Below are 54,778 nucleotides of genomic sequence, written 5' to 3' on the forward strand. Positions count from 1 at the left end.
CTCGGCCAGCATTGCCGCCAAGCTGGGCGTCAGCGAATCCAGCGTCGGCCGTTTCTGCCGCTCATTGGGTTATGCCCATCTCAAGGCGTTGAAGCAAGACCTGCAGAACGACCTGGGCGATGGCCCGTGGCTGGTCGGCGACCGCCTGCAAGATTACCGCCAGAACCAGGACGCCAGCGACAACGCCGGCAGCCTGGAGCTGGAAATCGCCGCCCTGGTGCGCGTGCACGAGTATCGCCAGAGCAGCGCCTGGCACAGCGTCGCCCAGCGCCTGGCAAGCAGGCAGCGGGTGTTCATCGCCGGCTTCCAGACCGAGCGTGGCATCGCCATGTGCATGAGCCACCTGCTGCAGTACCTGCGCGATGGCGTGCAGCTGGTGGATATGAGTGCCGGGCACTTTGGCGAAGTATTGCTGGGCCGCGCCGAAGACAGCGCCCTGGTGGTGTTCGAAGCCCGCCGTTATTCCCGCCATGCCCTGCTGTTGTGCCAGAAGGCGCGCGAGGCTGGCATAGCGGTCACCCTGGTGACCGACACCTTCTGTGACTGGGCCGATGCCAACGCCGACGAGGTGTTCCGCATCCCCACCGAGTTCAACCTGTTCTGGGAGTCCACCTCGACCATGCTGTCGTGGGTGCACCTGATGGTCAACGAGGTCTGCAAGAAGCTCGGGCCGGATGTTGAAAAGCGCTTGGAAGCAACTGCCGCTCTACATAACGAATTCGTCGGCTACACCTCGTGGTCGACGGGAAAACAACAATAGCAAGAGTGCAATGAGGTGCGAGATGAAAAAGACCATGGCCTTGGTGGGTGCGTGCGCCCTGCTGCTGTCGGGTGCCGCCAGTGCCGAAACCCTGCGCTTCGCCACCGAGGGCGCCTACCCGCCCTTCAACTATGTCGACGCCAATAACCAGTTGCACGGCTTCGACGTCGACATCACCCACGCCCTGTGCGAGCAGATGAAAGTCGAGTGCACGCTGGTGGCCCAGGACTGGGAAGGCATCATCCCGGCGCTGATGGCACGCAAGTACGACGCAGTGGTCGCGTCGATGATCAATACCGAAGAACGGCGCAAGAAAATCGCCTTCACCGACCACTATTACCGCACCCCGCTGACCGTTGCCGTGGCCAAGGACAGCAAGATCAACGACGCCCAGACCACCTTCGACGGCTACACCGTTGGCGCCCAGTCGTCGTCCACCCAGGCCATCTACGCCGAAGACGTCTACGCCAAGGCCGGTGCCGACGTGAAACTGTACCCGACCATGGACGAAGCCAACGCCGACCTGGCCGCGGGCCGCCTGGACGGGGTGATTGCCGACAAATTCCCGCTGCATGAGTGGATGACCAAGAACGGCGGGGACTGCTGCAAGATCCTCGGTGACGTGGCCGACACCAAGGCCGATGCCGCCATTGCCGTGCGCAAGGACGACGAAGCCCTGCGCCAACGCCTGAACACCGCGCTGCAACAGATCGTGGCCAACGGCACCTACCAGAAGATCGCCAGCAAGTACTTCGCTTTCGATATCTACAACTGATCTTCAGGAAACTGCGCAATTTCTGTAGGAGCGGCCTTGTGTCGCGACAGGGCCGCAAGGCGGCCCCGGCAATCCCTGCTGCGGCATAGATCCTGGGGCTGCTAAGCAGCCCTTTCGCGACACAAGGCCGCTCCTACAAAGAGTCCGCATTGCCCATCCTAGGGGTTTGTCATGCTCGATCAATTATCCTTGCTGTCCTTCGCCAGTGGAGGCTGGGGCCAGGCGTTGCTGGCCGGCGCCCTGGTCACTGTTTCCCTGGCCCTGGCCTGCCTGCCCATCGGCCTGCCGCTGGGCCTGGTCGTCGCCCTTGCAGCACGCTCGCGCAAGCGCTTGCCGCGAGCCTGGGCCACCACCTTCTCCACCGTGTTCCGTGGCCTGCCCGAACTGCTGACGCTGCTGATCATCTATTACGGCTGCCAGATCGCCGCACAGAAGACTCTCGCAGCCATGGGCTACCAGGGTGAGTTCCTGATCAATACCTTCCTCGCCGCGATGATCGCCTTCAGCCTGGTGTTCGCCGCGTTCTCCAGCGAGATCTGGCTGGCAGCCTTCAAGACCCTGCCCAAGGGCCAGCTGGAAGCCTGCTCGGCGTTGGGCCTGAGCAAGCGCACCGGCTTCTTCAAGGTGCTGCTGCCGCAATTGACCCGCATCGCCCTGCCCGGCCTGTCCAACAACTGGCTGTCGCTGCTCAAGGACACCTCGCTGGTCTCCACCATCTCGCTGGTCGACCTGATGCGCCAGACCAACCTGGCCGTCAGCGTGACCAAGGAGCCGATGTTCTTCTATGGCGTCGCCTGCCTGGGCTACCTGCTGTTCGCCGCCATTTCCGGGCGCGTGTTCGCCTTCATCGAACGGCGCAGCAACCGCCACCTGCAAGGAGCACGCGCATGAGCTTCGAACAACTGCTGGCGCTGGTACTCGACCCCGACCTGCTGGAACGCTACGGCCCACGCTTCCTCGATGGCCTGCTGGTAACGGCCAAGCTGGTGGCGATTTCCTTCAGCCTGGGTGCGGTGCTCGGCCTGTTGCTGGCCCTGGCGCGCATGTCGCGCAGCCTGCTGCTGCAGCGCATGGCCGCCGGCTATGTGTACTTCTTCCGCGGCTCGCCGCTGCTGGCCCAGCTGTTCCTTCTGTATTACGGCCTGGGTTCGCTCAAAGGCTTCTGGCAGGACGTCGGCCTGTGGTGGTTCTTCCGCGAGGCGTGGTTCTGCACCCTGCTGGCGTTCACCCTGAACACCGCCGCCTACCAGGCCGAGATCTTCCGCGGCAGCCTGATGGCCGTCGCCCCCGGCCAGCATGAGGCGGCGCGGGCGCTGAACCTGAAGCGCTCGACCACCTTTTTCAAGGTGATCCTGCCGCAGTCGCTGCTGGTGGCCATCGGCCCGCTGGGCAACGAACTGATCCTGATGATCAAGGCCAGCGCGATCGCCTCGCTGGTGACCATCTACGACCTGATGGGCGTGACCAAACTGGCCTTCTCGCGCAGTTTCGACTTCCAGATCTACCTGTGGGCCGCCGTGCTCTACCTGCTGATCGTCGAACTGGTGCGGCGCCTGCTGAAACACCTGGAAGCCCGCCTGGGCCGCCACCTGAACTGACCGAAGGATACGTTCCATGCATTGCCAGACCCTTGTCCTCGGCGCCGGCATCGTCGGCGTCAGCACCGCGCTGCACCTGCAGGCCCGCGGGCGCCAGGTGATCCTGATCGACCGCGACGAACCGGGCAGCGGCACCAGCCACGGCAACGCCGGGCTGATCGAGCGCTCCAGCGTGATCCCCTATGCCTTCCCGCGGCAACTGGGCGCGCTGCTGCGCTACGGCCTGAACCGCCAGCCCGATGTGCGCTACAGCCTGCTGCACCTGCCCAAGGCCGCACCCTGGCTGTGGCGCTACTGGCGCCAGTCTGCCCCCGGGCGCCTGGCCGGGGCCGCCGCCGATATGCTGCCACTGGTGCAACGCTGCGTCGAAGAGCACGACGCATTCATTGCTGCCGCAGGCCTGGAAGGGCTGGTGCAGGCCAAAGGCTGGATCGAAGTGTTCCGTGACCCGGCGCTGTTCGAGCAGGCCAAGGCCGACGCCAAGGGCCTGAGCCGATATGGCCTGCAGTTCGAAATCCTCGAATGCGGGCAGTTGCAGGCCCGCGAGCACCAGCTGGACGCCAGCGTGGTCGGCGGCATTCACTGGCTCGACCCCAAGACCGTGAACAACCCCGGCGCCCTCACCCGCGGCTACGCCACCCTGTTCACGCAGCGCGGCGGGCAGTTCCTGCATGGCGATGCGCGCAGCCTGCGCCAGGTCGACGGCCAATGGCGGGTCGACAGCCGCCGCGGCCCGATCACCGCCGACGAGGTGGTGGCCTGCCTCGGCCCGCAGTCAGCCGACCTGTTCAGCGGCCTTGGCTACCAGATCCCGCTGGCGATCAAGCGTGGCTACCACATGCACTACAGCACCCGTGACGGCGCGCAACTGGAGCATTCCATCTGCGACACCCAGGGCGGCTACGTGCTGGCGCCAATGGCCCGCGGCGTGCGCCTGACCACCGGCATCGAGTTCGACGCCAGCAGCGCGCCGGGCAACCAGATCCAGCTGGGCCGTTGCGAAGCCCTGGCGCGCAAGCTGTTCCCGGCCCTGGGTGAGCGCCTGGACGACACCCCGTGGCTGGGCCGCCGCCCGTGCCTGCCCGACATGCGCCCGGTGATCGGCCCGGCGCCGCGCCACCCAGGGCTGTGGTTCAACTTCGGCCACGCCCACCACGGCCTCACCCTGGGCCCGGTCAGCGGCCGGCTGGTGGCCGAACTGGTCACCGGCGAACGCCCCTTCACCGACCCCGCGCCCTACAGCGCGACCCGTTTCGACTGAACCCCTGCGGGAGAACAACAAGATGACCGCACCACTGAGCCTTGCCACCCTTGCCCCCGAACCCGACCCGCGCCCGGTGCTGATCCGCATCGAAGGCCTGAACAAGCACTACGGCGCGTTCCACGTGCTGCGCGACATCGACCTGCAGGTGCGCGAAGGCGAACGCATCGTGCTGTGCGGGCCGTCCGGCTCGGGCAAGTCGACCCTGATCCGTTGCATCAACCGCCTGGAAGTGGCCCAGCAGGGCAGCATCAAGGTGGATGGCATCGACCTGGCGGCCACCACCCGCGAAGCGGCGCAGGTGCGCAGCGACATCGGCATGGTGTTCCAGCACTTCAACCTGTTCCCGCACATGAGCGTGCTCGACAACTGCCTGCTGGCCCCCACCAGCGTGCGCGGCCTGTCGCGCAAGGACGCCGAGGAGCGGGCGCGCATGTACCTGAGCAAGGTCGGCATCGAAAGCCAGGCGCACAAGTACCCCAGCCAGCTGTCCGGCGGCCAGCAGCAGCGCGTGGCGATTGCCCGGGCGCTGTGCATGAAGCCGCGGATCATGCTGTTCGACGAGCCCACCTCGGCGCTGGACCCGGAGATGGTCGCCGAGGTGCTGGATGTGCTGGTGCAACTGGCCGGCACTGGCATGACCATGCTTTGCGTCACCCATGAAATGGGCTTTGCCCGCCAGGTAGCCGAGCGGGTGCTGTTCCTCGAGGGCGGGCAGATCATTGAAGACAGCCCACCGCAGGTGTTCTTCAACCAGCCGCGTACCGAGCGGGCCAAGGGGTTCCTGGCGCAGATACTGCACTGATTGAAAATGATGAAAGCTGGCGCGATATCTGTGTAGGAGCGGCCTTGTGTCGCGAAAGGGCTGCGCAGCAGCCCCAGGGTTTCAGCGCAGGTGCACAAATTGCCGGGGCTGCTTTGCAGCCCTTTCGCGACACAAGGCCGCTCCTACAGGTTCCGCGTCAGCCGAAGGAGTGAGCGACTCTGCCGGCCCTTCATTGCACCGCTGCAAAGACCCAACTGCATCGTTAAATATTATTGACCTTAACCCCCGCCAAACCCACGCCGCCACAGGCCCGCATCGGTTTCAGCCCCCAAAAACCGGCGCATTCCCTGCCATCAAGCCCTGCTCCGTCGTTTGACATATCGAACGGCTCTGGCAAGCTATCTACAAGCCCCGACCGGAATCGTCGCCTCCGACGAGCCGGCAGTGCTCGGGGCTACAGGTTGCACCCATGGCCCCGCGCCGTGCACCTGCACAACAACGACAGGCCGAACCTGTCCCAAGGTGACATATGTCCAACAGCAACATTGGCAACAAGCAACCCTCCCTGCGCAAACCCGTCGTCCTGATGACCATGGGCAGCCAAGAGCGCAAAGGCCATGACTACCAGGTCATGACCCACAAATACATCACCCCGCTGGTCGAGTTTTCCGATTGCGTCCCGGTGCTGGTGCCCACCTGCTGCGGCATCGAAGACCTCGAGACCTATCTGGACATGGCCGACGGCGTGTACCTGACCGGCGCCGGCAGCAACATCGACCCGGCCCTGTACGGCCAGGAAAACGAGACCCCCGGCAAAGGCCAGGACCAGAACCGCGACCTGTTCGACATCCCGCTGGTCAAGGCCGCGATCAAGCGTGGCCTGCCGATCTTCGGCATCTGCCGTGGCATGCAGGAAATCAACGTGGCCCTGGGTGGCGACATCTACCAGAAGGTGTACGCCGAGCCTGGCTTCAACGACCACCGGGAAAACCCGGAAGACCCGGTCGAGGTGCAATACGCCCAGGTGCACGGCGTGAAGATCAAGCCGGACAGCTGGCTGCGTGACACCCTGGGTACCGACGAGATTCGCGTCAACTCGCTGCATGGCCAAGGCCTGCACAAGCTCGGTGCCGGCATCGAGGCCATCGCCCACGCCGAAGACGGCTTGGTCGAGGCGATCCATGCCCCGAGCATCTCGCCATTCCTGTTCGCCGTGCAGTGGCACCCGGAGTGGCAAGCGGCGAAGAACCCGGATTCGATCAAGATTTTCCAGGCTTTCGGCGACGCTTGCCGGGCCCAGGTACGCAAGGCGCAGATCAAGCGCCAGCACGCTGCCTGACCCCAGTTTCCTCTGCTTTGATCGCGGGGCGGCGCAAGGCCGCCCCCGTTTTCCCCGGTCACCCTCTGCTGGTCCCAGAACACTTCCCGTGGAAACGGGCGGCGGGCTTGTGCCTGTCTCCGCGATCTTTTTTCCTGCCCCTCAAGAGATACGATGACTGATCGCGATTAGTCTGCCATCTATGTCTCATGCATCTCTTGTTGTCGCCTGTTCTGGCCTCTTCGCGGGCAACCCCGCTCCTACAAGCGCGACGCGGTCCCTGTAGGAGCGGATTTACCCGCGAAGAGGCCGGCACAGGCAATAACACGCCTTCCGCCCCTCCACAAAAAAATCTCCCCAAGGGACTAGTCATCGTACAGGTTGTACGATAACTTACCTCCAACGCAAAACATCACCCTTCACCCAAGCGCCACAGGATGCCAACAACAATGACTCCACAAGAACTCAAATCCATCCTCTCCCACGGCCTGCTGTCTTTCCCGGTCACCGACTTCAACGCCCAGGGCGACTTCAACCCGGCTGGCTACGTCAAGCGCCTGGAATGGCTGGCCCCGTACGGCGCCAGCGCTCTGTTCGCCGCCGGTGGCACCGGTGAGTTCTTCTCCCTGGCTGCCAGCGAATACAGCCAGGTGATCAAGACCGCCGTCGACACCTGCGCCAAGTCGGTCCCTATCCTTGCCGGCGTCGGTGGCTCCACCCGCCAGGCCATCGAATACGCGCAAGAAGCCGAGCGCCTGGGTGCCAAGGGCCTGCTGCTGCTGCCGCACTACCTGACCGAAGCCAGCCAGGAAGGCGTCGCCGCCCACGTCGAAGCCGTATGCAAATCGGTAAACATCGGCGTAGTCGTCTACAACCGCAACGTCTGCCGCCTGAACGCCGACCTGCTGGAAAAACTCGCCGAGCGCTGCCCGAACCTGGTCGGCTACAAGGACGGCCTGGGTGACATCGAGCTGATGGTGTCGATCCGTCGCCGCCTGGGCGACCGCTTCAGCTACCTGGGCGGCCTGCCGACCGCCGAGGTGTATGCTGCTGCCTACAAGGCCCTGGGCGTGCCGGTGTACTCCTCCGCCGTGTTCAACTTCGTGCCGAAGACCGCCATGGACTTCTACAACGCCATCGCCCGTGACGACCACGCCACCGTGGCCAAGCTGATCGACGACTTCTTCCTGCCGTACCTGGACATCCGCAACCGCAAGGCCGGCTACGCCGTGAGCATCGTCAAGGCCGGCGCCAGGATCGCCGGTTACGATGCCGGCCCGGTGCGTACTCCGCTTACCGACCTCACCGCCGACGAGTACGAAAAACTCGCCGCGCTGATGGACAAGATGGGCCCGCAGTAAGCGCCGCCCGCGGCCTGCCAGATGCCGCGCCCGGAGTGGGCCAGCCCCGCTCCGGTTACAATTCGTGAGCCCGCACAAAAATAACTAGTGGGAGTACTACCAGCATGCAAGCGACGAACAAGACGCATGTGCGCTACCTGATCCTGTTCATGCTGTTCCTGGTGACCACGATCAACTACGCTGACCGCGCCACCATTGCCATCGCGGGCTCCAGCCTGCAGAAAGACCTCGGCATCGATGCCGTGACCCTCGGCTACATCTTCTCCGCCTTCGGATGGGCATACGTGGCTGGCCAGATTCCTGGTGGCTGGCTGCTCGACCGCTTCGGTTCCAAGAACGTCTACGCCTTCAGCATCTTCACCTGGTCGCTGTTCACCCTGCTGCAGGGTTTTGTCGGTGGCCTGCCGGTGGCCTGGGCGGTGGTGACGCTGTTCACCCTGCGCTTTTTGGTCGGTTTTGCCGAAGCCCCGTCGTTCCCCGGCAATGCGCGCATCGTCGCGGCCTGGTTCCCGACCCAGGAACGCGGCACCGCCTCGGCCATCTTCAACTCGGCGCAGTACTTCGCCACTGCACTGTTCGCACCGATCATGGGCTGGATCGTGTTCAGCTTCGGCTGGGAGCACGTGTTCGTGGTGATGGGCGCACTGGGCATCGTGTTCTCCATGGTGTGGCTGAAGACCATCTACAACCCGCGCCAACACCCACGCATCAGCCCAGGTGAACTCGAGCACATCGAGCAGAACGGCGGCCTGGTGGACATGGACCAGAAGCGCGGCAACGACGGCCCGAAATGGGGCTACATCAAGCAACTGCTGACCAGCCGCATGCTGCTGGGCGTGTACCTGGGCCAGTACTGCATCAACGCCATCACCTACTTCTTCCTCACCTGGTTCCCGGTGTACCTGGTGCAGGAGCGCGGCATGACCATCCTCAAGGCCGGCTTCATCGCCTCGCTGCCGGCGGTCTGCGGCTTCATCGGTGGTGTGCTGGGCGGGGTGATCTCCGACTGGCTGTTGCGCCGCGGCAACTCGCTGACCTTCTCGCGCAAGCTGCCGATCGTCTGCGGCCTGCTGCTGTCGACCACCATGGTGTTCTGCAACTACGTCGACGCCGAGTGGATGGTGGTCGGCTTCATGACCCTGGCGTTCTTCGGCAAAGGCATCGGCGCGCTGGGCTGGGCGGTGGTCGCCGACACCTCGCCGAAACAGATCGCCGGGCTGTCGGGCGGGCTGTTCAACACCTTCGGCAACATCGCCTCGATCACCACGCCAATCGTGATCGGCTACATCATCAGCGCCACGGGTTCGTTCAAGTGGGCCCTGGTGTACGTCGGCGCCAACGCCCTGGTGGCGGTGTTCAGCTACCTGGTGATCGTCGGCCCGATCAAGCGCATCGAGCTGCGTGAAAGCCCAAAGCCTGACGCCGAGCCAGCGGCCGGCAGCGAACTGGCCGGCTCGCGCCACTGAGTGAACACGCCCGCGTCGGCCACCCCGCCGCGGGCGGATGTACAAAAGCCTGAGAACCTGACAAGTAGGGCCCGAACATGCAGTTGATCGAACATTCCGACTCGCCCCGCTACGTCCGCCTGCACGACGATGACAATGTCGTGGTGGTGGTCAATGATGGCGGCCTGGGCGAAGGCGCCCGCTTCGCCGACGGCCTGACCCTGGTCGAAGGCGTGCCACAGAGCCACAAGGTGGCCACCGTAGCCATCGCCAAGGGCGAACCGGTGCGCCGCTACGGGCAGATCATCGGCTACGCGCTGGAAGACCTGCGCCAAGGCAGCTGGGTGCAGGAAAGCCAGCTGGCCATGCCGGCCGCGCCGGAGCTGGACAGCCTGCCACGCTGCGACGCCGTCCCGCAGCCGCTGCCGCCGCTCGAAGGCTTCACCTTCGAAGGCTACCGCAACGCCGACGGCACCGTCGGCACCCGCAACATCCTCGGCATCACCACCACCGTGCAGTGCGTGGCCGGCGTGCTGGAGCATGCGGTAAAGCGCGTTCGCAGCGAGTTGCTGCCCAAGTATCCCAATGTCGATGACGTGGTGGCGATCACCCACAGCTACGGCTGCGGTGTGGCGATCAACGCGCGCGATGCCTACATCCCGATCCGCACGGTGCGCAACCTGGCGCGCAACCCCAACCTGGGCGGCGAGGCCCTGGTCATCAGCCTGGGCTGCGAAAAGCTGCAGGCCGGCCAGGTGATGCACGACAACGACCCGTCGGTGGACCTCAGCGCCCCGTGGCTGTACCGCCTGCAGGACGCCAGCCTGGGCTTTGTGGAAATGATCGAGCAGATCATGGAACTGGCCGAGACCCGCCTGAAGAAACTCGACCAGCGCCGCCGCGTAAGCGTGCCGGCCAGCGAACTGATCCTGGGTATGCAGTGCGGGGGCAGCGATGCCTTCTCGGGCATCACCGCCAACCCGGCGCTGGGCTACGCCGCCGACCTGCTGGTACGCGCCGGCGCCACCGTGCTGTTCTCGGAGGTGACCGAAGTGCGCGACGCCATCTACATGCTCACCTCGCGGGCGGAAAACCAGGAGGTCGCAGAAGCCCTGGTGCGCGAAATGGACTGGTACGACCGCTACCTGCAGCAAGGCGCCGCCGACCGCAGCGCCAACACCACGCCGGGCAACAAGAAAGGCGGCCTGTCGAATATCGTCGAGAAGTCCCTGGGGTCGATCGTCAAGTCCGGTAGCGGCGCCATCCAGGGCGTGCTCGGCCCGGGCGAGCGGGTCAACCGCAAAGGCCTGATCTTCTGCGCCACCCCGGCCAGCGACTTTGTCTGCGGCACCCTGCAACTGGCTGCCGGCATGAACCTGCATGTGTTCACCACCGGCCGCGGCACGCCATACGGCCTGGCCATGGCGCCAGTGGTCAAGGTATGCACCCGCAGCGAGCTGGCCCAGCGCTGGCCCGACCTGATCGACATCGACGCCGGGCGCATCGCCAGCGGCCGCTCGACCATCGAGGAGCTGGGCTGGGAGCTGTTCCACTACTACCTGGACGTGGCCAGCGGCCGCAAGCAGACCTGGGCCGAACAGCATCGCCTGCACAACGACATCACCCTGTTCAACCCGGCACCGATTACCTGATGACCCGGCTTCTCGACAGTGTCGCGATCCCTGTGGGAGCGGGCGAGCCCGCGAAGCAGGCAACCCGGTGTATGGCACCGGCTGCGCCGGTGTTCGCGGGCTCGCCCGCTCCCACAGGTCATGCGACAACCTGCCAGATTTTCTCTCAACCTACAGGAGCACCCCATGCCTGAAATCCTCGGCCACAACTTCATCGCCGGCCAGCGCAGCGCCGCTGGCCCGCAGCGCCTGCAGAGCCTGGACGCCAGCACCGGCGAGGCCCTGCCCTACAGCTTCGCCCAGGCCACCGAAAGCGAAGTGGACCAGGCCGCCAAGGCCGCGGCCGCCGCTTTCGCCGAATTCCGCCAGCTGGCCCCGGCGCGGCGCGCCGAATTCCTCGACGCCATCGCCGCCGAGCTGGACGAACTGGACGACGCCTTCGTCGCCATCGTCTGCCGTGAAACCGCCCTGCCCCCCGCCCGTATCCAGGGCGAGCGCGGCCGCACCAGCGGCCAGATGCGCCTGTTCGCCCAGGTGCTGCGCCGTGGTGACTTCCTCGGTGCACGCATCGACCTGGCCCTGCCCGAGCGTCAGCCCCTGCCACGCGTGGACCTGCGCCAGATGCGCATCGGCGTCGGCCCGGTCGCCGTGTTCGGCGCCAGCAACTTCCCGTTGGCCTTCTCCACCGCCGGTGGCGATACCGCTGCGGCCCTGGCCGCCGGTTGCCCGGTGGTGTTCAAGGCCCACAGCGGCCACATGGCCACCGCCGACCTGGTCGGCTGTGCCATCCAGCGCGCCGCCGAGCGCACCGGCATGCCCAAGGGCGTGTTCAACATGGTGTTCGGTGGCGGCGTCGGTGAGTGGCTGGTCAAACACCCGGCCATCCAGTCCGTCGGCTTCACCGGCTCGCTGAAAGGCGGTGACGCCCTGTGCCGCATGGCCGCCGAGCGCCCGCAGCCGATCCCGGTGTTCGCCGAGATGTCCAGTATCAACCCGGTCATCATCCTGCCGGGCGCCCTGGCCAAGCGTGGCGAAGCCATCGCCCGAGAACTGGCCGGTTCGGTGTGCCTGGGCGCAGGCCAGTTCTGCACCAACCCGGGCCTGGTGATCGGCCTGCAGTCGCCGCAGTACAGCCAACTGCTGGCCGAGCTTGGCCAGCACCTGAGCCAGCAGGCCGGCCAGACCATGCTCAACGCAGGTGGCCTGCGCAGCTACGTCGGTGGCCTGGAGCACCTACACGCCCATGCCGGTATCGAGCACCTGGCCGGCCAGGCGCAGGCAGGCAGCCAGGCGCGCGCCCAGCTGTTCAAGGCCGATGCCCGCCTGCTGATGGAGTCTGACCCGCTGTTGCAGGAAGAAGTGTTCGGCCCGACCACTGTTGCCGTGGAAGTGCAGGACAACGACCAGTTGCGCGCCGCCCTGCTCGGCCTGCGCGGCCAGCTGACCGCGACCCTGATTGGCGAGCCGGAAGACCTGCAGGCCTTCGCCTGGCTGGTACCCGTGCTGGAAGAGAAGGTCGGGCGGATCCTGGTCAACGGCTACCCGACCGGTGTCGAGGTGTGTGATGCGATGGTGCACGGCGGGCCTTACCCGGCCACGTCGGATGCGCGCGGCACGTCGGTCGGCACCCTGGCCATCGACCGCTTCCTGCGCCCGGTGTGCTACCAGAACTACCCGCAGGCACTGTTGCCTGAGGCACTGCGCGACGGCAACCCGCTGGGGCTGCGCCGGCTGGTAAATGGCCAGTGGAGTGAGGGCGCGATCTGATCGCCCCTTGAAACCAGAAAGCCCCGCGCATGGCGGGGCTTTTCTTTTGGCTGTACCGGCCTCTTCGCGGGTAAACCCGCTCCTACAGGGACCGCGCCGTACTTACAGGTAATGGATAACCTTGTGGGTTTACCCGCGATGAGGCCAGGTCAGGCAACAGAGAAGCCTCAGCCCCCCTGCGCCTCGGCCTCTTCATGCGCCTGGCGCAAGCGCTCGCGGCTGTTGCTCAGGTGCATGCGCATGGCCATCTTCGCCCCTTCGCTATCACGCCGGGCGATGGCTTCGTAGATCGCCTCGTGCTCATGCATCAGCCGGCTCATGTAGTGCGCCTGGTCATCATGGGCCAACCGCGCCGAATTCAACCGGGTACGCGGGATGATGCTGGTGCCCAGGTGGTTGATGATGTCGGCGAAGTAGTGGTTGCCGCTGGCCTGGGCAATGCGCAGGTGGAACTGGAAATCCGCCGACACCGCATCCGTGGCGTGGGCAGCCCCTTCGTTGAGTTCGTCCAGCGCCGCACGCATGCCGGCCAGCTCTTCGTCGCTGCGCCGCTGCGCCGCCAGGCCCGCCGATTCGATCTCCAGGGCAATGCGCAATTCCAGCACCGCCAACACTTCGCGAAGGGTGACCACGGTCGCCGGGTCGATACGGAAACCACCCGTTGCTGGCGCGTCCAGCACGAAGGTACCGATGCCGTGGCGGGTCTCGACCTGCCCGGCAGCCTGCAGCCGCGAGATCGCTTCACGCACCACCGTGCGGCTGACACCCTCTTCGGCCATGATCTGCGATTCGGTCGGCAGCTTGTCGCCGCGCTTGAGCTGGCCGCTGCGAATGCGCTCGGTCAGCACCGTGACCAGTTCCTGAGCCAGACTGCGCGGCTTGCGCCGGGTCTTTGCCTGTACCTGCTGCTCTGTCATTGCCCTGTATTTCACCTTGAAAGACAGCGCTCATCATAGCGCAAGCAGTTGTACGATCACATACACGCAGTGCGGTATTTCCCGGCATCCGTAGGCGACACGCAGCCCTGAACGAATGGTCTGGGCAGCCTGGGTACCGGCTGGTTTCCCTGCGACCAAGGTTGCGCTCCGGCGCAGCCTTCCCCTTCACAGCAGCTACACAACCTGTCCGGCTTGCTGATGTTCCTTTCGCTGACCCTTGCAAGCGCACTGTGGGCCTGGTTGGGCAATCGCATTGCCGGCTCCAGGGCACTGGGGCTGTTTTCCCTGGCCTGCGTGGTGCTGGCGATCGTGACCGTCGTACTCATGGGCAAGGCAGCGCAAAGCGGCCAATGGTTCGGCCTGTACCAGCGCCTGAACTACGGCGTATCGGTGATCTGGGTCGCCAGCCTGGCCTGGACCAGCCTGCGCAAACACCGCGCCAGCCCGTTGCGGATGGCAACAACCTGACGGCAATTTGCTGGCCCCCGGTAGCTGCTTGTGAAGGCAAACTTCGTTTTCCTTCAGATGCTTAGGACAGCAACATGCGAGTACTTCTAGCAACGATGGCCGGCTGCCTGCTAGCCACGCTCGCTTTCGGCGCCCAGGCACGGGCGCTGAGCCAGAACGATCGCCACACTTGCGGCTGGGGCGCACAGATAGCCGCCGAAGCGCAGCAGGCCAAGCTTTCCGGGGTAACCCTGTATGCCACGCGCAAGAAGTTGCAGGCGCGCAAATTCCCCAAACCGTGGATGCGCATGACCGCCTTCGGCATTACCGAACAGACCTACAACAGCCGCTCGCGGCTAAAGCCTGCAGCGATCAAGCAGACCTATTACGAGCAGTGCGTGCAACATGCGGTAGCAAGGCGATAAAGCTCTGGCTCTTTGGGCTGCGCTGTCGCGCAGAAAACAAATATCGCTCGTTTGAAGCGTCCTCTGCAGGAGCAGCCTTGTGCTGCGAAGAGGCCGGTACAAGCAATAGACAAGCTTTGTCAGTAACGGCCTCTTCGCAGCACAAGGCTGCGCCTACAGAACTTCACTAAACCAATGAGGCATGTGTTGTTCTATGAGAGCGGCCTTGGGCATTTGTTAAACTGATGAAAACTGTCGGACGCAACCAAGACCATTCGCAACATGGATGAACTACGCAAGATCGACCTCAACCTGCTGCTCGCCCTGCACGCCCTGCTGAGCGAAAAGCACGTCACCCGCGCCGCCTTGCGCCTGCACCGCAGCCAACCGGCGGTAAGCCACGCCCTGGCGCAGTTGCGCAAGCACTTCGACGACCCCTTGCTGGTGCGCCAGAACGGCCGCATGGCCTTGACCGCCCGCGCCCAATCGCTGGCCAAACCGCTGCACGACGCCCTGGGCAACCTCAACGGCCTGCTGGCCGCCCCACAGTTCGAACCGGCCAAGGCCCAGCGTCGCTTCAGGCTCTCGCTGTCCGACTATTCCTCGCGGATCATCCTGCCACCCCTGCTGCGCCACCTGCGCCAGGTCGCGCCCGGGGTAGACCTGGCCATCAGCCAGGCCAGCCGCGAAACCATGCTGGCCCAGTTGCTCGATGGTGAACTGGACTTGGCCCTGGGCATCTTCCCGGACTTGCCCCAGGCCATCACTGCGCAGCCGCTGTTCACCGACAGCTTCATCAGCGTTGCCGACCGCCAGGTGCTGCCGGCCAGCGGCGGCCTGGCCCTGGACGACTGGCTGGCCCGTCCGCATGTGCTGATGGCCATGCACCCGGATGCCTTCGATGAAATCGAACGCGCTCTCGCCGCGAAAGGCCTGCGTCGGCGGATTGCCCTGGCCTTGCCGCATTGGAGTGCGGCGGTCGAGGTGCTGGCCGGCACCGACCTGATCCTGACCGTGGCCAGCCGCGCGGTGGGCTCGCTGCACCAGCACAAGACATTGCGCCAGTTCGAGCCGCCACTGGCGATTGCTTCGTTCGATTACCAGCAGGCCTGGCACAGCCGCAAAGAGGACGACCCGGGGCATCGCTGGCTGCGAGAAACCGTGTGGGCGTGCAGCCAGCCGGGGCGCTGATCAGCCTTCCGACTGTTTCTCCACGGCAGGGGCATTGGCCGGCGAGCCTGCTGCCCAGGTGCCCTGCACCAGCAGAACGCCGCAGAGGATCAGCACCACACCCGCCAACCTGGCCAGACTGAGCGGCTTGCCTCCCAACCCCATCACCCCAAAGTGGTCTGCGACCACCGCCGTGATGATCTGCCCCGCCACCACCAGCACCAGGAACCCCGCTGCCCCAAGCCGGGGGGTGAGCGCAGCAGCACCGGCCACGTACAGCGCCCCCAGCACACCACCAACCCACAGCCACCAGGGCCCCTGCAAGGCCTTGCCCATGTCCGGCGCCGGCACCCTGAGGATCAGCAGCGCGGCGATCACTACCAGCGAACTTACCGTCAATGACGTGAACGCACCCCACAACCAGTGCCCCAGCGCCCGGCCGACGGCGGCATTACCCGCAGCCTGGAACGGCAGCACGGCACCGGCAAGCAACGCCAGGGCAAAGGGAAGTACCAGAAGGCACAAGGTCTTGCTGAACATGGCAGTCCTCATTGGTGACAGATGTTCAGGCGATGATCGGAAAATTCCCTTTATCCATGGAAATCGAAAGTGTGCACTCATGCTATTCGTCACATGGATACCAGCCAATTGGGCTAGGATGCTGCGCAGCCTCGCCGCCCGCGGCCTGAGCCGGCGGGTTCACGACTGAGGCCAGACCAAACCGTATGTGATGGAGCACATTCGATGACAGATGAACGTACAACCCTGATCGACCATGGGCAGTTGCCCACCCGCAACCTGGCCGAATGCCTGGCAGTGGATCAAAGGACCTTGGTCAGTGCACTGGCAGGCCAGTTGCCCGACACGCTGATCGAACAGCTGGCTACCTGCGCCGAAGAAACATGCTCGCAGGGCCTGTCAAAAAAAATTACGGGGATCGGCCTTGCCCTTGGGCAGTGGCTGGAACCCGCACCTGCGCACCAGCGCCAGCAGGTGTTGGAGCAGTGCAGCGCGCACAGCTCCGATACGGTGCGCAGCTGGGCGGCCTTCGCCCAGGCGCACCTGTCGCGCACGGTCGATCTCGAAGCCGCATTGCTGGCCCAGCTGCGTTTTGCTCGCGATGAACATTTTGGTGTGCGCGAATGGGCCTGGATGGCCCTGCGCCCGCGCCTGGCTCAAGCGCTGGATGATGCCCTGGCCCTGCTTGCCCGGCATGCCGGCGACAGCAACCCACTGGTACGACGCTTCTGTATCGAGGTGCTGCGCCCACGTGGCGTGTGGTGCGAGCACATCGCCGCACTCAAGCAAGCGCCCGAAGTGGCCGAGCCACTGTTGGTGCCGCGCCTGGCTGAGGCAGACAAGTATGCCCAGGACTCGGTTGCCAATTGGCTCAACGATGCCAGCAAGACTCGGCCCGATTGGGTGATGCAGCTGTTCGAACGACATCCGCCGTCATGCAAGGCATCACGGCGGATCCATGCGCGGGCAACCCGTAGCCTGCCCCAATGAATGGTCAGCGCGAGGTTTCGACGCGCAGCACTTCGGTGTAGATCGCGTCGACCGTCTGGCCGACCTTGAGGTTTTTCATGCGTGCCTGCAGGTCAGGGTTCTCTACCTTGACCACCTGCAGCTTGCCCTCCGGCGGCAACAGGCTCACTTCATGCGTCTTGAGGTCGATCTTCTTGATCTGCGAGGTCACCCTGACCTGGCGGAACGCCTCGCCGCCCGGGTTGGGGTTGTCTGCCGTGGCGCGAATGGTACCGGACTCTTCAGTCGCCTTCGGTGCACCGCCCACCTCCGGGTTGAGCACATAGGCCACCGCACGGGTCACGTAGATGTCGACTTGGTCACCCACCTTGAGGTTGGGCAGCGCCTTGGCCTTTTCAGTGAGCTGGAAGGTCACATCCTTCTTGGCGTCAGGGCCTTTCACCGTGACCTGTCGGTTAGCCAGGTCGATGGCCGTGACCTGCGTGGTGACGTGGCTTTCCAGCGCCTCGCTACCAATGGGAATACCGGCAGCCTGCACCGTGAAGCTGAAGGCAGACGCCAGGGTGGCAACGGCAATGGCACGAGCGAGAGAGCGAATTGGATTCATAGGCCTGCTTCCATGTAATCGAGACCGGGTAGGGACGTGAAATGATCACGCGCCAACAAGCATAGCCCTTGCCTGACACATTGCCGGCCCTTCCCCCTCACGACGCGTTTTGTCGCTTTTTCTGCCAGCTGCATTCTTGCAATAGCAAATACGAACTCTTTACACTTGCTTTACATTTGCAAATCATTACTATTCGTGACCTTCAAATACAACAAAGAGTCACCTGTAATGGCAAAAAAGTCTGTTGTCCCAGCATCCATTTCCGTGCTGGGCATTCTGGTTGTACCTGCTGTTCACGCGGTCCAATCTGAATCGCAGGGTTCCCTCGCCTTGCCCGCCACTGCGGTCACCAGCGCCTACGAGCAGCAAAGCTACAAGGCCAGCGAAAGCCGCAGCGCCATGAAGATCGACGCCCCGCTGCGCGACATCCCGCAAACCGTCAACGTCGTGCCCGAAAGCGTGATCAAGGACCAGGGTGCGCAGTCCATGGAAGACGTGCTGAAGAACGTGCCCGGCGTCGGCCTGTCCAACGGCGACGGCCAGCGTGACCAGGTGACCATTCGCGGCTTCAGCGCCATTGGCGACATGTACATCGACGGCGTGCGCGACGACGCGCTGTACTTCCGCGACCTGTCCAACATCGAGCGGGTCGAGGTGATCAAGGGCCCTGCCGCCGTGCTGTATGGCCGCGGCTCTTCGGGCGGCCTGATCAACAGCATCAGCAAGAAGCCGAGCTTCACGCCCAAGCGCGAAGTCGGCATGAGCTTCGACAGCGAAGGCAAGCGCCGCACCCAGTTCGACACCGGCTGGGCCGACCCGCAAAGCAACCAGGCCTACCGCGTGACCGGCGCCTTCGAAGACAGCGACACCTTCCGCGACGATGGCTATATCGACCGCAAGGCCATCGCGCCATCGGCCTACTTCCGCCTCTCCGACGACCTGGAACTGAACCTGGGCGCCACCTACCTGTACGACAAGCGCCTGATCGACTTCGGCATCCCGGCGCTGGGCAACCGCCCGGTAGATGTGGACCGCGACAAGCGCTTCGGCTCCGGCGATGCCGACCAGGACTACGCCCGCAGCGAAGTGTTCTCGCTGACTGCCAGCCTGGACTACCGCATCAACGACGACTTCACCCTGACCAACACCAGCCGGTACTACCGCTACGACCTGGACCGCAACAACACCTTGGCCGACAGCAGCCCTACGCGCTTCGTCACCGCGCCTGACGGCGAACTGCTGGTCAAGCTCAACCGTGGCAACGTCGCCCGCGACGAGTACGGCATGTTCAACCAGACGGAACTCAAGCAACAGGCGCAGCTTGCCGGCATGCAGCACAACCTGCTGTATGGCGTTGAAGTGGGCTTCCAGGACAAGCACCAGCGGGTGCTGAGCCAGAACAACGTGGCCCAGGTGCCGGTGTACCGCGACGCCCTGGTGCCGGTGCCGGAGCACGCCGCCAACCTGTCGTCCAAGGGCACCAACTTCCAGCAGACCGCCGGCCTGTATGTGCAGGACATGATCGAGCTGAACGAGCACTGGAAGGCCCTGGTCGGTGTGCGTTATGACATCTTCGGCCAGGAGTACGACGACGACCGCGCGCAGAACGTCGACCTCGACCGTACCGACAAGACCTGGAGCCCACGTGCCGGCCTGGTGTACCAGCCGGATAACATCCAGTCCTACTATGTGTCGGTCAGCCGCAGTTACCAGCCTTCGGGCGAAGTGTTCGCGGTCAGCCCGACCAACCAGCATCTGGAGCCGGAAGAAACCACCAACTACGAAATCGGCGCCAAGTGGGACCTGCTCGACAGCCGCCTGTCGGTGACCGCAGCGGTATTCCGCCTCGAGCGCACCAACATGAAGACCGCCGACCCGGCCAACCCCAACCTGACTGTGCTGGCCGGCGAACAGCGCACCGACGGTTTCGAAGCCACCGTCAGCGGGCAGCTCACGGACAAGTGGCAGATCTACGCCGGCTACGCCTACCTGGATGCCGAGATCACCAAGTCCAACAACAAGACCAATGGCGTGGCCAACGAAGGCCAGACTCCTACCCTGACGCCGCGTAACAGCGCCAACGTCTGGCTGGTGCGCACGCTGACCCCGGAATGGCGCGTGGCCGCCGGCGCCAACTACGTCGACGAGCGCTACACCGCACTCGACAACGTGGTGGTGATGCCGGGCTACACCACCTTCGACGCCGCGCTGCTGTACAGCGTGCCGCAGTGGGATGCCGCGCTGCGCCTCAAGAACGTGTTCGACCGCGACTACTATGCCTCCGCGCACGGTTCGGTTGACCTGATTACCCCAGGTGCACCGCGCACGCTGGAAGCCAGCTTCAACTACCGGTTCTGATCGCTGCCCCAGGCGCAAGGCCTTGCCATGGTGCAAGGCCTTGCGCTGCATCTGATGCAACGCAAGCGTTCACCGCTTCGCTTGAATGCAATATCCTGTGCAGTGTATGGCACCGGCCTTGCCAGTGTTCGCGGCGGTTCGACGCCTCGGTAAACCCACTCCCACAGGGGCAGCACCTTGCTTGCGATCGCAGAGTCCTGCACCTCGGTAAGGAGAGCATATGAGCAGTAAACCGATTCGCCCCTCCACGTCCTGGGCGCTGACCACCCTGCTCGCCTTCAGCCTGGCACTCACCGCCGGCTGCTCCAGCAAAGCCAGCAAGGCCAGGTACGCGACGCCGGCAACGGGCTCCAACTGCTTCGCCAAGGCCGTCCCCACCACCGGCGAAGGCGGCCTCGCGTGGGGCAATACGCTGAGCATTGCCCGGCAGAAATCGCTGAACAACTGCGTGCGTTATGCAAGCCGGTCAGGAGGCACACCGAAGACTTGCCAGGTGGTGATGGCCAAGTGCAAGAACTGAGCGCTTGGCCCCTGGGCTCAACCTCGAATGATCACCAATTCAAGGTACTCACTCGGCACCACCAACGACGACGAGCCGCCCACATTGCTTTCGTTCAGCAACTGGGTCAGATCCCGCTCCAGCGCCCCGGCCGCTTCCGGCTCCAGCGAGGCAAACGCTTTGTGCACCGGCCCGTACCAGGTGCGGAACACCTCGATGAAATGCGCCGCCGAGCGATAGCGGAAGTTGAAGTGCTGGCGGCTGACCTTCAATTCGCCCAGCGCCTCCTCGAACATCACGCGCAACTGTTCTTCATCACCCCAGCGTGAAGGCGGCAAAGCCCCGGCTGGTGGCGGTACATGCCGCCCGAGGGTCTTGAACATCTGCCCGACGAACCCTTGCGGGGTCCAGTTGGCCAGACCGATCCGGCCACCGGGCCGGCACACCCGACTCAGTTCGCGTGCGGCCTGGGCCTGGTCGGGCGCGAACATCACGCCGAAAGTGGACAGCACGGCATCGAAGGTGCCATCGGCAAACGGCAGCGCTTCGGCATCGGCGACCTGGAACACCACATTGAGGTGCTCGGCCCGCGCGCGTTCTTCACCGCGCTTGAGCAGCTCGGGCACATAGTCGGTGGAGGTGACACGGCAGCCGCGCCGGGCAGCAGCCAGGGTGGCATTGCCGTTGCCGGCGGCGACATCCAGCACCTGCTCGTCCCAGCGCAGGTCACAGGCTTCGGCCAGGCGTTCGCCAACCAGTTGCAGGGTGGTGCCGATTACCGCGTAGTCGCCACTGGCCCACGCGGCTTGCTGGCGGGCTTTGAGGGCATTGGTATCCAAAGGGGTGCTCATGGTCTGCGCCTTCTTGTTGTGCGCGGCCGAGGTCCTTCTGGCGGTCAACGCGCCATGGATCGAGGGGATGGGAGCAAAACGCTACGCGCCTGGCAGGCGAAGCGGCAAGACAGATTGGGGATAGCGGTTATTTGAAACCGATATATGAAGGCGATCGACGTCGCTGTAGGAGCGGCCTTGTGTCGCGATGGGCCGCAAAGCGGCCCCCGTTTTGGCATTGAAGCTGATATTGCCGGGGCCGCTTTGCGGCCCATCGCGACACAAGGCCGCTCCTACAGGAGTCAGGCGAACTTGGCCCGGGCCGCGTGCAGCTTCTTGTAGCTTTCGATCAGGCGCAGGTGGCGATCGAGGCCTTCGAGCTTCATGCTGGTCGGGGTCAGGCCATGGAAGCGCACGCTGCCGTCCACCGAACCCAGCACCGCGTCCATGCGCGGGTTACCGAACATGCGGCGGAAGTTGGCTTCGTAGTCGTCCATTTCAAGTTCGTCGTCCAGCAGCACTTCCAGCACCACGTTCAGCGCCTGATAGAACAGGCCGCGCTCGACGGTGTTGTCGTTGAACTGCAGGAACGCCTCGACCAGTTCCTTGGCATCCTCGAAGCGCTGCACAGCCAGGCAGATCAGCAGCTTCAGCTCGAGAATGGTCAACTGGCCCCACACCGTGTTCTCGTCGAACTCCACGCCGATCAGCGTGGTGATGGTGGTGTAGTCATCCACATCGCAGTTGTCCAGGCGCTTGAGCAGCAGCTTGAGGGAACGGTTGTCCAGGCTGTGCAGGTTGAGGATGTCGGCGCGGAACGACAAGGCGCGGTTGGTGTTGTCCCAGATCAGGTCCTCGACCGGGTAGATCTCCGAATAACCCGGCACCAGGATGCGGCAGGCGGTGGCGCCAAGATTGTCGTACACCGCCATGTACACTTCCTTGCCCAGGTCCTCAAGGATGCCGAACAAGGTCGCGGCCTCCTGCACGTTGGAATCCTCGCCGTGGCCGGAGAAGTCCCACTCGACGAACTCGAAGTCGGCCTTGGCACTGAAGAAGCGCCACGACACCACGCCACTGGAGTCGATGAAGTGCTCGACGAAGTTGTTCGGCTCGGTCAGCGCATGGCTTTCGAAGGTCGGTTGCGGCAGGTCGTTCAAACCTTCGAAGCTGCGGCCCTGCAGCAGTTCGGTGAGGCTGCGCTCCAGCGCCACTTCCAGGCTCGGGTGGGCGCCGAACGAAGCGAATACGCCGCCGGTGCGCGGGTTCATCAAGGTCACGCACATCACCGGGAACTCGCCGCCCAGCGACGCATCCTTGACCAGCACCGGGAAGCCCTGCTCTTCCAGGCCCTGGATGCCGGCGACGATGGCCGGGTACTTGGCCAGTACCTCCTGCGGCACATCCGGCAGGCACAGCTCGCCTTCGAGGATTTCGCGCTTCACGGCGCGCTCGAAGATTTCCGACAGGCACTGCACCTGCGCCTCGGCCAGGGTGTTGCCGGCGCTCATGCCGTTGCTGAGGAACAGGTTCTCGATCAGGTTGGACGGGAAGTACACCACCTGCTGGTCGGACTGGCGCACGAACGGCAACGAGCAGATGCCGCGCGCGGTGTTGCCCGAGTTGGTGTCGTACAGGTGCGAGCCACGCAGCTCGCCGTCCGGGTTGTAGATTGCCAGGCAGTGCTCGTCGAGGATCTCGGCCGGCAGCGCATCGCGCGGGCCGGGTTTGAACCACTGCTCGTTCGGGTAGTGCACGAACGGCGCGTTGGCCAGGTCCTCGCCCCAGAACTGGTCGTTATAGAAGAAGTTGCAGTTCAGCCGCTCGATGAACTCGCCCAGCGCCGAGGCCAGCGCAGCCTCCTTGGTCGCGCCCTTGCCATTGGTGAAGCACATCGGCGACTGGGCGTCGCGCACATGCAGCGACCACACGTTAGGCACGATGTTGCGCCACGAGGCGATCTCGATCTTCATCCCCAGCCCGGCGAGGATGCCCGACATGTTGGCGATGGTCTGCTCCAGCGGCAGGTCCTTGCCGGGGATGTAGGTGCTGGTGTCCGCCACCGGCATCAGCAGGCCCTGGGCATCGGCATCGAGGTTGTCGACCACTTCGATCACGAACTCGGGGCCGGTCTGCACCACCTTCTTCACGGTGCAGCGGTCGATGGAGCGCAGGATGCCCTGGCGGTCCTTCTCGGAAATGTCCTCGGGCAGCTCGACCTGAATCTTGAAGACCTGGTTGTAGCGGTTTTCCGGGTCGACGATGTTGTTCTGCGACAGGCGAATGTTTTCGGTGGGAATGTCGCGGGTCTGGCAGTACAGCTTGACGAAGTAAGCCGCGCACAAGGCCGAAGACGCCAGGAAATAGTCGAACGGCCCCGGGGCCGAGCCATCACCCTTGTAGCGGATCGGTTGGTCGGCGATCACCGTGAAGTCGTCGAACTTGGCTTCGAGACGGAGATTGTCGAGAAAATTGACCTTGATTTCCATGCGGGATTACCGTGATTTAAACGTGCAAAACGAAATTGGCCGGCATTATCCGGGTTTTCGTTGCGGAAGTCCTCCTCACCTCCAAATGCGCTTTCTTGTAGGAGCGGCCTTGTGTCGCGATGGGCCGCAAAGCGGCCCCTTACAATACTGCATGCTGCCAAGACCCCGGGGCCGCTGCGCGCCCCATCGCGACACAAGGCCGCTCCTACAGGCGATAGCGCACATCGCCGCTTGCGCATTTCACCGAATTGCTTGCCTGATCCTCTGAACCTGCCCCCGTCAGCAGACCGGCGGTCACCCCTCTGTGCTAGCGTTTCTGCACTGGGGAGCACCGTATTCCCCGATCACAAGAAACCAAGCGACAGCAACCGTTGACGGGCAGGTGAACCATGGAACTACGCATCAACCAGAAGACCTACCAGGTCGAGGCAGACGCCGACACGCCCCTGCTGTGGGTGATCCGCGACGACCTGGGGCTGACCGGCACCAAGTATGGCTGCGGCCTGGCCCAGTGCGGCGCCTGTTCGGTGCTGGTGGACGGCAACGTGGTGCGCGCCTGCGTCACCCCGGTGGCCGGCGTGGTCGGGCGCGAGGTGACCACCATCGAGGCGATCGAGGCCGATGCCGTCGGCAAACGGGTGGTCGCGGCCTGGGTCGAGCACCAGGTGGCCCAGTGCGGCTACTGCCAGTCCGGCCAGGTAATGGCGGCAACGGCGCTGCTCAAGCACACGCCCAAGCCCAGTGACGCACAGATCGAGGCAGCCATGGTCAACCTGTGCCGCTGCGGCACCTACAACGCCATCCATGCTGCCGTGCATGAGCTGGCCCAAGGGGAGAAGGCCTGATGAACACACCAGTCGATACCCCCGCCGAACTGCTCAAGCTGCAATTGGGCGAAACGGTCAACCTGTCGCGTCGGCGCTTTCTTGCCGGCACGGCTGTCGGTGCCCTGGTGCTGGGTTTCGGCCTGCCCATGGGCTCGGCCCGCGTGCAGGCAGCCGCCGCAGCAACCCCGGAGCGCGGTACCCAGGTGCCGGCGTTTCTGGAGATCCGCCCGGACGGCAAAGTACGCCTGCTCAGCCCGTTCATGGAAGGTGGCCAAGGCCCCTTCACCGCCATGGCGCAGATCGTTGGTGAAGAGCTGGACGTCGACCCGGTCAATTTCGTGGTCGACAGCGCGCCGCCCGGCGAAGCCTATGTAGTGATGGAAAACGGCATGCGCATCACCGGCGGCAGCATGTCGGTGCGCATGAGCTACCCGACCATGCGCCGCCTGGGCGCCCTCGCCCGGGCCATGCTGCTGCAGGCGGGTGCCGAGCAGCTGGGCGTGCCGGTCGAAGAACTCTCCACCACGCCGGGTCACGTGGTACATACCACGACTGGCCGCTCCATCCCCTACGGAGAACTGGCCGGGCGGGCCATGGACCTGCCAGTGCCAGACCCGGCCAGCGTCAAGCTGCGTGACCCCAGCCAGTTTCGCTGGATCGGCAAGCCGGTACGTCGCCTGGATGCCTACGACAAGTCCACCGGCAAGGCGGTGTACAGCATCGACATCAAGGTCGACGGCATGCTCCACGCTGCCGTGCAGCACGCGCCACGCCTGGGTATGACCGTCGGCAGCCTGCGCAACGAAGACCAGGTCAAGGCCATGAAGGGCGTGCATTCGGTGCATCAGTTGCCGGGCGCCGTGGCCGTGGTAGCCGAACGCTGGTGGCATGCCAAGCGCGCGGTCGAGGCCATCCAGGTTGACTGGAAGGAGCCTGCGGCCGACAGCCCGGTACGGCCGATGCCGGCCGACTTCTCCAGCGATGGCTGGCGCGAGCACCTGGCCACGGTCACGGGCCCGGCGCGCGACGACGAAAACCAGGGCGATGTGGCCGGCATGCTGGCCAATGCCAAGACCCGGGTCGAGGCAACCTACCATAACCAGTACCTCAACCACGCCCAGTTGGAGCCGCCGTCGGCACTGGCGCGCTTCAACCCGGACGGCACCCTGGAGGTGTGGCTGCCCAACCAGGCGCCGGACATGTTCCGTGACGACATTGCCAAGCGCACCGGCCTGGCCCCGGCACAGATCACCTTGCATTCGCCGTTGCTGGGCGGTTTCTTTGGCCGCCACTTCCTGTACGACTCGGCCAACCCCTACCCACAGGCCATTGCCTTGGCCAAGGCGGTCGGCCGGCCGGTGAAACTCATTTGGAGCCGCGAGGAAGAATTCCTCCGCGATGTGCTGCGCCCGGTCGCCGTGGTGAAATTCCGTGCCGGGCTGGATGCCGACGGCCTGCCGGTGGCCCTCGAAGCCGTGAGCGCCACCGAAGGCCCGACTGAGGCCCTCGCAGGCAAGCAAGGCGAAAAGCTCGACCCGACCGCGCTCGAAGGCCTGTCGGGCAAGTCCTACGCCATCGCCAACAAGCGTATCGCGCAGATCTACGTGAAAGGCCCGGCCATGCTCGGCTACTGGCGCTCGGTGGGCAACTCGCTGAATGACTTCTTCTATGAGTCGTTCCTCGACGAACTGGCCGACAAAGGCGGCAAGGACCCGTTCGAACTGCGCCTGCACCTGCTGCGCGACAACCCGCGCCTGACCAACCTGTTGCAGGCCGTCGCCGAGCTTTCCGGCGGCTGGAAGCGCGGGCCGTTCACCGCCGAGGACGGCAGCAAGCGGGCGCGTGGCGTGGCCATGGCCTCGCCGTTCGGCTCGGAGGCAGCGGTCATTGCCGAGGTATCGATCGAGAACGGCCAGGTCAAAGTGCACGACATCTGGCAGGCCATCGACCCGGGCAGCATCGTCAACCCGGCGATCATCGAGCATCAGGTCAACGGCGCCGTCGCCCTGGGCCTGTCGCAGACACTGCTGGAAGAAGCGGTGTACGTGGATGGCAAGCCGCGCGCGCGCAACTACGACCTGTACCCGATCTTGCCGCCATCGCGCATGGCCAGGGTGCATGTGCGCATTGTCGAAAGCGGGGCGAAGATGGGCGGCATCGGCGAGCCACCGTTGCCCGCGGTGGCACCGGCGGTAGCCAACGCAGTCGCGCAGCTGTCCGGCCAGCGCGTGCGCAGCCTGCCATTGAGCCGCCATACCTTCAGCTGAGCACACAAGGACGCCCCATGACCCATCGTTTCGCAAGAACCGCTGGCTGGCTGGCGCTGCCGTGCCTGGTCGCGGCAGGCCTGCTGGCCTGGTACGTCACCCGCGAGCCTGCCTCGCCATTTGCCGATGCGCAGGCCACCACCGCGGACCCGGCGCTGGTCAGCCGTGGCGAGTACGTAGCCCGCCTCAGCGACTGCGTGGCCTGCCACAGCCTGGCGGACGGCAAACCGTTCGCCGGCGGGCTGGAAATGGCCACCCCGCTGGGGGCGATCCACGCCACCAACATCACCCCCGACCGCGACACCGGCATCGGTGGCTACAGCCTGGCCGACTTCGACCGTGCCGTGCGCCACGGCGTAGCCCCCGGTGGCCGACGGCTGTACCCGGCCATGCCCTACCCGTCCTACGCCAAGCTCAGCGATGACGATGTAAAGGCGCTGTATGCCTTTTTCATGCAAGGCGTGCAGCCGGTGCAACAGGCCAACCTGGCCAGCGACATTCCCTGGCCGCTGAACCTGCGTTGGCCCATCGCCTTGTGGAACGGCCTGTTCGCCGCCACCACGCCCTACACCAACCAGGCCGGGCAGGATGCCCAGTGGAACCGCGGCGCCTACATCGTCCAGGGCCCTGGCCACTGTGGCAGCTGCCATACGCCGCGTGGCCTGGCCTTCAACGAAAAGGCCCTGGATGACAGCGGCAAGCCGTTCCTCGCTGGTGCCCTGCTCGATGGCTGGTATGCACCGAGCCTGCGTGCCGACCCCAACACCGGGCTGGGGCGCTGGAGCGAAGCCGAGATCGCGCAGTTCCTCAAGACCGGGCGCAACCGGCATGCGGTGGTATTCGGCTCGATGACCGAGGCATTCAACAACTCCACGCAGTTCATGAGTGACGACGACCTGGCCGCCATCGCCCGCTACCTGAAGTCGCTGCCCGGCGACCCGCAACGCGACGGTGCGCCGTGGCAATACCAGGCCGAAACGACGGCGGCGCGGCTCGACAGCCCTGGGGCGCATACCTATGTAACCCGCTGTGCGTCGTGCCACGGCATGGACGGCAAGGGCCAGGCCGAATGGATGCCGCCTTTGGCCGGCGCTACTTCGGCACTGGCCAAGGAAGACGCCTCGGCGATCAACATCACCCTCAATGGTTCGCAGCGGGTGGTGACGGCCGGGTTGCCCGATGCCTATCGCATGCCGGCCTTCCGTGAGCAACTGAGTGACCAGGAAATTGCTGATGTGCTGGGTTTCGTGCGCAGTGCCTGGGGGAACAATGGTGGCGCGGTGAATGCGCAGGCGGTGAGCAAGTTGCGTGGGCATACCGACCCGGCCAGCAGTAGCCCGATCATTTTGCACATGCGCTGAATTTTGGTGGCTGTACCGGAGTCCCCATGGAAAGCATCGACCTGCTGGTCCTTCGCACCACCCGAGACTGGCTCGCCGCCGGCCATCGCACCCTGCTCGCCACGGTCGCCCGCACCTGGGGTTCCTCCCCCCGCCCGGTGGGCTCGATGATGGCCCTGCGCAGCGACGGCCGTGTGGTTGGCAGTGTCTCTGGCGGCTGCATCGAGGACGACCTCATTCACCGCTACACCAGTGCCTACGCCGGCCCCGGCATGCCCAGCGGCCTGCCCCAGGTGGTGCGCTATGGTGTCAGTGCCGACGAGGCCCACCGCTTCGGCCTGCCCTGTGGCGGCACCCTCGAACTGGTGCTGGAATTCGCCCCGTCGCTGCCACACCTCGAACAATTGCTCGCCGGCCTCGACGGCGGCAGCCTGGTACGGCGTGGGCTCGACCTGCGCAGCGGCAAAGCCAGCCTCAGCGCCACCACCACGCCCGAGCTGTTCAGCTTCGATGGCCAGCACATGCTCAGCACCCTCGGCCCCGGCTACCGCCTGCTGTTGATCGGTGCCGGCGCGCTGGCCGAATACCTGGCGACCATGGCCCTGTTCAATGGCTTCAGCGTTTCACTGTGCGACCCGCGCCCCGAGTACACGGCAGGCTGGAACGTTGCCGGCGTCAACCACCTTGCCGGCATGCCGGACGACGTCGTCCGCGCCTTTGCCCCGGACCTGCGCAGCGCCATCGTCGCTGTCAGCCACGACCCCAAGCTGGACGACCTGGCACTGCTCGAAGCGCTGCACAGCCCGGCGTTCTATATCGGTGCCATCGGCTCACGGCGCAACAGCCAGCTGCGCCGCGAGCGCCTGATCGAACACTTTGGCGAAAGCGAAGCGTCGTTGCGGCGCCTGCACGGCCCTATCGGCATTTATATCGGTAGCAAGACCCCGGCCGAGATTGCCGTCAGCGTCATGGCCGAGATCCTCGCGGCGAAGAACGATGTCACCCTGCCCGGCGCAGTCAGCGTGACCCGGGCCAAGGAAGCCGAGCAACTGGCCCGGTCCCTGTAGGAGCGGCCTTGTGTCGCGATGGGGCGCGAAGCGGCCCCGGCGATATCTGCGGCGAAGCTGAAAACAGGGGCCGCTGCGCGCCCCATCGCGACACAAGGCCGCTCCTACAAGGGACCGCATACCAGGCTGCTATTGCCAACGCTCCAGGTTTTGCTGCAGCAGTTGCTCCGGCAATGCCCCGGCAACGATCTTTTCCATCTCCCTTGTCAGTGCCTCACGCAGCTTCGGCTGATTGCAGGGCGAGTCATGCGAAAGCGCCAGGTACAGCCCTTCGCTGGATACCGGTGGCTCCAGCACCTGTAAATTGTCGGCAATCCCCAAGGTGCGTGCCAGCGCCAAGCCGGGATACTGCTCGTACACCACGTAATCGCTGCGCTTGTGCATCAACTTCTCGAATGCCTGCCTGGCACCGGGTACCGCTTCGAGGGTGAGGTTGGTCCTGGCGTAGTCGTCGAACTGCTGGCCGTGGCTGTTGTTGACCAGCGTGCCGCCTTTGCGGCCCTTCAGGTCGGCCCATTGCTGGTAGGCAAAGGTATTGTCCTGGCGCACCCAGATAACACTTGGGGTATACAGGAATGCCGGGGTAATGAAGTCCATCTGCTGCTGACGGGTCTTGGTCAGAAAGTACCCGGCCATCAGGTCGATCCGGCCCGTGCGCACTTCTTCCTGGGCGCGCGACCACGGCCCGCCGTAGACCACCTCGATTTCCAGCCCCAGTTGCTTGCCCAGGTACTTGAGCAGATCGGCATTGGCACCGATCAGTTGCTGGGGGTTTTGCGGGTCGCGCCACAGGTAGGGGGGGTATTCCGGGTTGCCGGTGGCAGTCAGCCGCCGGCATTCCTCATGCGCTACCGCCGCCAGCGGCAGCAGCAGGCACGGCAACAGCAGCAAGGCGTGGCGAAAGCAGCGCTCGATCATCGACAACCCTCGGCACATGTGACATCCGCAGACCCGGAGCGGTGGCCAATGGTTGCCACGTCCTGTGGTCGACTGCAGCACCCATCTGTGCGTGCTGCAGACAGTCTGGACCATGTATGGCCATCAGGTTGGCCTTTTATCGGCCAGATGGAGCGCCCCTCGTACTTCAGGCCCCCTGCCGGCGCATCGCCAGGATCGCCGCGCCAAAGCCGATAAAGGTGGTGCCCACCACCCGGCTCACCCAGCGCGACAGGGACGGCCGGGTCAGCACGCCCTTGGCCCGCGCCGCCAGTGCGGCATACAGGCTCAGCGAAACCAGCGACAACGCTACGAATATCCCGGTCAGGATCAGGAACTGCGGCAACAGCGCCGCCCCCTGGTCGATGAACTGCGGGAACAGCGCGGTGAAGAACATGGTCGCCTTGGGGTTGGTCACTGCCGTGAGGAAGGCCGACTTGTATAGCTTCAGCGGCGTGGGCCGAACCTTGGCCACACCCTCTGCGTCGCCCTGCGCCAGCATCGGGCTCTTTTTCAGCAATTGCCGCGCGCCCAGATAGAACAGGTAGCCCGCCCCCAGGATCTTCACGGCGTTGAACAGCATTTCGGAACTGGCCAGCAGCGCGCCCAGCCCCAGCATGGCGGCTGCCGACAGGCAGAACAGGCCCGAGCCATTGCCCAGCGACGACCAGATCGCGCTGCGCTGGCCATGGGCAAGGCTGTTGTTGATGGCCATCAGGGTGGCAGGGCCGGGGCTGGCGATCGCGATGGCAGCGACCAGGGTAAAGGCAAACAGCGAGTGAGAATCCATTTTCAGGCTCGTCAGACAATCAGGAAAAATTGCGCACAGGGTGCGCAGGCTCAGTCGCCATTCTGCCGTTTGGCCGCCTTCTTGGCGATAGCCTTCATCCGCGTTGCCGCCCGCTGCACGGTGGCCATCTTCTCGGGGCGCTTCATGCCCCGCCATTTGCGAATTTCGTCACGGCTGCGACCGCAGCTCACGCACAGCTCGCTATTGAGCTGGCACAGCGAGACGCAGGGGTTGTCGATGTCTTTGGCCATGCCGCCACTCAGCCGGGCATTTCAGCCTGCGCGCGCTCGGCGGCGGCGTGGAACACCTGGCGTACTTCTTCGGCCTTGACCTTGGTGACCGACCTGGCAGCCAGCAGCTCGTCGACCACGCGCAAGCCCTGTTCCAGGGCGGTGGCCAGTTGCTCGAGGTCGGAGGCGTCAGCGATATCACCCAGATAAGGAGCGATGAGATACACGTAACGGTCCTGCAGCTTGAGCGCTTCCAGCGCGTCGAGGGCTTTCTGGAACCGATCGGCAGCGGCAGGGCTCATGCTCAATTTATCGAAATGAATCAGGCTCACACGGTCAGTGGCCATCTGGACGAATCTCCGTTTCCTGGTACGGCCAGGCCCACAAGCGGCAGCGCTTCTACGATGCCCGGATGTGCAGGCCTGGGTAATGCCCACAGGGTACCAGAACCCGAGGCAGAAAGGGCCATCGCCCCCAGAACTAAAAGTATCTGGCAGGTCGCGCAATGGACGTCCCGGGGCGTTATCGGGACAGGAGCCGCCGTTTAGTGCGCAGGATAATCCCGCCAGCAATCTCCCCGCCGAGGCAGTCATCGAACTCGGTAGCCCACACAAAACTACAAGCCTGCACCAGCCGGTAAGCCAGAAAGGGGCCTCATCATTCATGGCAAAGGAACACATCACCGAAACGCTCGACCTTGGCGTGACGGATCCCTCGAAAACCGCGGAAGCACGCCAGGACCGGCGTTTCGAGGGCAAGCTCGACTGGATCGTCTTTGGTTTCACCAGCCTCCTGGCCATCGCTTTCGTCCTCTGGGGCTTCCTCAACCAGGCAAGCCTCGCCAGCAGCGCCTCCAGCGCGCAATCCTGGGTCATTCTCAACTTCGGCTGGTTCTTCGTGCTTACCTCCACGCTGTTCGTGGTGTTCGTGCTGTGGCTCGCCGCCAGCCGGTACGGTCGGGTCCCGCTGGGCCGTGATGGCGAACAGCCAGAATTCCGCACGGTGTCCTGGGTGGCGATGATGTTCAGCGCCGGCATGGGCATTGGCCTGATGTTCTTCGGCGTTGCCGAACCGCTGTCGCACTATGTATCGCCACCACCAGGGACGGCCACCGGGCAGTCCAGCGAAGCGATGCAGGTGGCCATGGCCACAACGTTGTTCCACTGGACCCTGCACCCCTGGGCCATGTACGCCATCGTCGGCCTGGTGATTGCCTATGGCACCTTCCGCCGCGGCCGCTCGCAGCTGATTTCCGCCGCCTTCCGGCCGTTGATCGGCAAGCATGCCAACGGCCCGCTCGGCCGCCTGATCGACATGATGGCGATCTTCGCCACGCTGTTCGGCTCGGCGGCCTCGCTGGGCCTGGGCGCGCTGCAGATTGCCGGTGGCCTGGAATACAACGGCTGGATCGAAAGCCCCGGCAAGCTGTTCTACATCTCGATCATCACCCTGCTGACCATTGCCTTCGTTACCTCGGCGGTGTCGGGCATCGGCAAGGGCATCCAGTGGCTGTCCAACACCAACATGGTGCTGGCGCTGGTGCTGGCGGTGTTCGTGTTCATGGTCGGCCCGACCCTGCTGATGCTCAACCTGCTGCCAACCTCGATCGGCATCTACGTCAAGATGCTGCCGGAAATGATGGCCCGTACCAACGCCAGCGGCGGTGAACAGATGAACAACTGGCTGGCCGGCTGGACCGTATTCTACTGGGCCTGGTGGATTTCCTGGACGCCGTTCGTGGGCATGTTCATCGCCCGCATCAGCCGCGGCCGCACCATCCGCCAGTTCGTTACCGGGGTGCTGCTGGTACCGAGCCTGGTCAGCCTGGTGTGGTTCACCATCTTTGGCGGCGCGGGTATCGACGCCCTGCGTGAAGGCGCCTTCCAGCTGGCCAATGGTGCGGTCAACAGCAACCACGCGCTGTACCAGTTGCTGGACAGCTACCCGCTGGCCTCGGCGACATCAGTGCTGGTGATGGTTCTGGTGGGTATCTTCTTCGTCTCCGGTGCCGACGCGGCCTCGCTGGTGATGGGCACGCTGTCGGAACACGGCACCACCACGCCATCGCGGCGTACGGTGATCTTCTGGGGTGCGCTGACCGGTACGGTGGCGGCGATCATGCTGGCAATCGGCGACCCGCGCGACCCCGGCGAGGCACTGACCGGCCTGCAGAACCTGACCATCGTCGTGGCCCTGCCGTTCGTGGTGGTGATGATGCTGCTGTGCCTTGCGCTGTACCGCGACCTGCGCAAGGACCCGATGATGCTGCGCCACCTGCGCGGCAACGAACTGATCGAGAAGGCCGTGTTGTATGGCGCGGTGAAGCATGGCGAAGAGTTCTACATCGTGGTGCAGGAGAAGAAGACTTCGACCAAGCCGGCGTCGGCAGAGGCCGAAGTGACCGGCAACTGACCTGGCAAGTTTGTGGAATCGGGGGCTGCTGCGCAGCCCCCGATCAAGATGCCTTCACTGCCGTGATCAGCCCTTCAACGCCGCCTCTATCCTGGCCACATCGATCTTGCCCATCTGCATCATGGCATCAAACGCCCGCTTGGCCGCCGCCCGGTCGGGGTGGCCGATGGCTTCGATGAGGATGCGCGGGGTGATCTGCCACGAAATCCCCCATTTATCCTTGCACCAGCCGCAGACACTGGCCTCCCCGCCGTTGCCGACAATGGCATCCCACAAGCGGTCGGTCTCGGCCTGGTCCTCGGTGCTGACCTGGAATGAAAACGCCTCGCAATGCGTGAAGGCCTTGCCTCCGTTGAGCCCCACGCAGGGAATACCCATGACGCTGAACTCCACGGTAATCACGTCACCCTGTTTCCCGGATGGATAATCAGCAGGTGCCTGATGCACCGCTATCACTGTCGTGTCAGGGAAGACGCTGGCGTAAAAGTTCGCGGCCTCCTCGGCGTCGTTGTCGTACCAGAGGCAGATTGTGTTCTTGGCTGTCATGGTCTTGTTCCAAGAAAGGGTCTGAGCCTTTGAGTCTAGTCTCACAGTCGCCGGTTGAAGTCCTGCAACATCCTGCAGACATTTCCGACATCAGGTAGTGAACCTGCTGACAAAAAAACGGTCTTTCGCTGACGGTCAACCCACCGACCGGTTCATCGGCCCAGTCACCGGGCCTACTTTTTGTCCTGTTTCAGCGAAGACCCAACATGCCCGATTCCCGCCCAACTGCTTCCGCCCTCACTGCCCTGCGCGGCGGCCTGATCGCCACCCTGGTGGCCCTTGCCGCACCGGTGCACGCCGAAGAGCCTGCCAGCGATGCACGCTGGGTCAGCGACAGCCTGAGCACATACGTGCGCAGCGGCCCCACCGATGGCCACCGCATTGTCGGTACGCTCAAGTCCGGGCAGAAGCTGACCCTGATCGGCAGCCAGGGCAACTACAGCCAGGTGCGCGGGCAGAACGGCGATGTGGTGTGGATTCTCAGCAACGACCTGCAGTCGGTGCCAGGCCAGGGCGAGCGCCTGCCGCAGCTCGATGCCCAGGTCGCGGACCTGACCGGGCAGCTGAAGAACATCGACGACAGCTGGAAGAATCGCGTACAGGGCATGCAGGAAACCCTCGATTCACGCAAGAAGCTGATCGACGAACTGGAAGCACGCAACAAGGCGCTGAATGAACAGCTCGACCAGAGCCAGTCGCAGCTGCGCGATACCCAGGCACGCCTGGGGGACGAGAACAAGCAGGTGATGATGCGCTACATGGTGTATGGCGGCAGCATTGCCGGCGCGGGCTTGCTGGCGGGGCTGATCCTGCCGTCGCTGACCCGTGGGCGCAGGAAGAACGATCGCTGGTTCTGAAGACGGCGCCAGCCTGCGCTGGCCTCTTCGCGGGTAAACCCGCTCCCACAGTAACCACGCTGGCCTTGAGCCTGTTGGAGATACTGTAGGAGCGGGTTTACCCGCGAAGAGGCCAGCAAGGGCTTACTTGCTACGTGCCTTGTTGTAAATAGTCTTGGCTTGGTCCGCCGAGGCCTGACACTGAGTCATATCGCCCTTGCTCTGAGCATCCTTGGCATTTTGCAAGTGGACTTTGAAGTCATGGGCCATGCCGCCATGCATTGCCTGGCCACTGGCCTTTTCGAAATCCTCAAGCTCCTTGATCTTGGCCGCACAGTTGCTCGCCGGGTCTGCGTGTGCGGCAAAACTGAGGACCGAGGCAATCACCAGCAAAGGTATGCATTTAGTGGATTTCATGGAGCGTTCTCCTGGAAAACCTGAGGGGTCGTCGAGATGACACTGGCTCGACGCAGCAAACAGCATAGTCGGCCATACGCCCCGGCGCCTCGGCTCAGCCCGGGGGCTATGCCCCCTCGGCAAACAGGAAATCGATGAACACCCGCACCCGCAACGGCATGTGCCGGGCCTGGGGGTAGATCAGCATGAACGGCCGCGAGGTGCCGCCAAACTCGGCGAGTACTTCCACCAGTTCGCCACTGGCCAGTGCGTCCTGCACGGTAAAGCGGTAAGCCTGCATCAGCCCGCCGCCGTGGCGCACCAGCGTGGCGGTGGCGAGGAAGTCGCCCAGGCAGGTGAACCCACCCTGGGTTTCGATCTCCACCTGCTGGCCATCCTGAAGGAAGCTCCACGGCGGGCGGCGGCCACTGCTGGGCAGTTCGAACTGGATGCACTCATGTTGCAGCAAGTCGTGCGGTGTTCGTGGCGTGCCGGCACGGGCCAGGTAGCCCGGCGTGGCCACCACCACCAGTTCGGCATCTTCCAGGCGACGCGCCACCAGCCGCGAATCGGCCGGCTCGCGGCCACGAATGGCCAGGTCGAACGGCTCCTCGGCAAAGTCGACGTTGCGGTTGCTGACATGCACATCCACCTGCACCTTGGGGTAGCGCTGGCGAAACCGCGGCAGCAGCGGCAACAGCCGGTGATGAGCATAGGGCGTGGGTGCACTGATACGCAGCAGACCGCTCGGCTCGACCTGCCCGCCCGTGACCTGGCGCTCGGCCTCCACCAACTGCCCCAGTGCCTGCCGGCATTGCTGATAGTAGGCCTGGCCGGCTGCGGACAGGCGCATCTGCCGGGTGGTGCGGACGAACAGGCGCACACCCAGGCGCTCTTCCAGGCGCGCCACGCTGCGGCTGACCGCCGCCGGGGTAACGCCGGCTTCCGTGGCCGCAGCGGTGAAGCTGCCGCTGTCGGCGGCCAGGCAGAACAGTTCCAGGCTGCCCAGTTGCAGGTCATCGAAATGGCGGGTCATGTCGGCTCGATTGATTACATGATGTATCGATTGAAATGCCCAGCGCCTCATTTTTCAAGTGCTGATTGCAACCTACAGTGGCTTCACACCGAGCCCATGGCTCACTTCACTGGAGATTATGCACATGCACATGAACACGCCACGCACCGTCATCATTACCGGGGCCTCGAGCGGCCTGGGTTTCGCCCTGGCCGAGGCCTTCCTCGAACGCGGCGACAACGTGGTCGGCAACGCCCGCAGCCAGGCCCGCCTTGAGCAAGCCGCCGCCCGCCTCGGCAACCCATCGCGCTTCATCGGCGTGGCTGGCGACATCGCCGAGCAGGGCACGGCCCAGCGCCTGTTCGCCAGCGCCGAGCAAGCCTTTGGCGGGGTCGACCTGCTGATCAACAACGCCGGCATCTTCATTGCCAAGCCGTTTGCCGAGTACAGCGAAGCGGATGTCGACGCCCTGGTCGGCACCAACCTCAAGGGCTTCTTCTACCCGGCCCAGGAAGCGGCGCGGATCATGACCAGGCAAGGGCATGGGCAGATCATCGCCATCACCGCCTCCATTGCCTTGCAACCGGACACCCGCGTGCCGGCCCTGCTGCCGGTACTGGTCAAGGGTGGCCTGAACCAGGCGGTGAAAGGCCTGGCACTTGAACTGGCAGCCAGCGGCGTGCAGGTGAATGCGGTGGCACCGGGGATCATCGATACACCGCTGCATGGCGGCAATACGCAAGGCATGGGCGCGCTGTCACCCAGCGGCCGCACCGGCTCGCCACAGGATGTCGTGGATGCAGTGTTGTACCTGGCCGACTCACGCTTCGTCAGCGGCGTGATCCTGCCGGTGGATGGCGGTAGCACCGCTGGCACCTGGCATTGAACAGAGGAGCGAGCAACCATGCCTTATGTCCATATTCGCGTGACCGATGAAGGCGTCAGTGCTGAGCACAAGCGCCAACTGATCGAACAGACGACCCGCATGCTGGAGCAGGTGCTGGGCAAGCCGCCGGCCAGTACCTTTGTGGTGATCGAGGAGGTGCCAACCGATAACTGGGGGGTTGGCGGCGAGACAGTGACTGCGGTGCGGGCCCGAGAGCGGGGTTGAAGCTTGGGGCCGCTGTGCGGCCCTTTCGCGACACAAGGCCGCTCCTACAAGAGGTCGCGTTCCCATGTGAGCGGCCTTGTGTCGCGAAAGGGCTGCAAAGCAGCCCCCAGGGCCCTCACTGGCGCAACCGCTCCAACGCCTGCAACACATACCCCGTGGCCCGCTCCACCTGCCCTTCCCGGCAGGCAATGCCCAGTTGCCGCCACAACCCCGGCCGCAGCGGCCGGCGGGCAATGCGCCGGTCCAGCTCGGCCGACTCCCCCTCCTGCGGCAGCAATGTCGCTCCATACCCGGCCCCGACCAGGCTCTTGATCGCATCGTTGTAGTTCAGCTCGATTCGCGGCTCAGGGTACAACCCCGCTGCCGCGAACCACTCGCCGGTCACCCGCGAAAGCTGGGTGCTGCTGTCGTTGAGGATCAACGCCCGCTGCGCCAGCCAGGCCGGCGTAACCTTGGCCGGTGGCTGCCAGTCGGCCGGCACGTAGGCCAGGATCGGGTCGCGCCGCCAGGGCGTAACCGCAAGCCCTTTACCAGACACCTGTGGCAAGGCCACCAGGCCGATATCCAGCGTGCCCTCGCGCAAGCGCGCCAGCGAGGCCTGGGAGGTCAGCACCTGGACCTGCACATCGATCCCTGGGTGCACCGTACGCAGGTGCTCCAGCGCCTGCGGCAGCAAGTGGGCGATGGCACCGGTGGAGGCGCCCAGGCGCACCCGGCCGGTCAGGCCCTCGACCTGCCGGCGCACTTCATCCAGCGCCAGGTCGGCGTCGGCCAGCAGGCGCCGGGCACGGGCCAGCAGGGTTTCGCCGATGACCGTGGGCCGCACCTGGCCGCGGGTGCGGGTGAGCAACGGTGCGCCAATGCGCGCTTCCAGCTCGGCCACGTGCAGGCTGATGGAGGGCGGTGCCAGGTTGAGCTGGCGGGCGGCTTCGGCAAACGAGCCCAGGTCGGAGATGACCACCAAGGTGCGGAGGCGATCGAGGCTGATTTCGCGCATGGGCCAATCTCGTTCAGAAAAGATGAATATATCGATCATCATATTCAAATTTTCTTTACCAGAGCCACAAGCGAGCATAGGCCATCCCTACCCGACCGGACTTTGACCATGCACACACCTGTTGTCTTCATCGACGGTGACCAAGGCACCACCGGCCTGCAGATCCATGCCCGGCTGCAAGGCCGCAGCGATCTGCGCCTGCTGACCCTGCCCGAAGCCGAACGCAAAGACCCGCAACGCCGCCGCGAGGCAATCAACAGCGCCGACATCGCCCTGCTGTGCCTGCCCGACGATGCTGCCCGCGAGGCCGTGGCGGCGATCCACAACCCGCAAGTGCGGGTGATCGACGCAAGCTCCGCGCACCGCACCAGCCCAGGCTGGGTCTATGGCCTGCCGGAGCTCGACGAGCAGCAAGCCGAGCGCATCGCGCAGAGCAAGCGCGTCAGCAACCCCGGCTGCTACCCCACCGGCGCCATCGCCCTGTTGCGCCCACTGGTCAAGGCCGGCCTGCTGCCAGCGGACTACCCGCTGAACATCCACGCCATCTCCGGCTATTCCGGTGGTGGCCGCGCCGCAGTCGAACGGCATGAACAGCCCGCCGCCGGCAAAACCCCGGCCCTGCAACTGTACGGCCTGGAACTGGCGCACAAGCATGTGCCGGAAATCCAGCAGCACGCCGGGCTGTCGGCGCGGCCGATGTTCATGCCCGGTTACGGTGCCTACCGCCAGGGCATCGTGCTGAGCATCCCGCTGCAGTTGCGCCTGCTGCCCGGCCAGGTCAGTGCCGAACAGCTGCAGGCCTGCCTGCAGCAGCACTACCAGGGTGCCCGCCACGTCCAGCTGATGCCCCTGCACCAGCACGGCGCGGCGTCGAACCTCGACCCCGAGGCGTTGAACGACAGCAACGACCTGCGCCTGGCGCTTTACGCCAACCCTGAGCATGGTCAGGTGCTGCTGACCGCAGTGTTCGACAACCTCGGCAAAGGTGCCTCCGGTGCGGCGGTGCAGAACCTCGACCTGATGCTCGGTGCATTGCAGGTACAAGGCTGATCGACAAAAACGGTTAGACTGTACAGCCCGCGCCCGCATGGCGCGGGCCGTCCATCTACCCGCCGGAGCCCGCCCCCCGATGTTCATCCTGAGCCGCCTCGACAGCGTGCCGCCTGAATCTTTCCAGAACCAGATCCGCGAACTGGTGATCCACCACGTCGGCGAACTGAGCAGTGTCGCCATCAGCGCCGACAACCCGCTGTACCCGCTGTACCAGTACGGCGTTGGCATGGAAGTGCACCAGTACCTGCAAGCACTGGACGGCACCCGAGGCCTGGCCGTGGCGCTGACCCTGGCGCTGGATGCCGAAGAGCCGGACCAATTGCTGGGGTTTGCCCTGTCGCTGCCGGCCGAGGACGATGAACAGGCTTGCGCCCTGGCGTTCCTGGCCGTGCGCGCCAGCCATCGTCGCCAGGGCATCGCCCGCGCCCTGCTGGGCGACCTGCAGGCACGCCATGCCTGCGTCGAGCTGAATGCCTTTGCCAGCCAGGTACCGTGGTTCGAGGCGATGGGCATGCAAGTGGTGGCCGCCAATGGGCCGCAGGTACTGATGAGTAGTACCGGGCGGGCTAGCGGCGCGCTGATCGGGCGACTGGATATTGCGCCGATCTACCAGACGGCGGAAGTGATGCAGATCCATACCTACCTGCTCAACCAGCAGGGTGAGGATGCGATGATCGAAGCGGAACAGATGCGGGATGAGCGGCTGGACGAACTGACCGCTCAGGCCCAGGAGTGTGTACGGCAGCGCAAGACCGTGCATTGATCCAAGGGCCTGTTCGCGGGCTTGCCCGCGAAGAAGCCGCACTGGCCCCTCAGCCATGCACCCAGCGCCGATGCAGCCCACGCGCCAGGGCATCCAGCACAAACCCCAGCACCCCGATCAGCAGCACCATCGCCATCAGCTCGGAATACGCCAGCCGGTCGCGGGTATCGAGAATGAAGTACCCCAGCCCCGCACTCACCCCGAGCATTTCGCACGGCACCAGCACGATCCACAGGATGCCGATGGCCAGGCGCGCGCCGGTCAGCACATGGCCGATCACCCCGGGCACGATCACCTTGCACAAGGTCTCCCGGCGCGTGGCACTCAAACTGCGGCTCAACTGCAACCAGCGTGGGTCCAGCTGCCTTACCCCGGCCGCCGTGTTCAACAAGATCGGCCACAATGCGGCAAACGCCAGTAGGAAGTAGATAGGCTGGTCCCCCACGCCCATCAGCATCACCACCACCGGCATCCACGACAGCGGCGAGATCATGCGCAGGAACTGGAACGCCGGCGTGGTCGCCGCCTCCAGGTGCCGGTAGCTGCCCACCAGCAAGCCCAGCGGCACGCCGATCAGCAGCGCCAGCAGCAGCCCGACCAGGATACGTTTGAGGCTGACCCAGATATGCCCGTACACCTCGCCCTGCCCCAGCAACTCGACCAGGCTGGCCAGGGTCGCTGCCGGCGAAAAGCGCGCCGACAGGCCATCGGCCTGGCCGAACAGCGCGACACCGGCCCACCACAGCAGCAACAGACCCAGCAACCCGGCCAGCCCCAGGCCGGCATGAACGACATGCGTGCGCATCAGACCGCGAACTCCTCGCTACGCTCGAAGTCATCGGCGATGCCGAACACCGACGGCCCGCCAACGGTAGCAATGGCGTTGCGCACGAAGCGGTCGTCGACCAGGTCGCGGGCGGTCTGTGCCGGGTCCAGGCCGGCCAGGAACGCGCTGTCGCCCTCGATCAAGGTGGTTTTCAGGCGCTTGACCAGTTCTTCGGTGTAGCTGGGGAACGGGTAAGGCTGGAAATCGATGCGCTTTTCGTCCCACTGCTGGTGGCGAATGGCGCCACTGGCAATATAACCGGCCCGGTCCTCGGCGGCCGGTGCCAGCACTTTGCCGAGCACCGCTGGTTCATGCGGGGTGTACTTGTTGGGGCCGGCCTTGGACAACAATGCAGCGGCCTCGGCGCGGTGGTCACGGGTCCAGTGCTGGGCCTTGACGATGGCGTTGACCACTTTCTGCGACCACTCCGGGCGGTTGTTCAGGTCGTGCTCGTGCATGAACACCACGCAGCAGGCGTGGTTGCGCCACACATCGCCGGTGAAGCGCTGCACGCGGCCAACCTTGAGGTTCTCGGCCAGGGCGTTGAAGGGCTCGGCGACGATATAGCCAGCGATGCGCTTGCTGGCCAGTGCAGGCGGCATGTCGGACGGCGGCAGCACCAGCAGGTTGACTTCGTTGCCGGCCAGTGGCGCATTGGCCGGCTTCGACACCGGGGTCAGGCCGTTGTCGTCGAGCATCTGTTGCAGCACGACGTTGTGGATCGAGTACCAGAACGGGATGGCCACGGTCTTGCCGCCCAGCTGTTTCATGTCGCTGATGTCCGGGGCCACGGTCAGCCCCGAACCGCCCACGTGGTTCCAGGCCACCACCTTGGCCGGCACCTTGCTGGCGTAGCGGGCCCACACGGTCATCGGCGACAGCAGGTGGATGACGTTGACCTGGCCGGAGATGAACGCTTCGATCACCTGCGCCCAGCTGCGCAGCAGCACCGGGCGCTCGGCCTTGATGCCTTCGGCCTCGAACAGGCCGTTGTTGTGCGCCACCAGCAGTGGCGTGGCGTCGGTGATCGGCAGGTAGCCAATACGCACCGGCGCGTCCGGCTCGGCGGCGGCCCGGGCCTGCAGGCTCGACAGCAACGGCAGTGCTCCGGCGGCCGTGAGCATGGCGCCGAGCTTGAGGAAATCGCGACGCGAAGAAGAGGAACAGCAGTCATCCATGCACATGGACAGCCTCCGAGGGCAACGGGGTTGGGGTAGGTTCGACTGTGCGGCTTGCCCGCCGAAGGGTTTTGAGGATTTCGATGCGCAAGGCGCCCAGTTCCTCGACCCGCTGCGTCCGTGGTTGCGGCAGGTCGATGTGCCACTGGCCGAGGGTGTGCGCTGGGTGGTTGCCCAGTAGCAGGACCCGGTCGGACAGCAGCAGGGCTTCGTCGATATCGTGGGTGATCAGCACCGCTGCCGTGTTGTGGGTGGCGATCAGTTGCAGCAGCAGTTGCTGCATGTCGGCCCGGGTCACTTCATCCAGCGCGCCGAACGGCTCGTCGAGCAACAGCACTTCGGGCTGGCGGGCCAGGCAGCGGGCCAGCGCGGTGCGCTGGGCCATGCCGCCGGACAACTGCGCCGGGTACTGGCCACGGGCATGGGCCAGGCCCACGGCGGCAATCGCATGGTCGATGCGTGCGCGCCGTTCGGCGGCGGCAAGTTTCGGCTGGCGGGCGAAGTCCAGGCCGAAGGCGACGTTCTTCTCCAGGTTCAACCAGGGCAACAGGCTCGGGTCCTGGAAGGCCACCGCCAGGCGTGGGTGCGGGCCCTGCAGCGGCTGGCCGTGCAGGGTCACGCTGCCACCGCGGGGCTGCTGCAGGCCGGCCAGCACCCGCAGCAGGCTGGACTTGCCGACCCCGCTGGGGCCGAGGATGGTCACCACTTCGCCGGGTGCCAGCTGCAGGTCGAACTGTGCCAGCACCGCCTGCCAGCCACCCTCGCGCGGGTAGCCCAGGCTGATGTCGCGGGCTTCGAGCAACACTGGGCTCATGCCGCGCCCGCCTGGCGTTGCAGTTCGGCGCGCAGCTGCACCAGGCTGGGCGTGACGATCGGCACGAAGGCCGACTCGCGCCAGCGGCGGGCAAAGCCTTCACCGTACTCGCTTAGGTAGGCCTTGCCACCACTGGCCTGCAACTCCAGTTGCACGGCGTCGGCAGCGCTTTCGGCCAAGGTGATGCGCAGCTTGAACAAGGCTGCCGGCTGCTGCTGGAAGCGGCCATCGAGCAGGCCCTGCTTGAGCTCGTTCACGGTGTTTTCCAGGCGTTCGCTGAGCACCTGACGTGCTTCGTCGAGGAACGAGGCACGGCCATGCAGGTGTGCCTGCACTTCCGCCAGCGCCCGCCGCGCCAGGCCAATGGCCATGCCGCACTGCAGCGCCAGGAACGCCGGGCGTACCCGGGGCAGGAACTCGCGGGCATTTTCGTGCAGCAACCAGCCACGCTGCAATTGCACCTGGTGGAAGGCCAGTGCTGCGGTGTTGCTTGACTGCAGGCCCATCAGCTGCAGGTCGTCGGAACGCTCCAGGCCCTGTGCGTCGGACGGGATGGCCAGCACGAACGGTGCACCACCGGCTTCATCTTCGATAGCCGCAGCCACCACGAAGCCGCTCTTGCGCAAGTTGGTCACCCAGTGCAGGCGCCCTTCCAGCTGCCAGCCATCGGTTTGCGGGCGGCCACGCACCTGCAGCGCTTCGATGCCGGACAGGAACTTCATGGCGTTGGACAGCCCGGTGGCGCCGGCCAGTTCGCCAGTCAGCAAGCGCGGCAGCAGGCGCTCGCGCAGGGGCTGGTTGGGGCTGTGCAACAGGTATTCGATGAAGGCGCGCTGGCCCCAGCAAACGAACGCCGCTGCCAGCGAGCGGCTGGCGATCGCGGCGATGGCCTCGACCGCGTCGCTCACCTGCCCGCCCGTGCCGCCCAGGGCCGGGTCGACACCGACGCGCAGCAGCTGCGATTCGGCGATTTGCGCCAGCACCAGCTGCGGCTCGCATTGGCCCCGGTCAATGGCCTCGGCATTGGCATCCAGCCATTGTCGAAATGCACAATCTTGCATGGTCTTGCTCCTTTGAAAACGCCGGGGCCGCCTGGCGGCCCATTCGCGGCACAAGGCCGCTCCTACAACGATCGCGGTACGACCGGTGTCACACGCAGATCATGCAGAAGGTTGCCAGCGGTACTTGCCAAGCTCGTCATTGAGCGGCGTCTGGGCGAACACATTAGCAAAGTTGCACAGGGTTGCGAGGCTCACGCCCAGAATCACCTCCAGGGCGTTGCCTTCGCTGAAACCGGCTGCGCGGAAGGCCTGGTAAGTGGCCTCGCTGACATTGCCGCGGGTGGCGATTACTTCGCGGGCGAACGCGGCCAGGGTTTCATACCGGGCATCGGGCAGCTCGCCACGGGCACGCAGGGCATCGACCACCTCCTGCGGCAGCTTGGCCTTGTTCAGGGCCACGGCCGTGTGGCCGGCCACGCAGAAGTCGCAGCCATGCTGGGTGGCGGCAATCAGCTGCACCACTTCACGCTCGGCCAGGCTCAGTTCGGCTTTGCCGTTGAGTGCCGAAACGGTCACGTAGGTTTCCAGCGCCGCCGGGGCATTGGCCAGCACGCCCAGCAGGTTGGGGATGAAGCCGGAATTCTTCTGGGCGTTCTCGAGGAACGGACGGGCCGCTTCCGGGGCGCTCTGCAGCGTGTGTAAAGTAATGCGCGAGGACATGGAGTGGTCTCCTTTGATGGGTGTCACTACAGTCTGTTGGTTATAAGAACTACCCTCCATATTCATCAGTCGCCTTTCCTTGCTCTTGAGTCTTTGCATTAGATGATTTCGTCCAGCCACCTTGTCGATTGGTTATTAGAGGGCCTGGAGCTCGATGCCAGCCTGTTCCATGTGGGCCGCTACTGCGGCGGCTGGCACGCCAGCACCGAAGGCATGGGCCGGGCCAGCTTCCACCTGGTGGTGCAAGGACATTGCTGGCTGCACATCGACGGGCAGCCCGAGGCACTGCGCCTGGAGGCCGGCGATGCGGTGTTCCTGCTGCGCGACCTCGGCTATCGCCTGGCCAGCGACCAGGACCCTGCCAGTGCCTGCGCCCAGCCACGCCAGCAGATGCAGGCCATGGACGTTGATGCGGTCGATGGCGTGGGCCTGGTATGTGGTTTCTTCCACTTCAGGCCGGGGTTGTCGGCGCTGATCGTCGACGGCCTGGCCGACTGGATATTGCTGCGCGCCGATGAACCGGCCGGGCATGCGGCGCGGGCGTTGTTCGAGCTGATCCTGGAGGAGTGCCGGCGCGCCGCCGGGCCTTCCCAGGCGTTGCTGGAGCGGCTGACGCACTTGCTGTTCCTGTATGTGCTACGCCAGCAGGTGCATGCCGGGCAATCGCTGGGCGGGCTGGTCGCCCTCGCCCGGCAACCGGCGTTTGCCGGTTTGCTGGAGCAGTTGATCGAGCAACCGGGGCAAGCGTGGACGCTGGAAAGCATGGCCGCCTGTACCGGGTTGTCGCGGTCGGCGTTTTTCAAGCGTTTCAATGAACTGGCGGGGCAGTCGCCGGGGCAGGTACTGCTGGCGTTGCGGATGCGCCTTGCCAGTCAGTTGCTGCGCACGGGGCATACCGTGGAGCAGGTGGGGGCACAGGTGGGGTATCAGTCGGTGGCGGCATTTACCCGGGCGTTTGCCAAAGCGGTGGGGGTGCAGCCGGGGGCGTATCGGCGGCAGCATGAAGGGCGTTAGCCTGCACTGGCCTCTTCGCGGGTGAACCCGCTCCCACAGGGGTATCACAATCTCTGAAAAGCAGTTCCTACATGCAACGCGATTCCTTTGTAGGAGCAGCCTTGCGCTGCGAATGGGCTGCAACGCAGCCCCTGTTACAGCAACGCCAATCTGTCAGTCATTCACACTCACAACCCGCCCCGCCTTCTCGGCAGCCTTGCCCCGGGTCGCCAGGCAGTAGTACAGCGGCACCGTCACCAGCAAGCCGAACAGCCACGACAGATCAGCCCCTTCGACGATATTGGAATACGGCCCCACATACAGCGACGTGTTGGCAAACGGCAACTGCACCAGGATGCCGCAGGCATAGGCAATGATCGCGTGGTGGTTGAAGCGGCCATAGATGCCGCCGTCAGCACTGAAGATCGAGGCGATATCGTACTGGCCCTTCTTGATCAGGTAGAAGTCGATCAGGTTGATTGACGCCCACGGCACCAGCACCAGCAGCAGTGCCAGGATCAGGCCGATGAACTGGCCGATGAAGTCCGCCGAGGCATTCAGCGCTACCAGGCCGCAGCCCACCAGAATCACCGAAGCCAGCACCACCCGCACCTTGATGCTCGGCGTCCACTCGGCGACGAAGGTCTGGATCGCGGTGACGATCGACAGCACTGCGCCATACAGGTTGAGGGCGTTGTGGCTGATGATGTTGAGCAGGAACAGCACCATCAGGATCGGGCCCAGCCAGCCGGTGGCCTGCTTGACCGCATCCATTGCATCGGTGCCTTCCGGCACGCAAAGCACCGCCACCGCACCAAAGCTGAAGCACAGGATGGTGCCCAGGGTAGCGCCGAAGTAGGTGGCCCAGAACGGCTTGGCAATGCCCACTTCACGCGGCAGGTAGCGCGAATAGTCGGAGGTATACGGCGAGAAGCTGATCTGCCAGATGGTGCCCAGCGACACGGTGGCGATGAAGCCCGACAGGTTGAACGCGCCACGGCTGAAGAAGTCGGCCGGCAGTTCCTGGGCGAACATCATGATGAAGCCGGCCAGCAGCGCCGAACCCATCACCCAGGTACCGATGCGGTTGAGGATGTGAATGAAACGGTAGCCGATCACGCCAATGGCGGTGGCACTCAGCGCACCGATCACGATCGCGCCGGGCATCGGCACGCTCGGAGTGATGCCGTGGATGGTCTTGCCCGCCAGGACGATGTTGGAAATGAAGAAGCCGACATAGATCAGTGCGGTGAAGAACACGATCAGCAAGGCGCCGTAGCGGCCGAACTGGCCACGGCTCTGCACCATCTGCGGAATGCCCAGCTGCGGTCCCTGCGCAGAGGCAAGGGCAATGACCACGCCCCCGACCAGATGGCCCAGCACGATGGCGACCAGCCCCCATAACAGGTTCAGGTGGAATACCTGGACCACCATGGCGCCGGTGACGATGGGCAGTGGCGCGATGTTGGTACTGAACCAGAGGGTGAACAGGTCGCGCGCCTTCCCGTGGCGCTCGGCAGGTGGAACGTAATCGACCGTGTGATTCTCGACAAACTGGTGTTGCGACGACGGTTGGGACATAGGATTCAGCTCGAAAGGTCGTTTTTATCTTTGTAAGGAAACCGCATCTAGGCGGCCTCTCAGCTGCGGACCATATTATGGTATTCCAAACTTTTGACAACACTGATCCGTAGGAAAAAACGCCCACTGATCCGCTCGCGCAACCCCTGCGGCAAACCGCCTCACCGCTCAAGCCCACGGTATACGCGGGCTTGAGCCGTTCATCGCGCAACACCCCCGCTTGAAAATTCCGCTTGCAAAATAGGTATTACGGTATACCATCAGACACATCAACGATAAAAACCGCGGACCACCGCAGCCCTATAGAGGTACACCAGATGATCGACGCAACCGTCTACAAGCATGTCCTGGGCTCCTTCCCGTCCGGCGTTACCGTCATCACCACCCTGGACGACGATGGCTCGGTCGTCGGTCTGACCGCCAGCGCCTTTTCCTCCCTGTCGATGGACCCGCCGCTGGTGCTGTTTTGCCCCAACTACACCTCCGACTCCTACCCCGTGCTGATCAGGCAGAAGCGCTTCGCCATTCATCTGTTGTCCGGTGAACAGCAGGCCGAAGCCTATGCGTTCGCCAAGAAGGGCAAGGACAAGGCCAGCGGTATCGAGTGGTCCCTGAGCGAACTGGGCAACCCGATCCTGGCCGGTGCCACCGCAGTCATCGAATGCGAACTGTGGCGCGAATACGAAGGTGGCGACCACGCCATCATGGTCGGCAAGGTGCACAACCTGATCGTCCCTGAAGAGGCGCCACGGCCGATGGTGTACTGCCGCGGCAAGATGGCCAGCCTGCCGGCCTTTGCCTGAAGCCTATTCTGAATCGAGACCGCTGGTGCCAACCCTGCCAGGCGCCAGCCCCTTTCAAGCGTTGAGGAAAGCCCCATGAAATTTTCGTTGTTCGTGCACATGGAACGTTGGGATGAACAGGTCAGCCACCGCCAGCTGTTCGAAGACCTGACCGAACTGACCCTGATGGCCGAGCACGGCGGTTTCAGCACCGTGTGGATCGGCGAACACCACGCCATGGAATACACCATTTCGCCAAGCCCGATGCCGCTGCTGGCCTACCTGGCTGCGCGCACCGACAAGATCCGCCTGGGCGCCGGCACCATCATCGCGCCGTTCTGGAACCCGATCCGCGTGGCGGGCGAATGCGCCCTGCTCGACGTGATCAGCAAGGGCCGCATGGAAGTGGGCCTGGCCCGTGGCGCCTACCAGTTCGAATTCGACCGCATGGCAGGTGGCATGCCGGCCACCGACGGCGGCAAGGCTCTGCGTGAAATGGTGCCGGTGGTGCGCAAGCTGTGGGAAGGCGACTACGCCCATGACGGCGAAGTGTACAAGTTCCCCACGTCCACCAGCGTGCCGAAGCCCTACAACGCCGTACCGCCGATGTGGATCGCCGCCCGCGACCCGGACTCGCACAACTTCGCCGTGGCCAATGGCTGCAACGTGATGGTCACCCCACTGATGAAGGGTGACGAGGAAGTGCTGGACCTGAAGAACAAGTTCCAGGCCGCCCTGGACAACAACCCGGGCGTGCCACGCCCGCAACTGATGGTGCTGCGCCACACCCACGTGCACAGCCCGGCCGAGCCGGAAGGCTGGAAAGTTGGCGCCCAGGCCATCTCGCGCTTCTACCGCACCTTCGATGCCTGGTTCGGCAACAAGACCACCCCGGTCAACGGCTTCCTCGAGCCGAGCCCGGAATCGAAGTTCGCCGAAGTGCCGGCGTTCGAGCTGGAGAACATCCGCAAGAACACCATGATCGGCACGCCGGAAGAGATCATCGCGCGTATCAAGTACTACCAGGAACTCGGCGTCGACGAGTTCAGCTTCTGGTGCGACAACAGCCTGCCCCACGCCGAGAAGAAGAAATCGCTGGAGCTGTTCATCAAGGAAGTGGTGCCGGCGTTCGCCTGATTTCCCATTACCTGAAACATTGCGGGACGCGCCCGCTCCCGTGGGCCCTGCGGCCCGCGTGAGCGGGCTTTTTTTTGAAGCCTGCACCGGCCTCTTCGCGGGCTTGCCCGCTCCCACAGGGACAGCACAGGCCATGAATGCCGTGCGATCCCTGTGGGAGCGGGCAAGCCCGCGAAAAGGCCAGTACAGAAACCGCAGGAATCAAGGCATCAGGCCACCTTTCGTCCCCTCGCAAGAGAAATTTCCAGCCACCTCTTGCACAACAAATATTATGGTATACCATCAGACAACAAGAGCTGATAACCCTCACCAGGAGCCACCCATGAGTTTCGAAATCCGCAAGATCGTCACCTACTCCGAAGAGACCCGCATCGAAGGCGGCAAGGCCACCGACAAGCCGGTGACCATGGTCGGCCTGGCCGTCGTGATCAAGAACCCATGGGCCGGTCGCGGTTTCGTTGAAGATCTGAAGCCGGAAATCCGTGCCAACTGCTCGGACCTGGGTGCCCTGATGGTCGAGCGCCTGACTGCAGCCATCGGCGGCGCCGACAAGATCGAAGCCTACGGCAAGGCCGCAGTCGTCGGTGCCGACGGCGAAATCGAACACGCCTCGGCGGTGATCCACACCCTGCGCTTCGGCAACCACTACCGCGAAGCGGTACAGGCCAAGAGCTACCTGAGCTTCACCAACAAGCGCGGCGGCCCGGGCACCTCGATCCAGATCCCGATGATGCAGAAGGACGACGAAGGCCTGCGCTCGCACTACATCACCCTGGAAATGCAGATCGAAGATGCCCCGCGCGCCGATGAAATCGTCGTGGTCCTGGGCGCCTCCGACGGCGGCCGCCTGCACCCGCGCATCGGCAACCGCTACATCGACCTGGAAGAACTGGCTGCCGAAAAAGCCAACGCTCAATAACAACAACCAAGACGGGCCGGGGCGTGGCGTGCTTACCCGCCGCGCCCGACCTTCAAGGAGCGCCCTCCATGATTCAGCCTGTCGCTGAACGCACACCCGCCGGCACCAGCTACCTGTCCGTCGGCCAGGGCCAACCCGTGGTACTGATCCACGGCGTGGGCCTGAACAAGGAAATGTGGGGCGGTCAGTTCGTTGGCCTGGCCAACGACTACCGCGTCATCGCCTACGACATGCTCGGCCACGGCCAGAGCGCACTGCCGGCCGCCGACATCGGCCTGGAAGGCTATGCCGCCCAGCTCGCCGAACTGCTCGACCACCTGCAGATCGCGCAAGCCACCGTGATCGGCTTCTCCATGGGCGGCCTGGTCGCCCGGGCGTTCGCCCTCGGCTACCCGCAGCGCCTGGCTGCACTGGTAGTGCTCAACAGCGTGTTCAACCGCACCCCCGAGCAGAGTGCCGGCGTTATCGCACGCGCCGCCCAGGCTGCGCAGCTGGGCCCCGACGCCAACGTCGACGCCGCGCTCGACCGCTGGTTCAGCCGCGAATACAAGGCTGCCAACCCGGCGCAGGTCGCCGCCATTCGCCAGGTGCTGGCGAGCAACGACCCGCAGGGCTACCACACCACTTATTCGCTGTTCGCCACCCAGGACATGTACCGCGCCGCCGACCTGGCCAGTATCCAGGTGCCGACGCTGATCGCCACCGGCGAACTCGACTCGGGCTCCACCCCGGCCATGACCCGCCAGCTTGCCGCCAGCATTCCTGGCGCGCACAGCGTGGTCCTCGCCGAGCAACGGCATATGATGCCGGTGGAAGCACCGCGTGAAGTCAACAAGATGCTGCTGGACTTCCTCGCGCAAGCCCGCACCCTCACCGAATCCGCCAAGGGGATTGTTGCATGACCCTCGTTCGTTTCCAGATGTGCATCGACGGCCAATGGCGCGATGCCCAGAGCGGCAAGACCTTCGACAGCCTCAACCCGGCCACCGCCCAGGCCTGGGCGCAACTGCCCGACGCCGACGAGGCCGATGTGGAGCTGGCCGTGCAGGCCGCCCAGCGTGCCTTCGACAGCAAGGAGTGGCGCAGCATCACCGCCACCGCGCGCGGCAAGCTGCTGCGTCGCCTGGGTGACCTGATTGCCGAAAACAAGGAACACCTGGCCCAGCTGGAAAGTCGTGACAACGGCAAGCTGATCCGCGAAACCCGCGGCCAGGTCGGCTACCTGCCGGAGTTCTTCCACTACACCGCAGGCCTTGCCGACAAGCTTGAAGGCGGCACCCTGCCGCTGGACAAGCCCGACCTGTTCGCCTACACCGTGCACGAGCCGATCGGCGTGGTGGCCGGGATCATCCCGTGGAACAGCCCGCTGTACCTCACCGCAATCAAGCTGGCCCCGGCCCTGGCCGCCGGCAACACCATCGTGCTCAAGCCGTCCGAGCACGCCTCGGCGACCATCCTCGAGCTGGCCCGCCTGGCCCTCGAGGCCGGCTTCCCGGCTGGTGTGGTCAACGTGGTCACCGGCTACGGCCCCAGCACCGGCGCGGCGCTGACCCGCCACCCGCTGGTGCGCAAGATCGCCTTCACCGGCGGCGCCGCCACCGCCCGCCACGTGGTGCGCAGCAGCGCCGAGAACTTCGCCAAGCTGTCGCTGGAGCTGGGCGGCAAGTCGCCGAACATCATTTTCGCCGATGCCGACCTGGACAGCGCCATCAACGGCGCCGTGGCAGGCATTTATGCCGCCTCCGGGCAAAGCTGCGTGGCCGGCTCGCGTCTGCTGGTGCAGGACGAGATCTTCGACGAGTTCGTCGAACGCCTGATCGCCCGCGCCAGGCGCATCCGCATCGGCAACCCGCAGGACGACGCCAGCGAAATGGGCCCCATGGCCACCGCGCAACAGCTGGCCGTGGTCGAAGGCCTGGTGGCCGCTGCCAAGGCCGAAGGCGCCAAGCTGCACATGGGCGGCAAGCGTGCCGAGGTCGAGGGTGACGGCTGGTTCTACGAGCCGACCCTGTTCGAGTGCGACAGCAACTCGATGACCATCATGCAGGAAGAGGTGTTCGGCCCGGTTGCCGCGGTAATCCGCTTCAAGACCGAGGAAGAGGCCCTGGCCATCGCCAACGACTCGCAGTTCGGCCTGGCCGCCGGCATCTGGACCCGCGACCTGGGCCGTGCCCACCGCCTGGCCCGCGACGTGCGTTCGGGGATCATCTGGGTCAACACCTACCGTGCCGTGTCGGCCATGGCGCCGATCGGCGGGTTCAAGAACAGCGGCTACGGCCGTGAGAGCGGCATCGATTCGGTGCTGGCCTATACCGAGCTGAAGACGGTGTGGATCAACCTGTCCACCGCGCCGATGCCCGACCCGTTTGTGATGCGCTAAGAGGTAGCACGAGATGATCGAACCAGGCATCTACAAAGACGTGATGGGCTCGTTCCCGTCCGGCGTCACCGTGGTCACCACCCTGGACGCCGACGGTGGCATCGTCGGCATCACCGCCAGCGCGTTCAGCGCGCTGTCGATCGACCCGGCGCTGGTGCTGTTCTGCCCCAACTACGCCTCCGACACCTACCCCATCCTGCGTGACAGCAAGCAGTTCGCGATTCACCTGCTGTCCGCCGACCAGACCGCCGAGGCCTATGCCTTCGCCGGCAAGGGCAAGGACAAGGCCAAAGGCATCGACTGGCACCTGAGCGAGCTGGGCAACCCGCTGCTGGCCAAGGCCACGGCGATCATCGAATGCGAGCTGTGGCGCGAGTACGACGGCGGTGACCACGCGATCATCGTCGGCGCGGTGAAGAACCTGGTGCTGCCGGCCGAGCCGGTGACCCCGATGGTCTACCACAAGGGCAAGCTGGGCGCCCTGCCCCCCTTGGGTTGATAGACCGCGTTGGCTTCTTCGCGGGCTCGCCCGCTCCCACAGGTACTGCGCAGGTTTCAGCACCTGTGCAATCCCTGTGGGAGCGGGCAAGCCCGCGAAGAAGCCAACACCGATGACCCTGTTTTTAGGGGCCGCGTCATCGTCTCACCCTCGGTTGCGTCCCCTGTTTTATTTTGGAGTACTGCACATGAGCAATGAAAAGTACGAAAAAGGCCTGCAGATCCGCACCCAGGTACTGGGCGAGGACTACGTCAACCGCTCGATCCAGAACGCCGACGACTTCACAAAGCCGTTGCAGGAGCTGGTCACCGAATACTGCTGGGGCCACGTCTGGGGCCGCGAAGGCTTGTCGCTCAAAGAGCGCAGCATGATAAACTTGGCCATGATTTCCGCGCTCAACCGGCCCCACGAGCTCAAGCTGCACATTCGCGGCGCCTTGCGTAATGGCCTGAGCCGTGAACAGATTCGCGAGATCCTGCTCCAGGTCGGCATTTATTGCGGCGTGCCCGCGGCGGTGGACAGTTTCCGCCTGGCCCGCGAAGCGTTCGCTGAAGCCGATGCGGAGTCAACCCGTTAACACCGGGCTGTTCGAACCCACGCAAGGAGCACCCAAGGTTCGTGGTGCTGTTGCGGTTGCGGCCGGGCAGCCTCTTTAAGAGCGCACTTGATGAAACGCCAGCCACTCGACGACAGCTTCAAGGTCAATCGCAACCCCGTTACCCTGCGCGAAATCGTGCTCGACAAGCTGCGCGCCGCGATCATGAACTTCCACCTGCTGCCAGGCGACCGCCTGGTCGAGCGCGACCTCTGCGACCGCCTCGGCGTCAGCCGCACCTCGGTGCGTGAAGCCCTGCGCCACCTGGAGTCCGAAGGCCTGGTGGAGTTCGCCGACGCCAAGGGCCCGCGCGTGGCCATCATCACCCTGGAAGACGCCCGCGACATCTACGAGCTGCGCTGCGTGCTCGAAGGCCTGATCGTGCAGCTGTTCACCCTCAACGCCAAGGCCAAGGACATCCGCGCCCTGGAGCGCGCGCTGGAGGTCAACCGCGAAGCCCTCGAGGAAGGCGAACTGCAACAGGTGCTGGACTCGGTACAAGGTTTCTACGATGTGCTGCTGGAAGGCTCCGGCAACCAGGTGGCCGCCCAGCAGCTGCGCCAGTTGCAGGCGCGCATCAGCTACCTGCGCGCCACCTCGGTGTCGCAGGAGAACCGCCGCGGCGCCAGCAACCGCGAAATGGAAAAGATCGTCGAGGCGATCAAGAGCGGCGACCCGCTGGTTGCCCACCAGGCCTCGGTTGACCACGTCCGCGCCGCCGCCAAGGTGGCCCTGGACTACCTGCGCCAGAAGCAGGATGACAACGTCAAGGTGCGCGAGATGGTTGAGCCCCTGGCCTTGAAGGACCCACGCATATAAGCCACCCACAGGCCACCGATCATGCCCAACGCCCCG

55 protein-coding genes and 1 pseudogene (2 of these 56 only partly in view) are annotated in these 54,778 nt (G+C 64.6%); 37 read left to right on the plus strand and 19 right to left on the minus strand.

Annotation, left to right across the window (positions count from 1 at the left end):
- From ACK56M_RS16765 to ACK56M_RS16815, 11 genes are all read left to right on the plus strand, one after another.
- Positions 1 to 760, plus strand: partial view of a MurR/RpiR family transcriptional regulator gene (locus tag ACK56M_RS16765; RefSeq protein ID WP_015270693.1) — the 3' portion only. Its footprint begins 113 nt before the window's first position; only the last 760 of its 873 coding nucleotides appear in the window; its start codon lies beyond the left edge, outside the window; the stop codon is at positions 758 to 760.
- A gap of 22 nt (positions 761 to 782) precedes the next feature.
- Positions 783 to 1,535, plus strand: a complete 753-nt coding sequence (locus tag ACK56M_RS16770) for a transporter substrate-binding domain-containing protein (protein ID WP_013972985.1) — start codon at positions 783 to 785, stop codon at positions 1,533 to 1,535.
- A 171-nt stretch (positions 1,536 to 1,706) separates the two neighbouring features.
- On the plus strand, positions 1,707 to 2,426 hold the full coding sequence (locus tag ACK56M_RS16775; protein ID WP_054573558.1) for an ABC transporter permease: 720 nt from the start codon (positions 1,707 to 1,709) through the stop codon (positions 2,424 to 2,426).
- On the plus strand, positions 2,423 to 3,133 hold the full coding sequence (locus tag ACK56M_RS16780; RefSeq protein WP_004376258.1) for an ABC transporter permease: 711 nt from the start codon (positions 2,423 to 2,425) through the stop codon (positions 3,131 to 3,133). Before ACK56M_RS16775 ends, ACK56M_RS16780 begins: the two co-directional genes overlap by 4 nt.
- A 16-nt stretch (positions 3,134 to 3,149) precedes the next feature.
- The gene (locus tag ACK56M_RS16785; protein ID WP_102083637.1) at positions 3,150 to 4,394 is read left to right on the plus strand and encodes an NAD(P)/FAD-dependent oxidoreductase; all 1,245 of its coding nucleotides are present in this window, start codon (positions 3,150 to 3,152) and stop codon (positions 4,392 to 4,394) included.
- 22 nt (positions 4,395 to 4,416) lie between these two features.
- Complete coding sequence (locus ACK56M_RS16790; protein WP_013972988.1) at positions 4,417 to 5,199, plus strand: amino acid ABC transporter ATP-binding protein; 783 nt, start codon at positions 4,417 to 4,419, stop codon at positions 5,197 to 5,199.
- A gap of 490 nt (positions 5,200 to 5,689) precedes the next feature.
- The gene (locus ACK56M_RS16795) at positions 5,690 to 6,499 is read left to right on the plus strand and encodes a gamma-glutamyl-gamma-aminobutyrate hydrolase family protein (protein ID WP_015270696.1); all 810 of its coding nucleotides are present in this window, start codon (positions 5,690 to 5,692) and stop codon (positions 6,497 to 6,499) included.
- 428 nt (positions 6,500 to 6,927) lie between these two features.
- A complete protein-coding gene (kdgD, locus tag ACK56M_RS16800; RefSeq protein ID WP_191472565.1) occupies positions 6,928 to 7,839 on the plus strand; it encodes a 5-dehydro-4-deoxyglucarate dehydratase in 912 nt (303 codons plus the stop codon).
- A 104-nt stretch (positions 7,840 to 7,943) separates the two neighbouring features.
- Positions 7,944 to 9,305, plus strand: a complete 1,362-nt coding sequence (locus ACK56M_RS16805) for an MFS transporter (RefSeq protein ID WP_191472564.1) — start codon at positions 7,944 to 7,946, stop codon at positions 9,303 to 9,305.
- Positions 9,306 to 9,382: 77 nt separating this feature from the next.
- Positions 9,383 to 10,936 (plus strand): galactarate dehydratase, encoded by a 1,554-nt coding sequence (gene garD / locus ACK56M_RS16810; protein WP_054573561.1) that lies wholly within the window; start codon positions 9,383 to 9,385, stop codon positions 10,934 to 10,936.
- Positions 10,937 to 11,101: 165 nt separating this feature from the next.
- On the plus strand, positions 11,102 to 12,682 hold the full coding sequence (locus tag ACK56M_RS16815; RefSeq protein WP_054573562.1) for an aldehyde dehydrogenase (NADP(+)): 1,581 nt from the start codon (positions 11,102 to 11,104) through the stop codon (positions 12,680 to 12,682).
- 167 nt (positions 12,683 to 12,849) lie between these two features.
- Here ACK56M_RS16815 and ACK56M_RS16820 read toward each other — a convergent pair whose 3' ends face one another.
- Positions 12,850 to 13,599, minus strand: a complete 750-nt coding sequence (locus tag ACK56M_RS16820; RefSeq protein WP_085720651.1) for a FadR/GntR family transcriptional regulator — start codon at positions 13,597 to 13,599, stop codon at positions 12,850 to 12,852.
- Positions 13,600 to 13,713: 114 nt separating this feature from the next.
- Here ACK56M_RS16820 and ACK56M_RS16825 point away from each other — a divergent pair.
- The 3 genes and pseudogenes from ACK56M_RS16825 to ACK56M_RS16835 all read left to right on the plus strand — a co-directional run.
- Positions 13,714 to 14,088, plus strand: a pseudogene (locus ACK56M_RS16825) (DUF998 domain-containing protein); the annotation flags it as partial.
- A 74-nt stretch (positions 14,089 to 14,162) separates the two neighbouring features.
- A complete protein-coding gene (locus ACK56M_RS16830; protein ID WP_023660807.1) occupies positions 14,163 to 14,492 on the plus strand; it encodes a hypothetical protein in 330 nt (109 codons plus the stop codon).
- Between the two features lie 261 nt (positions 14,493 to 14,753).
- Entirely contained in the window at positions 14,754 to 15,662 is a 909-nt protein-coding gene (locus ACK56M_RS16835; protein WP_054572581.1) for a LysR family transcriptional regulator, read from the plus strand.
- Here ACK56M_RS16835 and ACK56M_RS16840 read toward each other — a convergent pair whose 3' ends face one another.
- Positions 15,663 to 16,181, minus strand: a complete 519-nt coding sequence (locus ACK56M_RS16840; RefSeq protein WP_015270704.1) for a DMT family transporter — start codon at positions 16,179 to 16,181, stop codon at positions 15,663 to 15,665.
- Between the two features lie 204 nt (positions 16,182 to 16,385).
- Here ACK56M_RS16840 and ACK56M_RS16845 point away from each other — a divergent pair, with 204 nt between their 5' ends.
- Positions 16,386 to 17,150, plus strand: a complete 765-nt coding sequence (locus tag ACK56M_RS16845; RefSeq protein WP_015270705.1) for a hypothetical protein — start codon at positions 16,386 to 16,388, stop codon at positions 17,148 to 17,150.
- A gap of 4 nt (positions 17,151 to 17,154) precedes the next feature.
- Here the strand turns inward: ACK56M_RS16845 and ACK56M_RS16850 are convergent, their stop codons facing one another.
- A complete protein-coding gene (locus ACK56M_RS16850) occupies positions 17,155 to 17,736 on the minus strand; it encodes a hypothetical protein (RefSeq protein ID WP_013973000.1) in 582 nt (193 codons plus the stop codon).
- Between the two features lie 228 nt (positions 17,737 to 17,964).
- On the opposite strand from ACK56M_RS16850, the gene ACK56M_RS16855 reads away from it, so the two are divergent.
- Together ACK56M_RS16855 and ACK56M_RS16860 are read left to right on the plus strand one after the other, a co-directional pair.
- On the plus strand, positions 17,965 to 20,094 hold the full coding sequence (locus ACK56M_RS16855) for a TonB-dependent receptor (RefSeq protein WP_054572578.1): 2,130 nt from the start codon (positions 17,965 to 17,967) through the stop codon (positions 20,092 to 20,094).
- A 220-nt stretch (positions 20,095 to 20,314) separates the two neighbouring features.
- Positions 20,315 to 20,614, plus strand: a complete 300-nt coding sequence (locus ACK56M_RS16860) for a hypothetical protein (RefSeq protein ID WP_003260568.1) — start codon at positions 20,315 to 20,317, stop codon at positions 20,612 to 20,614.
- A 17-nt stretch (positions 20,615 to 20,631) separates the two neighbouring features.
- Here the strand turns inward: ACK56M_RS16860 and ACK56M_RS16865 are convergent, their stop codons facing one another.
- Positions 20,632 to 21,444 carry a class I SAM-dependent methyltransferase gene (locus tag ACK56M_RS16865; protein ID WP_411958800.1) on the minus strand — a complete coding sequence of 271 codons (813 nt, stop codon included), beginning with the start codon at positions 21,442 to 21,444 and terminating at the stop codon, positions 20,632 to 20,634.
- Positions 21,445 to 21,725: 281 nt separating this feature from the next.
- Positions 21,726 to 23,912, minus strand: a complete 2,187-nt coding sequence (locus ACK56M_RS16870; RefSeq protein WP_013973003.1) for an OsmC domain/YcaO domain-containing protein — start codon at positions 23,910 to 23,912, stop codon at positions 21,726 to 21,728.
- 389 nt (positions 23,913 to 24,301) lie between these two features.
- On the opposite strand from ACK56M_RS16870, the gene ACK56M_RS16875 reads away from it, so the two are divergent.
- From ACK56M_RS16875 to ACK56M_RS16890, 4 genes are read left to right on the plus strand one after another with little or no spacing between them, the layout of a single operon-like run.
- Positions 24,302 to 24,757, plus strand: a complete 456-nt coding sequence (locus ACK56M_RS16875; protein ID WP_003259224.1) for a (2Fe-2S)-binding protein — start codon at positions 24,302 to 24,304, stop codon at positions 24,755 to 24,757.
- The gene (locus tag ACK56M_RS16880; RefSeq protein ID WP_015270709.1) at positions 24,757 to 27,006 is read left to right on the plus strand and encodes a xanthine dehydrogenase family protein molybdopterin-binding subunit; all 2,250 of its coding nucleotides are present in this window, start codon (positions 24,757 to 24,759) and stop codon (positions 27,004 to 27,006) included. Before ACK56M_RS16875 ends, ACK56M_RS16880 begins: the two co-directional genes overlap by 1 nt.
- Positions 27,007 to 27,023: 17 nt before the next feature.
- Positions 27,024 to 28,367, plus strand: coding sequence for a c-type cytochrome (locus tag ACK56M_RS16885; RefSeq protein WP_015270710.1), 1,344 nt, complete (start codon positions 27,024 to 27,026; stop codon positions 28,365 to 28,367).
- Positions 28,368 to 28,393: 26 nt separating this feature from the next.
- A complete protein-coding gene (locus ACK56M_RS16890; RefSeq protein ID WP_015270711.1) occupies positions 28,394 to 29,413 on the plus strand; it encodes an XdhC family protein in 1,020 nt (339 codons plus the stop codon).
- 129 nt (positions 29,414 to 29,542) lie between these two features.
- On the opposite strand, the gene ACK56M_RS16895 is transcribed toward ACK56M_RS16890, so the two are convergent.
- The 4 genes from ACK56M_RS16895 to ACK56M_RS16910 form a co-directional block, all read right to left on the minus strand.
- On the minus strand, positions 29,543 to 30,331 hold the full coding sequence (locus ACK56M_RS16895; RefSeq protein ID WP_015270712.1) for a substrate-binding periplasmic protein: 789 nt from the start codon (positions 30,329 to 30,331) through the stop codon (positions 29,543 to 29,545).
- Positions 30,332 to 30,497: 166 nt separating this feature from the next.
- Complete coding sequence (locus tag ACK56M_RS16900; RefSeq protein WP_015270713.1) at positions 30,498 to 31,139, minus strand: LysE family translocator; 642 nt, start codon at positions 31,137 to 31,139, stop codon at positions 30,498 to 30,500.
- A 50-nt stretch (positions 31,140 to 31,189) separates the two neighbouring features.
- A complete protein-coding gene (locus ACK56M_RS16905; RefSeq protein ID WP_003259230.1) occupies positions 31,190 to 31,390 on the minus strand; it encodes a DUF1289 domain-containing protein in 201 nt (66 codons plus the stop codon).
- An 8-nt stretch (positions 31,391 to 31,398) separates the two neighbouring features.
- Positions 31,399 to 31,716: a hypothetical protein gene (locus ACK56M_RS16910; RefSeq protein ID WP_054572574.1), complete on the minus strand. Its 318-nt coding sequence runs from the start codon at positions 31,714 to 31,716 to the stop codon at positions 31,399 to 31,401.
- A gap of 316 nt (positions 31,717 to 32,032) precedes the next feature.
- On the opposite strand from ACK56M_RS16910, the gene ACK56M_RS16915 reads away from it, so the two are divergent.
- Entirely contained in the window at positions 32,033 to 33,781 is a 1,749-nt protein-coding gene (locus ACK56M_RS16915; RefSeq protein WP_411958801.1) for a BCCT family transporter, read from the plus strand.
- 66 nt (positions 33,782 to 33,847) lie between these two features.
- On the opposite strand, the gene ACK56M_RS16920 is transcribed toward ACK56M_RS16915, so the two are convergent.
- Positions 33,848 to 34,327: a VOC family protein gene (locus ACK56M_RS16920; protein WP_015270715.1), complete on the minus strand. Its 480-nt coding sequence runs from the start codon at positions 34,325 to 34,327 to the stop codon at positions 33,848 to 33,850.
- Between the two features lie 206 nt (positions 34,328 to 34,533).
- Here ACK56M_RS16920 and ACK56M_RS16925 point away from each other — a divergent pair, with 206 nt between their 5' ends.
- Positions 34,534 to 35,184, plus strand: coding sequence for a TIGR04211 family SH3 domain-containing protein (locus ACK56M_RS16925; protein WP_015270716.1), 651 nt, complete (start codon positions 34,534 to 34,536; stop codon positions 35,182 to 35,184).
- A gap of 123 nt (positions 35,185 to 35,307) precedes the next feature.
- On the opposite strand, the gene ACK56M_RS16930 is transcribed toward ACK56M_RS16925, so the two are convergent.
- Together ACK56M_RS16930 and ACK56M_RS16935 are read right to left on the minus strand one after the other, a co-directional pair.
- Complete coding sequence (locus ACK56M_RS16930) at positions 35,308 to 35,580, minus strand: hypothetical protein (RefSeq protein ID WP_013973013.1); 273 nt, start codon at positions 35,578 to 35,580, stop codon at positions 35,308 to 35,310.
- A 106-nt stretch (positions 35,581 to 35,686) separates the two neighbouring features.
- Positions 35,687 to 36,595, minus strand: coding sequence for a LysR family transcriptional regulator (locus ACK56M_RS16935; protein ID WP_054572572.1), 909 nt, complete (start codon positions 36,593 to 36,595; stop codon positions 35,687 to 35,689).
- Between the two features lie 130 nt (positions 36,596 to 36,725).
- Here ACK56M_RS16935 and ACK56M_RS16940 point away from each other — a divergent pair, with 130 nt between their 5' ends.
- Together ACK56M_RS16940 and ACK56M_RS16945 are read left to right on the plus strand one after the other, a co-directional pair.
- On the plus strand, positions 36,726 to 37,460 hold the full coding sequence (locus ACK56M_RS16940) for an SDR family NAD(P)-dependent oxidoreductase (RefSeq protein WP_054572571.1): 735 nt from the start codon (positions 36,726 to 36,728) through the stop codon (positions 37,458 to 37,460).
- Positions 37,461 to 37,478: 18 nt separating this feature from the next.
- Positions 37,479 to 37,685, plus strand: coding sequence for a tautomerase family protein (locus ACK56M_RS16945; RefSeq protein ID WP_039615259.1), 207 nt, complete (start codon positions 37,479 to 37,481; stop codon positions 37,683 to 37,685).
- 115 nt (positions 37,686 to 37,800) lie between these two features.
- Here ACK56M_RS16945 and ACK56M_RS16950 read toward each other — a convergent pair whose 3' ends face one another.
- Complete coding sequence (locus ACK56M_RS16950) at positions 37,801 to 38,682, minus strand: LysR family transcriptional regulator (RefSeq protein ID WP_411958802.1); 882 nt, start codon at positions 38,680 to 38,682, stop codon at positions 37,801 to 37,803.
- A gap of 108 nt (positions 38,683 to 38,790) precedes the next feature.
- Between ACK56M_RS16950 and argC the strand changes: the two genes are divergently transcribed.
- Positions 38,791 to 39,732, plus strand: a complete 942-nt coding sequence (argC, locus tag ACK56M_RS16955) for an N-acetyl-gamma-glutamyl-phosphate reductase (RefSeq protein ID WP_411958803.1) — start codon at positions 38,791 to 38,793, stop codon at positions 39,730 to 39,732.
- Between the two features lie 79 nt (positions 39,733 to 39,811).
- Positions 39,812 to 40,498, plus strand: a complete 687-nt coding sequence (locus ACK56M_RS16960; RefSeq protein ID WP_013973019.1) for a GNAT family N-acetyltransferase — start codon at positions 39,812 to 39,814, stop codon at positions 40,496 to 40,498.
- Between the two features lie 49 nt (positions 40,499 to 40,547).
- Here the strand turns inward: ACK56M_RS16960 and ACK56M_RS16965 are convergent, their stop codons facing one another.
- The 5 genes from ACK56M_RS16965 to ACK56M_RS16985 all read right to left on the minus strand — a co-directional run bounded on the left by ACK56M_RS16965 (position 40,548) and on the right by ACK56M_RS16985 (position 45,037).
- Positions 40,548 to 41,303, minus strand: a complete 756-nt coding sequence (locus ACK56M_RS16965; protein WP_102083669.1) for an ABC transporter permease — start codon at positions 41,301 to 41,303, stop codon at positions 40,548 to 40,550.
- A complete protein-coding gene (locus tag ACK56M_RS16970) occupies positions 41,303 to 42,508 on the minus strand; it encodes an ABC transporter substrate-binding protein (protein ID WP_015270723.1) in 1,206 nt (401 codons plus the stop codon). Before ACK56M_RS16970 ends, ACK56M_RS16965 begins: the two co-directional genes overlap by 1 nt.
- Complete coding sequence (locus ACK56M_RS16975) at positions 42,495 to 43,316, minus strand: ABC transporter ATP-binding protein (RefSeq protein WP_054572569.1); 822 nt, start codon at positions 43,314 to 43,316, stop codon at positions 42,495 to 42,497. Before ACK56M_RS16975 ends, ACK56M_RS16970 begins: the two co-directional genes overlap by 14 nt.
- Entirely contained in the window at positions 43,313 to 44,377 is a 1,065-nt protein-coding gene (locus ACK56M_RS16980; protein ID WP_054572568.1) for an acyl-CoA dehydrogenase family protein, read from the minus strand. Before ACK56M_RS16980 ends, ACK56M_RS16975 begins: the two co-directional genes overlap by 4 nt.
- Positions 44,378 to 44,476: 99 nt before the next feature.
- A complete protein-coding gene (locus tag ACK56M_RS16985) occupies positions 44,477 to 45,037 on the minus strand; it encodes a carboxymuconolactone decarboxylase family protein (RefSeq protein WP_003259243.1) in 561 nt (186 codons plus the stop codon).
- Positions 45,038 to 45,139: 102 nt separating this feature from the next.
- Here ACK56M_RS16985 and ACK56M_RS16990 point away from each other — a divergent pair, with 102 nt between their 5' ends.
- On the plus strand, positions 45,140 to 46,051 hold the full coding sequence (locus tag ACK56M_RS16990; RefSeq protein ID WP_015270726.1) for an AraC family transcriptional regulator: 912 nt from the start codon (positions 45,140 to 45,142) through the stop codon (positions 46,049 to 46,051).
- Between the two features lie 153 nt (positions 46,052 to 46,204).
- On the opposite strand, the gene ACK56M_RS16995 is transcribed toward ACK56M_RS16990, so the two are convergent.
- Entirely contained in the window at positions 46,205 to 47,611 is a 1,407-nt protein-coding gene (locus tag ACK56M_RS16995) for a purine-cytosine permease family protein (RefSeq protein ID WP_015270727.1), read from the minus strand.
- Between the two features lie 317 nt (positions 47,612 to 47,928).
- Here ACK56M_RS16995 and ACK56M_RS17000 point away from each other — a divergent pair, with 317 nt between their 5' ends.
- The 9 genes from ACK56M_RS17000 to ACK56M_RS17040 all read left to right on the plus strand — a co-directional run.
- Positions 47,929 to 48,414 carry a flavin reductase family protein gene (locus ACK56M_RS17000; RefSeq protein WP_003259250.1) on the plus strand — a complete coding sequence of 162 codons (486 nt, stop codon included), beginning with the start codon at positions 47,929 to 47,931 and terminating at the stop codon, positions 48,412 to 48,414.
- Between the two features lie 75 nt (positions 48,415 to 48,489).
- Complete coding sequence (locus tag ACK56M_RS17005; protein WP_054572566.1) at positions 48,490 to 49,530, plus strand: LLM class flavin-dependent oxidoreductase; 1,041 nt, start codon at positions 48,490 to 48,492, stop codon at positions 49,528 to 49,530.
- A gap of 322 nt (positions 49,531 to 49,852) precedes the next feature.
- Positions 49,853 to 50,449 (plus strand): amino acid synthesis family protein, encoded by a 597-nt coding sequence (locus ACK56M_RS17010; protein ID WP_003258678.1) that lies wholly within the window; start codon positions 49,853 to 49,855, stop codon positions 50,447 to 50,449.
- A 68-nt stretch (positions 50,450 to 50,517) separates the two neighbouring features.
- Entirely contained in the window at positions 50,518 to 51,351 is an 834-nt protein-coding gene (locus ACK56M_RS17015) for an alpha/beta fold hydrolase (protein WP_025338790.1), read from the plus strand.
- The gene (locus tag ACK56M_RS17020) at positions 51,348 to 52,829 is read left to right on the plus strand and encodes an aldehyde dehydrogenase (RefSeq protein WP_024087305.1); all 1,482 of its coding nucleotides are present in this window, start codon (positions 51,348 to 51,350) and stop codon (positions 52,827 to 52,829) included. Before ACK56M_RS17015 ends, ACK56M_RS17020 begins: the two co-directional genes overlap by 4 nt.
- 13 nt (positions 52,830 to 52,842) lie before the next feature.
- Positions 52,843 to 53,328 (plus strand): flavin reductase family protein, encoded by a 486-nt coding sequence (locus tag ACK56M_RS17025; protein WP_003258675.1) that lies wholly within the window; start codon positions 52,843 to 52,845, stop codon positions 53,326 to 53,328.
- A 187-nt stretch (positions 53,329 to 53,515) separates the two neighbouring features.
- Positions 53,516 to 53,905: a carboxymuconolactone decarboxylase family protein gene (locus ACK56M_RS17030; protein ID WP_008100863.1), complete on the plus strand. Its 390-nt coding sequence runs from the start codon at positions 53,516 to 53,518 to the stop codon at positions 53,903 to 53,905.
- A 90-nt stretch (positions 53,906 to 53,995) separates the two neighbouring features.
- Positions 53,996 to 54,742, plus strand: a complete 747-nt coding sequence (locus ACK56M_RS17035; RefSeq protein WP_013973031.1) for a GntR family transcriptional regulator — start codon at positions 53,996 to 53,998, stop codon at positions 54,740 to 54,742.
- 21 nt (positions 54,743 to 54,763) lie between these two features.
- Positions 54,764 to 54,778, plus strand: the start of a protein-coding gene (locus ACK56M_RS17040) for an NUDIX hydrolase (RefSeq protein WP_054572590.1). The gene runs 549 nt beyond the window's last position; only the first 15 of its 564 coding nucleotides appear in the window; its start codon is at positions 54,764 to 54,766; the stop codon falls past the right edge of the window.

The organism is Pseudomonas sp. s4 (assembly GCF_046764235.1).
Taxonomy (GTDB): Bacteria; Pseudomonadota; Gammaproteobacteria; order Pseudomonadales; family Pseudomonadaceae; genus Aquipseudomonas; species Aquipseudomonas asiatica.

What these genes read in the sequence shown, in the direction of transcription:
- ACK56M_RS16770 (WP_013972985.1), top strand. Translation starts at nt 783, where the DNA reads ATGAAAAAGACCATGGCCTTGGTGGGTGCGTGCGCCCTGCTGCTGTCG.
- ACK56M_RS16775 (WP_054573558.1), top strand. Translation starts at nt 1,707, where the DNA reads ATGCTCGATCAATTATCCTTGCTGTCCTTCGCCAGTGGAGGCTGGGGC.
- ACK56M_RS16780 (WP_004376258.1), top strand. Translation starts at nt 2,423, where the DNA reads ATGAGCTTCGAACAACTGCTGGCGCTGGTACTCGACCCCGACCTGCTG.
- ACK56M_RS16785 (WP_102083637.1), top strand. Translation starts at nt 3,150, where the DNA reads ATGCATTGCCAGACCCTTGTCCTCGGCGCCGGCATCGTCGGCGTCAGC.
- ACK56M_RS16790 (WP_013972988.1), top strand. Translation starts at nt 4,417, where the DNA reads ATGACCGCACCACTGAGCCTTGCCACCCTTGCCCCCGAACCCGACCCG.
- ACK56M_RS16795 (WP_015270696.1), top strand. Translation starts at nt 5,690, where the DNA reads ATGTCCAACAGCAACATTGGCAACAAGCAACCCTCCCTGCGCAAACCC.
- kdgD (WP_191472565.1), top strand. Translation starts at nt 6,928, where the DNA reads ATGACTCCACAAGAACTCAAATCCATCCTCTCCCACGGCCTGCTGTCT.
- ACK56M_RS16805 (WP_191472564.1), top strand. Translation starts at nt 7,944, where the DNA reads ATGCAAGCGACGAACAAGACGCATGTGCGCTACCTGATCCTGTTCATG.
- garD (WP_054573561.1), top strand. Translation starts at nt 9,383, where the DNA reads ATGCAGTTGATCGAACATTCCGACTCGCCCCGCTACGTCCGCCTGCAC.
- ACK56M_RS16815 (WP_054573562.1), top strand. Translation starts at nt 11,102, where the DNA reads ATGCCTGAAATCCTCGGCCACAACTTCATCGCCGGCCAGCGCAGCGCC.
- ACK56M_RS16820 (WP_085720651.1), bottom strand. Translation starts at nt 13,599, where the DNA reads ATGACAGAGCAGCAGGTACAGGCAAAGACCCGGCGCAAGCCGCGCAGT.
- ACK56M_RS16830 (WP_023660807.1), top strand. Translation starts at nt 14,163, where the DNA reads ATGCGAGTACTTCTAGCAACGATGGCCGGCTGCCTGCTAGCCACGCTC.
- ACK56M_RS16835 (WP_054572581.1), top strand. Translation starts at nt 14,754, where the DNA reads ATGGATGAACTACGCAAGATCGACCTCAACCTGCTGCTCGCCCTGCAC.
- ACK56M_RS16840 (WP_015270704.1), bottom strand. Translation starts at nt 16,181, where the DNA reads ATGTTCAGCAAGACCTTGTGCCTTCTGGTACTTCCCTTTGCCCTGGCG.
- ACK56M_RS16845 (WP_015270705.1), top strand. Translation starts at nt 16,386, where the DNA reads ATGACAGATGAACGTACAACCCTGATCGACCATGGGCAGTTGCCCACC.
- ACK56M_RS16850 (WP_013973000.1), bottom strand. Translation starts at nt 17,736, where the DNA reads ATGAATCCAATTCGCTCTCTCGCTCGTGCCATTGCCGTTGCCACCCTG.
- ACK56M_RS16855 (WP_054572578.1), top strand. Translation starts at nt 17,965, where the DNA reads ATGGCAAAAAAGTCTGTTGTCCCAGCATCCATTTCCGTGCTGGGCATT.
- ACK56M_RS16860 (WP_003260568.1), top strand. Translation starts at nt 20,315, where the DNA reads ATGAGCAGTAAACCGATTCGCCCCTCCACGTCCTGGGCGCTGACCACC.
- ACK56M_RS16865 (WP_411958800.1), bottom strand. Translation starts at nt 21,444, where the DNA reads ATGAGCACCCCTTTGGATACCAATGCCCTCAAAGCCCGCCAGCAAGCC.
- ACK56M_RS16870 (WP_013973003.1), bottom strand. Translation starts at nt 23,912, where the DNA reads ATGGAAATCAAGGTCAATTTTCTCGACAATCTCCGTCTCGAAGCCAAG.
- ACK56M_RS16875 (WP_003259224.1), top strand. Translation starts at nt 24,302, where the DNA reads ATGGAACTACGCATCAACCAGAAGACCTACCAGGTCGAGGCAGACGCC.
- ACK56M_RS16880 (WP_015270709.1), top strand. Translation starts at nt 24,757, where the DNA reads ATGAACACACCAGTCGATACCCCCGCCGAACTGCTCAAGCTGCAATTG.
- ACK56M_RS16885 (WP_015270710.1), top strand. Translation starts at nt 27,024, where the DNA reads ATGACCCATCGTTTCGCAAGAACCGCTGGCTGGCTGGCGCTGCCGTGC.
- ACK56M_RS16890 (WP_015270711.1), top strand. Translation starts at nt 28,394, where the DNA reads ATGGAAAGCATCGACCTGCTGGTCCTTCGCACCACCCGAGACTGGCTC.
- ACK56M_RS16895 (WP_015270712.1), bottom strand. Translation starts at nt 30,331, where the DNA reads ATGATCGAGCGCTGCTTTCGCCACGCCTTGCTGCTGTTGCCGTGCCTG.
- ACK56M_RS16900 (WP_015270713.1), bottom strand. Translation starts at nt 31,139, where the DNA reads ATGGATTCTCACTCGCTGTTTGCCTTTACCCTGGTCGCTGCCATCGCG.
- ACK56M_RS16905 (WP_003259230.1), bottom strand. Translation starts at nt 31,390, where the DNA reads ATGGCCAAAGACATCGACAACCCCTGCGTCTCGCTGTGCCAGCTCAAT.
- ACK56M_RS16910 (WP_054572574.1), bottom strand. Translation starts at nt 31,716, where the DNA reads ATGGCCACTGACCGTGTGAGCCTGATTCATTTCGATAAATTGAGCATG.
- ACK56M_RS16915 (WP_411958801.1), top strand. Translation starts at nt 32,033, where the DNA reads ATGGCAAAGGAACACATCACCGAAACGCTCGACCTTGGCGTGACGGAT.
- ACK56M_RS16920 (WP_015270715.1), bottom strand. Translation starts at nt 34,327, where the DNA reads ATGACAGCCAAGAACACAATCTGCCTCTGGTACGACAACGACGCCGAG.
- ACK56M_RS16925 (WP_015270716.1), top strand. Translation starts at nt 34,534, where the DNA reads ATGCCCGATTCCCGCCCAACTGCTTCCGCCCTCACTGCCCTGCGCGGC.
- ACK56M_RS16930 (WP_013973013.1), bottom strand. Translation starts at nt 35,580, where the DNA reads ATGAAATCCACTAAATGCATACCTTTGCTGGTGATTGCCTCGGTCCTC.
- ACK56M_RS16935 (WP_054572572.1), bottom strand. Translation starts at nt 36,595, where the DNA reads ATGACCCGCCATTTCGATGACCTGCAACTGGGCAGCCTGGAACTGTTC.
- ACK56M_RS16940 (WP_054572571.1), top strand. Translation starts at nt 36,726, where the DNA reads ATGAACACGCCACGCACCGTCATCATTACCGGGGCCTCGAGCGGCCTG.
- ACK56M_RS16945 (WP_039615259.1), top strand. Translation starts at nt 37,479, where the DNA reads ATGCCTTATGTCCATATTCGCGTGACCGATGAAGGCGTCAGTGCTGAG.
- ACK56M_RS16950 (WP_411958802.1), bottom strand. Translation starts at nt 38,682, where the DNA reads ATGCGCGAAATCAGCCTCGATCGCCTCCGCACCTTGGTGGTCATCTCC.
- argC (WP_411958803.1), top strand. Translation starts at nt 38,791, where the DNA reads ATGCACACACCTGTTGTCTTCATCGACGGTGACCAAGGCACCACCGGC.
- ACK56M_RS16960 (WP_013973019.1), top strand. Translation starts at nt 39,812, where the DNA reads ATGTTCATCCTGAGCCGCCTCGACAGCGTGCCGCCTGAATCTTTCCAG.
- ACK56M_RS16965 (WP_102083669.1), bottom strand. Translation starts at nt 41,303, where the DNA reads ATGCGCACGCATGTCGTTCATGCCGGCCTGGGGCTGGCCGGGTTGCTG.
- ACK56M_RS16970 (WP_015270723.1), bottom strand. Translation starts at nt 42,508, where the DNA reads ATGTGCATGGATGACTGCTGTTCCTCTTCTTCGCGTCGCGATTTCCTC.
- ACK56M_RS16975 (WP_054572569.1), bottom strand. Translation starts at nt 43,316, where the DNA reads ATGAGCCCAGTGTTGCTCGAAGCCCGCGACATCAGCCTGGGCTACCCG.
- ACK56M_RS16980 (WP_054572568.1), bottom strand. Translation starts at nt 44,377, where the DNA reads ATGCAAGATTGTGCATTTCGACAATGGCTGGATGCCAATGCCGAGGCC.
- ACK56M_RS16985 (WP_003259243.1), bottom strand. Translation starts at nt 45,037, where the DNA reads ATGTCCTCGCGCATTACTTTACACACGCTGCAGAGCGCCCCGGAAGCG.
- ACK56M_RS16990 (WP_015270726.1), top strand. Translation starts at nt 45,140, where the DNA reads ATGATTTCGTCCAGCCACCTTGTCGATTGGTTATTAGAGGGCCTGGAG.
- ACK56M_RS16995 (WP_015270727.1), bottom strand. Translation starts at nt 47,611, where the DNA reads ATGTCCCAACCGTCGTCGCAACACCAGTTTGTCGAGAATCACACGGTC.
- ACK56M_RS17000 (WP_003259250.1), top strand. Translation starts at nt 47,929, where the DNA reads ATGATCGACGCAACCGTCTACAAGCATGTCCTGGGCTCCTTCCCGTCC.
- ACK56M_RS17005 (WP_054572566.1), top strand. Translation starts at nt 48,490, where the DNA reads ATGAAATTTTCGTTGTTCGTGCACATGGAACGTTGGGATGAACAGGTC.
- ACK56M_RS17010 (WP_003258678.1), top strand. Translation starts at nt 49,853, where the DNA reads ATGAGTTTCGAAATCCGCAAGATCGTCACCTACTCCGAAGAGACCCGC.
- ACK56M_RS17015 (WP_025338790.1), top strand. Translation starts at nt 50,518, where the DNA reads ATGATTCAGCCTGTCGCTGAACGCACACCCGCCGGCACCAGCTACCTG.
- ACK56M_RS17020 (WP_024087305.1), top strand. Translation starts at nt 51,348, where the DNA reads ATGACCCTCGTTCGTTTCCAGATGTGCATCGACGGCCAATGGCGCGAT.
- ACK56M_RS17025 (WP_003258675.1), top strand. Translation starts at nt 52,843, where the DNA reads ATGATCGAACCAGGCATCTACAAAGACGTGATGGGCTCGTTCCCGTCC.
- ACK56M_RS17030 (WP_008100863.1), top strand. Translation starts at nt 53,516, where the DNA reads ATGAGCAATGAAAAGTACGAAAAAGGCCTGCAGATCCGCACCCAGGTA.
- ACK56M_RS17035 (WP_013973031.1), top strand. Translation starts at nt 53,996, where the DNA reads ATGAAACGCCAGCCACTCGACGACAGCTTCAAGGTCAATCGCAACCCC.